Genomic DNA, 57,671 nt, shown 5'->3' with positions numbered 1-57,671 from the left:
CGCGGCGGCGATGCCGGCGCGGTGACGCTGGACTTCACCGGCACCAGCAGCGTCAGCGCCTGGGGCGACGGCCGCTCGGCGGTGGTCGCCTCCAGCATCGGTGGCGGCGGCGGCAACGGCGGCCTGAACGTCAGCGGCGGCATCACCTCCGGCGCGCCGATCGTCGTCGGCGTCGGCGGTTTCGGCGGCAACGGCGGCGCCGGGGCTGCGGTCACGGTCGAGGCCGGCAATGCCGCCTTGAACCGGACCGCCGACCTGGCCATCAGCGCCAACGCCGGCAACACGCTGCATGGCGCCGGCCTGCTCGCGCAGAGCATCGGCGGCGGTGGCGGCAACGGCGGCCTGAACGTCAGCGGCGGGCTGCGCACCGCCGAGGGCAGCAAGGCACCGTCGGTCACCGTCGGTGTCGGCGGCTTCGGCGGCGACGGCTCCGGCAGTGGCGACGTCACGGTCACGCAGCACGGCCGCATCACCGCCAGCGGCGGTTACACCCACGGGGTGTTCGCGCAGAACGTCGCCGGCGGCGGCGGCAACGGCGGCCTGGACGTCGCCGGCGCGGCCGGGCGTGCGGCCGGCGAGGGCGGCGGCGGCATGAGCGACCTGGCCATCGTCGCCGGCGTCGGCGGCTTCGGCGGCGACGGCGCCGCGGCCGGCGCGGTGACGGTCGGCTCCACCGGCGAGATCACGACGCTCGGCGACCATGCCCGCGGCATCTTCGTGCAGAGCATCGGCGGCGGTGGCGGCAACGCCGGGCTGAACGTCACCGGCGTGTCGACACGCAACGGTTCGCCGCTCAGCGTCGGCATCGGCGGCGGCGGCGGCGCCGGCAACGACGCCGGCAGCGTGACCGTCGTGCGCGGCCTCGAGGACGCCGACGGCCGGGTGCTCGCGGCCGCGGGCCGCATCCTGACCGAGGGGCGCGGCGCCTACGGCATCGAGGCCTCGAGCATCGGCGGCGGCGGTGGCGACGCGGCGATGAACCTCGTCATCACCCAGCAGCGTTCGGGCGACCCCGCCGACGACGGCAAGACGCTGTTCGACGAGGCCGGCCACCCCGGCGTCGACGACGCGGTCTGGGAGCGCTTCAGTGGCATGCTCGACCAGATCGGCGCCGTGCAGGATGCGATCGCGCCGGACGAGGAGGCCGGCGGTGGCAGCAGCGGCGGCAGCGGCAGCGAAGGCGGCGGCCGGCGCTTCGCCGCGCAGGTGGCGATCGGCGGCGCCGGCGGCGCCGCCGGCGACGGCAAGGCCGTCACGGTGCGCCACCACGGCGACATCGGCACGCTGCTGATCGACAGCCACGCGATCCTCGCGCAGTCGATCGGCGGTGGCGGCGGCAATGCCAACGTCAACCTGAGCCAGCTCGTGGCCGGCGACGACGACGAGACGCTGGGCCTGAGCTTCTCGCTGGGCGGCAGCCCGGGCGACGGCGGCGACGGCGGCCGGGTCGCGGTGTTGCACGACGGCACGATCGAGACCTGGGGCGGACGCTCGATCGGCGTTCTCGCGCAGAGCGTCGGCGGCGGCGGCGGCAATGCCAGCGCCGATTCCAGCGAGTCCCAGGCCGGCGGCGGCCGGCTGGCGGTGACGCTTGGCCGCATCGGCGGCAGCGGGGGCAGCGGCGGCGAAGTCGAGCTGGTGTCGCGCGGCACCGTGTTCACGCATGGCCGCGAGGCCTACGGGCTGCTCGCGCAATCCATCGGCAACGGCGGCGGCAACAGCTCCAGCACCTCGGTGGCGCTGACGCTGCCCGAGGGCGAGGACGGCGCCGACCGCTCGGCGCAGGTCGTCGTCGGGCTCGAAGGCGGGCAGGGCGGTGCGGCGTTGCGGGTCCGGGTGGACGTCGGCGGCACCGTGGCGACGCTCGGGGCCGGTGCACATGCGGTCTTCGCGCAGTCGGTCGGCGGTGGCGGCGGCAACGGCTCCGACGCCTCGGCCGCGGCGGCGACGCTGGCCCTGGCGATCGGCGGGCGTGGCGGCGACGGCGGTGCCGGCGGCCAGGTGGACGTCACCAGCGACGCGCTGGTCTACACCGCCGGGCCGCGTGCGTACGGCATCCTCGCGCAGTCCGTCGGCGGGGCCGGCGGCACCGGCGGCATGGCGACGACGGCCGGCGCGCCGGCCAAGGGCGGCAGCGTGCAGCTCGACCTCGGCGGCGACGGCGGCACCGGCATGGACGGCAAGGCCGTCGCGGTGATCACCCGCGGCCAGGTCGTCACCGAGGGCGAGGGCTCGCACGGCGTGCTGGCGCAGAGCATCGGCGGCGGCGGCGGCGAGGCCGGCATGACGGTCAACGGTGTCGTCGCCGACGAAGAGGACGAGTCGCTGCGCCTGGGCGTGGCGATCGGCGGCACCGGCGGCTCCGCCGGTCTCGGTGGCGCGGTGACGGTCACCAACGCCGGCAGCGTGCTGACGCGCGGCGACGACGCGGTCGGGCTGTTCGCGCAGTCCGTCGGCGGCGGTGGCGGCAACGCCCGCCAGGTCGTCAGCGGCACGATCTCCGGCCAGGGCTCGGGCGGCAGCGTCGACCTCGGCCTCGGCGGCAGCGGCGGCAACGCCGGCGACGGCGGGCTCGTGAAGGTCTGCAATCCGGCCTGCGCGCCCGCGGCCGGCGTCCTGGCCGCGTTGCCGGACCCCGGCGACATCCCGGCGGCGCCGTCGATCACGACCTACGGCGACGCCTCGCACGGCATCCTGGCGATGAGCGTCGGCGGCGGTGGCGGCACCGGCAGCACGACGCTGAGCGCGCGTGCCGAGCAGGCCGGCGGCGGCGACGCCAAGACGCTGGCGCTGAACCTGGGCGGCAGCGGCGGCGCCGGCGGCACCGGCGGCGATGTCGTCGTCGACAACGGCGGCGCGATCAGCACCTGGGGCGCCAAGGCCCACGGCATCGTCGCGCTGTCGATCGGCGGCGGCGGTGGCCACGGCGGGCTGGCGGTGTCGGGCGACGTGGCCATCGGCGACCTCGGCGAGACGACGCCGGGGGCGGCGACCGCAGGCCTCGCGCTCGGCGGCCGCGGCGGCGCCGGCGACCGCGCCGGCAGCGTGACCGTGACGAACACCGGCAGCATCGCCGTGCACGGCCCCCGCTCCGACGGCATCGATGCCCAGAGCGTCGGCGGCGGCGGCGGCGACGGCGGGCTGGCGCTGACGCCGTCCTTCGACCTGCGCCGCAACCCGGTCGGCAGCGCGGCCTCGCTGCTGCACGTCGGCCTCGGCGGCAGCGGCGGCCAGGGGGCCGACGGCGGCGACGTCACGGTGCGCCACAGCGGCAGCATCCTCGCAGCCGGCGACGGCGGCTACGGCATCTACGCCCAGAGCGTCGCCGGCGGCGGCGGCAAGGTCGGCAGCGCGATCACCAGCCCGATCTGGATGGTCGCCGACCTCGCGCTCGACGCGCTGCTCGGCAGCCGCGACGGCACGTCCGGCCGGGCTGGCACGGTCAGCGTCGAGAGCCGCGGCGACATCGTCGTCACCGGCCGGCGCAGCCGCGCGCTGTTCTGGCAGGCGGTCGAAGGCGGGGGCGGCGACCTCGACCTGTTCCTCGATGCGAGCCGCCACGCGATGCCGGCCACCGCGCCGGGCGACGGCGAACCCGGCGGCAGCGCGGGCGGCGCCGACACCGCGATCGCGGCGCTGGCCGCCTTCATCGGGCTCGGCGGCGACGAGGTCGCCGGCAGCGGCCCGGCGGCGACCTCCGCGCTGACGGCGCGCCATGACGGCCGCCTGCTGTCGCTGGGGGCGCAGTCCGGCGCGATGCTGGTGCAGAACGTCGCCGGCGGCGGCGGCAACGCCGACCTGCACTACGTGCTCGACCCGCAGGGCAGCCTGGACTTCGGCAGCCGGCTCGGCGGCCGGTCCTCGCAGGACACGGCGGCCGGCAGCCTGCTGCTGGGGCGCGCCGGCGACCTGGCGACCGCCGGCGCGCAGTCGCCGGGCGTGCTGCTGCAGTCGGTGGGTGGCGGCGGCGGCAGCCTGGAGCTGGTGCTCGAGCGCCAGGCGGCGGCGCCGGCGGCGGCCGGTGCGGCGGCGGCCGGCTCGGCGCAGGGCACGATCGAACTCGGCGCGACCGGCGGCAGCGGTCATGACGGCGGCGCGGTGTCGCTGGCGGCCACTGGCGACGTCACGACGCTCGGCGACCGCTCGCCCGGCCTGCTGCTGCAGAGCATCGGCGGCGGTGGCGGTCAGGCCGGCCTCGGCGGGCTGGACGCGCTGACGCTGCGCTTCGGCGCCGGCGGCAGCGAAGGCAGCGCCGGCGCCGTCACGCTGGACAACCAGGGTGATGTCCTGAGCACCGGCGTGCTGTCTCACGGGATCGTGCTGCAGTCGATCGGCGGCGGCGGCGGCTTCGTGCTGTCGGACCTGGCGCCGGCCGCGGTCGCGGTGCAGGCCGACGGCCGCAATGCCGGCGATGCCGGCAGCGTGACGCTGGACCAGCGCGGCACGGTGCAGGTCGGCGGCGAACGGGCCGTGGCCGTCTTCGTGCAGAGCCTGGGCGGCGGCGGCGGGGCGGTCGACCGGGTCTTCGCCGACACGGCCGGCGGTGCCGGCCGCGGCGCCGGCATCGAGCTGACGCTCGCCGGCGACGTGTTCGCCACCGGCCGCGACGGGGTCGGGGTCTTCGCCCAGTCGCGCGGCGCCGACGGCCGGGGCGACATCACCGTGCGGCTGACCGGCAGCACGCTGGCCTTCGGCCCGGGCGGCACCGGCGTCTGGCTCTCCGGCGGCGCGGCCAACCGGCTCGACAACCGGGCGGTGCTGCAGGGGGCCGACGGTGTTGCCGGCCGGGCGGTCGTCGGCGAGGAAGGCGACGACCGGGTCGAGAACCACGGCGCCGTGGTCGGCGACGTCGACCTCGGCAGCGGCGCCAACGGCTTCGAGAACCTGGCCGGGGCCGCGTTCGCCAGCGGCCGGCGCGTCGTGCTGGGCCACGGCAACGAGCTGCTCAACGCCGGCTTCCTGCTGCCCGGCCTGCCGGGCACGGTGCAGCGCACCGCGCTCAGCGGCGACTTGCGCCAGACCGCCACCGGCACGCTGCTGGCCGACGTCGACCTCGTCGACGACACCCTCGACGGGCTCGACGTGGAGGGCGGCGCCGAGCTCGCCGGCCGGGTCGTGCTGACGCCGCTGCACACGGCGTCGGTGATGCCCGGCGTGCGCGATCTGGTGCTGGTCTCGGCCAGCGACGGCGTCAGCTCCAGCGCCACGCTGGACGCGCCGCAGACCGCGGTGGCGCGTTACGAGCTGCTGCCGGCCGGCGGCGGCGAGCTGGCGGTGCGTTTCTCGGTGGACTTCGCGCCCGACGGACTGAACCGCAACGGCCGGGCGGTCGGCGAGCACTTCAACGCCATCCAGCGGGCCGGCGGCTCCACGGCGCTGGCGCCGGTCGTCGAGACGATCTTCGCGCTGCCGCAGGTGTCGCAGCTGGCCGGCGCGTATGCCGGCTTCAGCCCCGAGGTCTACGCCGCCTGGCAGGCCCGGCTGTCGGCCTCCACGCAGCGTTTCGGCGACGGGCTGTTCAGCTGCCGCGTGCGCGACGGCGAGCACCGCTTCTCCGCCGAGGGCGACTGCAGCTGGGCCCGCGTGGCCTACGGCGACTTCCGCACCGACGCCACGCGCGAGCACATCGGGCTGGACGGCGGTTCGTGGACGCTGTCGGCCGGCGAGCAGCGGCGCCTGGGTTCGGGCTGGCACTTCGGCCTGGGCTTCGGCTTCGTGCGCGAGCACGCGCGCTCCGACGACGGCCACGCCAGCGCCAGCGGCGTGGCGGCGATGGCCGGCGCGGTGCTCAAGCGCGAGTACGGCCCGACGCGGCTGGGTGTCTCGCTGAGCGCCGGCGCCGCCAGCCAGGACGCGACGCGGGTGGTCGCCTTCCCCGAGGCGGACACGCAGGCGCGTGGCACGCAGGACACGCGGTTCGTCGCGCTGCACGCCCGCGTCAGCGAGGACCAGGCCTGGGGCGGCGGCTACCTGCGCCCGAGCCTGGACGTCGGCGTCGCGCGCTTCTGGCGCGGCGCCTTCCACGAACGCGGCGCCGGTGCACTGGACCTGGCCGCGGCCAGCCGCCGCGACGACGAGCTGACGCTGCAGATCGGCCTGGAGTACGGCACCGAGTTCGAGCTGGCCGGCGGTGCGCGGCTGCGGCCGGCGCTCGGCCTGGGCGTGCTGCAGTACCTGGGTGGCGCCGACTGGGCGCTGCGAGCACGCCTGGACGGCGCGCCGCAAGGCGCCGGCAGCTTCACGACCCAGGCCTGGCGGCCCGACCGCTTCGTGCTGGTCGACCTGGGCGTGGATCTGCTGCAAGAGGGCGGCTCGGTGCTGAGACTGGCGTACAGCGGCCAGCGGGCGAGCGACGGCCGGGCCGACAGCCTGGCGCTGCGCTTCTCGATGCCGTTCTGAGACCGCCGCGGGGCTCCGGCGACCGTCGCCGGAGCCTCCCGGCGGCCCTCGGCGACCGGGCCGGCGCGGTGCGCCCGCCCGGCTGTGGTGCCGCGCCCACGCCCATCGCGGTGCATTGCGGGAAAACCCCTGGAGCCGTCACCTCGCTGTCACACAATCACGCCGGACCGCAGACTTGTATACACCTGCGGCATAACGCTTGCTTCGTGACAAGTCGTTAGATCTTCCTGTTCACCACCCTCCCAGGAGTTTCCATGTCTCGTTCGCTGAAGGCGGTGGCCGGCGCTGCCGCCCTGCTGTGTGTCGGTCTGGCCCAGGCCCAGTCCAACGTCAACATCTACGGTCTGATGGACGCTGCCGTCGGCAGCTTCCAGATGGCCGGTGCCGACTCGACCACCAAGGTCCAGAGCGGCAACATGACCACGTCGTTCATCGGCTTCAACGGCAGCGAAGACCTGGGCAACGGCCTGAAGGTCACGTTCGCGATCGAGCACTTCCTGCAGGCCGACGCCGGCACCGCCGGCCGTTTCGTCGGTGACCGCTTCTGGGCGCGCAACGCCTACGTCGGCCTGGCCACGAACTACGGCGAGTACCAGTTCGGCCGCACGACGACGACGATGTTCGTCTCGACGCTGATGTTCAACGCGCTGGGTGACTCGTTCGCCTTCTCGCCGAGCATCCTGCAGGTGCTGACGCCGCAGACCGGCAACCGTCCGGCCGGCGCGCAGATGCTGTCCTGGTACGGCGACACGGGCTGGGCCAACTCGGTGCTGTTCAAGAGCAAGAGCTGGAACGGCCTGAGCGTCAACATCCAGGCCAACGCCGGTGAAGACGCGGCGAACTCCTTCGGCAACAACATCGGCGGCAACGTGCTGTACATGAACGGCCCGCTGGCCGCGACGGTGTCGTACTCGAAGGTCAAGAACGACGTCATCGGCGCCCCGGCCGGCTTCGAAGACCAGGAGACCAAGCAGGTCGGCGCCTGGTACGACTTCGGCGTCGTCAAGGTCTTCGGCCAGTACACCGCGGTCGACACCACCGCGACGGTCGACACCGGCACCGACATCTGGGGCCTGGGCGCCTCGATCCCGCTGGCCGGCGGCAAGGTCCTGGCCCAGTACGGCCACGCCAAGGAAGACGGCAACGCGGTCGAGAAGACCAACAAGACCTTCACGCTGGGCTACGACTACAACCTGTCCAAGCGCACCGACGTCTACGCGATCTACATGCAAGACAAGGTGACCGGCGCCGACACCGGCGACACCTTCGCCGTCGGCATCCGCCACAAGTTCTAAAACCCTGGCGGGGGCGCCCGCCACGGTACCTCAGCTTCAGCGGCACCCTCGGGTGCCGCTTTTTTTCGCCCGCGCGAACAACGAAAAGGCCACCGTGCGCGAACCACGGTGGCCTTTGCATTTGTCCCCCTGGGGACAGACCGCCGCAGGCGGTCAGGGCCGCCCGAACAAAGAAAAGGCCACCGTGCGCGAACCACGGTGGCCATTGCATTTGTCCCCCCTGGGGACAGACCGCCGCAGGCGGTCAGGGGAGCGGCGGTGTTAACGCGCCTGACCGGATCCGGGTCTCCCGGTCCGGTCAGGTAACCCCCCTGGGGGGTGGTCGCCAGGCGACCGGGGGCTCACTTTCCAGTCGGAACCTTACCCTCGACGCCCTTGACGAAGAAGTTGATGCCGCCCAGGAACTGGTCGTCGGCCACCTCGCCGGCCTTCAGCACTTCCTTGCCGGCGTTGGTGACGATCGGGCCCTTCCAGATCGCGAAGCTGCCGTCCTTCAGGCCGGCCTTGACTTCGTCGATCTTGGTCTTGGTCTCGGCCGGCACCTTGTCGCTGATCGAGACGATGTCGATCGCGCCTTCCTTGACGCCCCACCAGGTGGCGCTGCCGCCGGTCCAGGTGCCTTCCAGCGCTTCCTTGGTGGCCTTGATGTAGTACGGCGACCAGTCGATGATCGCCGAGGCCAGGTGCGCTTCCGGCGCGTAGGCCGGCATGTCGCTGTCCCAGCCGAAGGCGAACTTCTTGTTCTTCGCGGCGGTCTGCAGCACGGCCGACGAGTCGGTGTTCTGGAACAGGATGTCGGCGCCGCCGTTGATCAGGCTTTGCGCGGCTTCGGTCTCCTTGGGCGGGTTGAACCACTCGTTGACCCAGACCACCTTGGTCTTGATCTTCGGGTTCACGCTCTGCGCACCCAGCGTGAAGCTGTTGATGTTGCGGATGACCTCGGGGATGGGGATCGAGCCGACGACGCCCAGCGTGTTGCTCTTGGTCATCGAGCCGGCGATCACGCCGGCCATGTACGCGCCCTCGTAGGTGCGGCTGTCGTAGGTGCGGATGTTCTCGCCCTGCTTGTAGCCGGTGGCGTGCTCGAACTTCACGTCCTTGGCGTCGGCGGCGACCTTCTGGATCGGCTCCATGTAGCCGAAGGTCGTGCCGAAGACCAGCTTGTTGCCCTGGCCGATCAGGTCGCGGAACACACGCTCGGCGTCGGCGGCCTCGGGCACCTTCTCGACGAAGGTGGTGACGATCTTGTCGCCGAACTCGGCTTCGAGCTTCTTGCGCGCGTTGTCGTGGGCGAAGGTCCAGCCGCCGTCACCCACCGGGCCGACGTAGGCGAACGCGATCTTCAGCGGTTCGGGCTTGGCCGCAGCGGCCGAGGCCGGCGCCGACGCCGGTTCGGCCGTCGGTTGCGCCGCTTCTTCCTTCTTGCCGCAGCCGACGAGGGCGGCGGCCGCCGCGAGCGTGGACCAGCCGGCCAGCTTCAGCAGCGAGCGCTTCGATTCGAAAGACATCGGTCTTTTCTCCAGGGGGTGACGAAAGCAGAAATTATTGGCCCGGCTCACGAACCGGGGAAGAACGGTTTGCCGAGCGAGGCCGGCATGTTGATCCGGATCCACGCCGGATTGCGGGAAATCAGCACCAGCACGACGATCGTCGCGACGTAGGGCAGCATGCTGAGGAACTGGCTCGGGATCTCGACGCCCTGACTCTGCAGGTGGAACTGCAGCATCGTGACGCCGCCGAACAGGTAGGCCCCAAGCAGCACTCGTGCCGGGCGCCAGGTCGCGAAGGTCGTCAGCGCCAGCGCGATCCAGCCCTTGCCGGCGACCATGCCCTCGACCCACAGCGGCGTGTAGATCACCGACAGGTAGGCCCCGGCCAGCCCGCACAGCGCGCCGCCGGCGACCACGGCCGCCAGGCGGATCTTGCGCACCGGATAACCCAGCGCGTGCGCCGACTCGGGCGACTCGCCGACCGCACGCAGCACCAGACCGGCGCGCGAGCGGTAGAGGAACCAGGCCAGCGCCACGGCCAGCGCGATCGCCAGGTAGACCATCGGGTGCTGGCGGAAGAGGGCCGGGCCGACGAACGGGATGTCCGACAGGAAGGGCACGGCGAACGAGGGCCGCTCGCCGAGCTTGCCCTGCACGTAGCCGATGCCGACGAAGGCCGAGAAGCCGGCGCCGAACAGGCTCAGCGCCAGGCCGCTGGCGTACTGGTTGGTGTTCAGCCAGATGACCAGCAGGCCGAACAGCGCCGACAGCAGCGCCCCGGCGCCGATGCCGGCGGCGAAGCCCAGCCAGTCGCTGCCGGTGTGCATCGCGGTGGCGAAGCCGGCGATCGCGGCGACCAGCATCAGGCCTTCGGCGCCGAGGTTGACGATGCCGGCTCGTTCGTTGATCAGCAGGCCCAGCGCGGCGATGGCCAGCACCGTGCCGGCGTTCAGCGTCGCCGCGATCAGCAGGGGGAGGGTGGTGAGGTCCATCGCGGTCTCAGGCCTTGGCGCGCGCCGCGTGCCACCAGCGCACGCGGTAGTGGATCAGCGTGTCGCAGGCCAGCAGCGTGAACAGCAGCAGGCCCTGGAAGACGCCGGTCAGCGACTTGGGCAGGCCCAGGCGCGACTGCGCGAGTTCGCCGCCGATGTAGAACATGCTCATCAGGATCCCGGAGAAGACGATGCCCACCGGGTGCAGGCGGCCGACGAAGGCGACGATGATCGCGCCGAAGCCGTAGCCGGCCGGCACGTACGGCGTCAGCTGGCCCAGCGGCCCGGCCGCCTCCAGCCCGCCGGCCAGCCCCGCCATGCCGCCGGACAGCAGCAGCGAGGTCCACAGCGCGCTGCGCGACGAGAAGCCGGCGTAACGCGCCGCCGCCGGTGCCAGGCCGCCGACCTGCAGCTGGAAGCCCCGGTAGGTGCGGAACATGAACGCCCAGAAGCCGACCACCGCGACCAGCGCGATGACGACGCCGATGTTGGCGCGCAGGCCGTCGACGAGGCGCGGGATCTTGGTCAGCGCGTCGAAGGTGATGGTCTGCGGGAAGTTGTAGCCGTTCGGGTCCTTCCAGGGGCCGTAGACCAGCCAGCCGAGGATCATCTCGGCGACGTAGACCAGCATCAGGCTGACGAGGATCTCGTTGGCGTGGAAACGGTCGCGCAGCGCGGCGACGACGCCGGCCCAGACCATGCCGCCCAGCACGCCGGCGAACAGGATCACGACGACGATGCCGCGGCCCATCCAGGCCAGCGCCGGCGCCTGCATCGCCACCCAGCCGGCGGCCAGCGCGCCGATGACGAACTGGCCCTCGGCGCCGATGTTCCAGACGTTGGAGCGGTAGCAGACCGCCAGCCCCAGCGCGATCAGGATCAGCGGCGTCGCCTTGACGCTCAGCTCCGACAGCGCGTAGAGGTTCTTCACCGGCTCGACGAAAAACACCTGCAGGCCGCGCACCGGGTCCTTGCCGAGCAGGACGAAGAGCACCACGCCGATCAGCACCGTGATCGCCAGCGCCAGCAGCGGCGAGGCGATCGACATCCACTTCGACGGCTCGGGCCGTGCCTCGAGCTTCAACATCAGGCCGTCTCCCGCGGCGCCCACAGGCCGCTCATCCATTCGCCGATCTTCTCGATCGTCGCCTCGGCGACGGGAATCGACGGCGACACGCGCCCCTGGGCGATGACGATCAGCCGGTCGCTGATCTCGAACAGTTCTTCCAGCTCCTCGCTGACGACGAGCAGCGCGCAGCCGGCGTCGCGCAGCTTCAGCAGCTCGCCGCGGATCAGCGCCGCGGCGCCGACGTCCACGCCCCAGGTCGGCTGGCTGACGATCAGCAGCTTCGGGTCGGCGTCGATCTCGCGGCCGACGATGAACTTCTGCAGGTTGCCGCCGGACAGGCTCTTGGCCGCCGCGCCCGGGCCGCCGGCCTTGACGTTGAAGCGCTGGATGATCGAGTCGGCCAGCGCCGTGACACGCGCGCTCGGGATCCAGCCGCCACGCGACACCGTCTCGGTGCGCGTCAGCAGCGTGTTCTGCGCCAGGCTCAGCGTCGGCACCGCGCCGCGGCCCAGGCGTTCCTCGGGCACGAAGTGCAGGCCCTCGTGGCGGCGCTTGCGCGCGCCGTGGTGGGCGATGTCGCGGCCGAACAGGCGGATGCTGCCGTGCGGCGCGCGCCGGTCCTCGCCGGACAGCGCGGCCATCAGCTCCTGCTGGCCGTTGCCCGAGACGCCGGCGACACCGACGATCTCGCCGGCGCGCACGTCGAAGCCGATGTCCTTCAGGTCGACGCCGAACTGGTCCTCGCGCGCCAGCGACAGGCCCTTCACCGCGAGCACGACGTCGCCCGCCGGGCGCGTGCCGTGCTGCAGCTGCGGCGGCTCGGCGCCGATCATCAGCCGCGACAGGCTGGCGTTGCTCTCCAGCGTCGGGTCGACCTCGCCGGTGACCTTGCCGCCGCGCAGCACCGTGCAGTGGTGGCACAGCGAGCGGATCTCGTCGAGCTTGTGGCTGATGTAGAGGATGCTGGTGCCGCGCTCGGCGAGCTGGCGCAGCGTGACGAAGAGCTTGTCGACGGCCTGCGGCGTCAGCACCGAGGTCGGCTCGTCGAGGATCAGGAGCTGCGGGTCGGTCAGCAGCGCGCGCACGATCTCCACGCGCTGGCGCTCGCCGACCGACAGCGTGTGCACCGGGCGCAGCGGGTCGACGTCCAGGCCGTAGGTGTGCGCGACCTCGGTGATGCGGCGCGTCACCTCGGGCAGCTTCATCGCCTTGTCCAGGCCGAGCCAGACGTTCTCGGCGGCGGTCAGCGTGTCGAACAGCGAGAAGTGCTGGTAGACCATGCTGATGCCCAGCGCACGCGCTTCGGCGGGGCTCTTCACCGTCACCGGCCGGCCGTTCCAGCGGATCGTGCCGGCGTCGGGCTGCACGGCGCCGTAGATCACCTTCATCAGCGTCGACTTGCCGGCGCCGTTCTCGCCGAGCACGGCGTGGATCTCGCCCGGCTTGACGCGCAGGCCGACGCCGTCGTTGGCGCGCACCGCGGGGTATTGCTTGGTGATGCCGTCGAGTTCGAGGCGGTACATGGACTCAGGAGTGCCGCGAACGGACGTCGGCGCCGTCGGCGTGTTGGGGGTCTCGTGGATCGGGACGGGTCGCAAGCGCCGTGCCAATGTCGACATTTTGAAGCATGCGGCCGCGTTCGAAACGCGGCACGCCGGCCACCCAGGCGGCGGCGACGTTGCGCTCGTCGGCCAGCGTCATCCAGGCGAAGACACGCGCGTGCAGGTCCTGCGCCGGCAGCGTGGCCACCGCGCCGCGTGCCACCGCGTCGCGGTGCAGCGCGGCGGCGCCGTGCGCCCAGTCCCAGGCGACGACGTCGGCCGTCGCGCCGACGTCGAAGTGGCCGATCTCGGCGCCCAGGCCCAGCGCCTCGGCGGCGCCGCGTGTGGCGGCGTGCAGCGCGCACCAGGCGGTCAGCCGCGTGCCGCGCAGCGCCTGCACCTTGTAGCCCTCGGCCAGCGTGCGCTGCATCGACAGGCTGGTGCCGCCGCCGACGTCGGTGGCGATCGACACCTTGTGGCCGTGGGCCATCGCGGCCTGCCAGTCGAACAGGCCGCTGCCGAGGAACAGGTTGCTCGTCGGGCAGAACGCGATCTGCGCGCCGGTGGCGGCGAGCAGGCGGCGGTCCTCGTCGTCGAGCCAGATGCCGTGCGCCAGCACCGAGCGCGGCCCCAGCAGGCCGTGGCGGTGGTAGACGTCGAGGTAGCTGCGCGCCTCGGGGAACAGGCGCGCGACCTCGGCGACCTCGTCGCGGTTCTCGGCGACGTGGGTCTGCAGGTACAGGCCCTCGTGGCGTGCCAGCAGGCGGCCGGCCATCGCCAGCTGCTCCGGCGTGCTGGTGATCGCGAAACGCACCGTCACCGCGTAGGCGTTGCGGCCCTCGCCGTGCCAACGTGCGATCAGCGTCTCGCAGTCGCGTTCGGCGCCGGCGACGTCGTCGGTCAGCGCCGGCGGCGCGCCGCGGTCCATCAGCACCTTGCCGGCAACGAGGCGCATGCCGCGTGCGCTGGCGGCGGCGAACAGCGCCTCGGCCGAGGCGGCGTGCACCGTCGGGAAGACGACGGCGCTGGTCGTGCCGTGCGCCAGCAGCGCGTCCAGGAACAGCCCGGCGCCGGCGGCGGCGACCTCGGGGTCGGCGAAACGCTGCTCGGCCGGGAAGGTGTAGGTGTCCAGCCAGTGCAGCAGCCCTGGGCTCCAGCTCGCGATGACGTCGAGCTGCGGGCAGTGCACGTGGGTGTCGATGAAGCCGGGCATCAGCAGCCGGCCGCTGTGCTCCTCGCGCCGCCAGTCCTCGCCGGGCGGCTCGCGGCCGGGCAGGGTGCCGGCGATGCGGCCGTGCTCGATCAGCAGCCAGTGGTCGGGGCGCCAGCGCACGCCGTGCAGCGCCGGGTCGCCCCAGGCCGGCGTGGCCTCGAAGTCCAGCAGGTCGCCGTGCAGCGCGAGTTTGTTCACCGGGCACTCCGTTCCGTGCTGGTGCACCGGGGCAGGCCCGCGGATTGCATGCAAAACAGCGCGCAAGCAGGCACGCGCATGCCGAGGGCAGCGCGCAGGTCGACCTCGAGGGCGCTGCGTTCGGGCTTCACGGTGGTGGTGATGACGCGCCGGCCCTGTGCACCGGGCCGCGTCGCGGGTGGCGATATTCTGCCCGTGCTGCACGCCCGTGCCGCTTGCGCTGTACCGTGGTCCCACCGCATCCGATGCCTTGCCGATGAGCGAACCCCGTCCGATCCGCGTTTTCCACCGCCAGCGCATCGTCGAGATCGCCGACGCGCCGGCCACCCTCAGCGTGCTGGAGTGGCTGCGCCAGGAGCAGCGCCTGGTCGGCACCAAGGAGGGCTGCGCCGAAGGCGATTGCGGCGCCTGCACCGTGGTCATCGGCGAGCTGGGTGAGGACGGCCGGCTGAAGCTCGAGACCGTCAACGCCTGCATCCGCTTCCTGCCGACGTTGGACGGGCGCGCGCTGTTCACCGTCGAGGACGTCGCGCCTGGCGGCGTGCTGCATCCGGTGCAGCAGGCGCTGGTGGCGCACCACGGGTCGCAGTGCGGCTTCTGCACGCCGGGCTTCGTGATGTCCTTGTGGGCGGCCTACGAGCGCCACCAGGCCGCCGGCACGCGGCCGACACGCCAGGAGCTGGCCGACGAGCTGGCGGGCAACCTCTGCCGCTGCACCGGCTACCGGCCGATCCTCGACGCCGGGCTGGCGATGTTCGACGCGCCGCCGCTGCGCCTGGACACGGCGCCGGTCGTCGCCGCGCTGCAGCAGATGCGCGCGGCGCCGCCGCTGCACACCGCCTCGGGCTTCCACGCGCCGCGCAGTGTCGACGAGCTCGCCGCGCTGCACGAAGCGCGGCCCGACGCGCGCCTGCTCGGCGGCGGCACCGACATCGGTCTGTGGGTGACCAAGCAATTGCGGCTGCTGCCCGAGCTGATCTGGACCGGCGACGTGGCAGAGCTGCGCCGCGTCGAACGGCGCGAGGACACGCTCGTCATCGGCGCCGCGGCGTCGCTCGAAGACGCCTGGGCCGCGCTCGCCGCCGAGCATCCGCAGCTGGCCGAACTGTGGCGGCGCTTCGCGTCGCCGCCGGTGCGCCACGCCGGCACGATGGGCGGCAACGTCGCCAACGGCTCGCCGATCGGCGACTCGGCGCCGGTGCTGCTGGCACTCGACGCGCGCCTCGTGCTGCGCCGCGGCGAACGTGTGCGCGAGCTGGCGCTGGCCGACTTCTACGTCGACTACCTGAAGAACCGGCTCGAACCGGGCGAGTTCGTGCAGGCCATCGTCGTGCCGCACGCCGCGCCGGGCACCGTCGTGCGTGGCTGGAAGATCTCCAAGCGCCACGACTCGGACATCTCGGCCGTCTGTGCCGCTTTCGCCTTGCGTCTGGACGGCGACCGCGTGCAGCAGGTGCGCCTGGCCTACGGCGGGATGGCGGCGACGGTCAAACGCGCCGCGGCCGGCGAGGCGGCATTGCAAGGCCGACGCTGGGACGAAACCGCGCTGCGCGCCGCGCAGGCGGCGCTCGACGCCGACTACACGCCGCTGAGCGATTTGCGCGCCAGCGCGGCCTACCGCATGCAGGTCGCGAAGAACCTGCTCGAACGGCTCTGGCTCGAAACCCGGCCCGACGCGCCGTTGCCTGCGGCAGCGCTGGACGTCTGGCAGCGTGAGGTGCAAGTTTGAACGCGCCGGCGCATCCGTTGCCCGCGACGGCCGTCGTCGGCCGTTCGCGCCCGCACGAGTCGGCTGAGGCGCACGTCGCCGGCAGCGCGCCCTACACCGACGACCTGCCGGAGCTCGCCGGCACGCTGCACGCCGCGCTGGGCCTGTCGCCGGTGGCGCACGGCGTGCTGCGCAGCGTCGACCTGGCGCGTGTGCGCGCCGTGCCGGGGGTCGTCGACGCCTTCTGCGCCGACGCCATCCCCGGCGAGAACCAGTGCGGCTCGCTGGTCAAGGACGAGCCCATCCTCGCCGGCGGCCCAGGTGCCACGCTGCGCCACCTGGGCCAGCCGGTCTACGCCGTCGTCGCGACGACACGCGAAGCGGCGCGGCGCGCGGCGGCGCTGGCCAGGGAGGTCATCAGCTTCGATGCGCTGCCGCCGGTGCTGGACGCGATGCAGGCCCATGCCGCCGGCCAGCACGTCGTGCCGCCGATGCGGCTGGCGCGCGGCGACGCGGCGGCTGCCTTGGCCGCGGCGCCGCACCGTGTCGAACTCGACTTCGGCGTCGGTGGCCAGGAGCACTTCTACCTCGAAGGCCAGATCGCCTACGCCCAGCCGCAGGAGCAGGGCGGCATGAAAGTGCTGTGCTCGACGCAGCACCCGAGCGAGATGCAGCACCTGGTCGCGCACGCGCTGCACCGGCCGTCGCATGCGGTGCAGGTCGAGTGCCGGCGCATGGGTGGCGGCTTCGGCGGCAAGGAGTCGCAGTCGGCGCTGCCGGCCTGCGTCGCCGCGGTGGCGGCGGTGCGTACCGGCCGGCCGGTGAAGCTGCGGCTGGACCGTGACGACGACTTCCTCGTCACCGGGCGGCGACACGGCTTCCGCTACCAGCTCGCGCTGGGCCATGACGACGCCGGGCGTGTGCTCGGCGCCGAGGTCACGATGGTCGCCAACGCCGGCCACTCGGCCGACCTGTCCGGGCCGGTGGTGACGCGTGCGCTGTGCCACTTCGACAACTGCTACTGGCTGCCCGACGTCGCGATGCAGGGTTACGCGGCGCGCACCAACACCCAGAGCAACACCGCCTTCCGAGGTTTCGGCGGGCCGCAGGGCGCGTTCGCGATCGAGTACGCGCTGGACAGCGTCGCACGCCGCCTGGGCCGCGACGCGCTGGACGTTCGCCGCGCCAACTTCTACGGCGTCGGTGAACGTGACTTGACGCCTTACGGCCAGCGGGTCGAGGACAACATCGTCGCGCCGCTGGTCGACGAGCTGGCCGCCAGCAGCGGCTACGCCGCGCGCCGCGAGGCCGTCGCCGCCTTCAACGCCGCCAGCCCGGTGCTGAAGAAGGGGCTGGCGCTGACGCCGCTGAAGTTCGGCATCTCGTTCAATGTCGTGCACCTGAACCAGGCCGGTGCGCTGGTGCACGTCTACCTCGACGGCTCGGTGCTGGTGAACCACGGCGGCACCGAGATGGGCCAGGGGCTGAACACCAAGGTCGCCCAGGTCGTCGCGCACGAGCTCGGCCTGCCGTTCGAGGCGGTGCGCGTGACCGCCACCGACACGCAGAAGGTCGCCAACACCTCGGCCACCGCGGCCTCGACCGGCAGCGATCTCAACGGCAAGGCGGCGCAGGACGCCGCGCGCCGTATCCGCGAGCGGCTGGTGGCCTTCGCCGCGCGGCGCTGGGGCGTCGCCGCCGAGGACGTGAGCTTCGCCGACGGCCGCGTGTTGGCCGGCGGCCATTCGATGTCCTTCGCCGAACTCTGCAACGCCGCCTACCTGGAGCGGGTGCAGCTCTGGAGCGAAGGCTTCTACGCCACGCCCGGCCTGTCCTGGGACCGCCAGACGATGAGCGGCAAACCCTTCTACTACTTCGCCTGGGGTGCCGCCTGCAGCGAGGTGCTGGTCGACACGCTGACCGGCGAATGGCGGCTGCTGCGCGCCGACGTGCTGCACGACGTCGGCGCCTCGCTGAACCCGGCGCTGGACATCGGCCAGGTCGAAGGCGCCTTCGTGCAGGGCATGGGCTGGATGACGATGGAAGAGCTGGTCTGGCACCCGAAGACCGGGCGGCTGGCCACGCATTCGCCGAGCACCTACAAGATCCCGACCGCCAACGACGTGCCGCCCGAGTTCCACGTGCGCCTGTTCGGCCGGCCCAACGCGCAGGACAGCATCCACCGCAGCAAGGCCGTCGGCGAGCCGCCGCTGTTGCTGCCGTTCTCGGTGTTCTTCGCGATCCGCGACGCCGTCTCGGCGGCCGGCGGCTACCGCGTCGACCCGCCGCTGTCGGCGCCGGCCACGAGCGAAGCCATCCTCGCCGCCGTGCAGGCGGTGCGGAGCGCGCCGTGAGGCTGGCGGCGACCGCCGCCCGCTGGCGCCGCGAGCGCCGGCCGGCGGTCGTCGTCGAGCTGCGTGCGGTGCGCGGCTCGGTGCCACGCGAAGCCGGCACACGCATGCTGGTCGCGGCCGACACGACCGAAGGCACGATCGGCGGCGGGCACCTGGAGCTGAAGGCGATCGCACGAGCCCGCGCACTGCTGCGCGGCGAAGCCGTCGAGCCCGAATGGGCCGTGCCGCTGGGCCCGGCGCTGGGCCAGTGCTGCGGCGGCCATGCGACGCTGGCCTTTCTGCCGCTGTCGGACTGCCCGCCCGAGACCTGGCCGCTGCCGGCGCCGCGTTTCGTGCTCCAGCTGCACGGCGCCGGCCACGTCGGCCGCGCCATCGTGCGCGTGCTCGACGAGATCCCCTGCCGCGTGCAATGGGTCGATGAACGCGAGGACGCCTTCGACGGCGTCGAGCTGCCGCCTCAGGTGCAGGCGGTGGTGGCCGCCGCGGCCGCCGACGAGGTGGCACGCGCGCCGGCCGGCGCCTGCGTGCTGGTGATGACGCACCGCCACGACCTGGACCTGGAGATCGTGCACGCGGCGCTGGCGCGGCCGGACCTGGGTTTCGTCGGCCTGATCGGCTCGCGCACCAAGCGCGAACGTTTCCTCGCCCGCCTGGCGGCACGCGGCCATTCGGCCGAGGCGCTGGCGCGCCTGGTCTGCCCGATCGGGCTGCCGGGCATCGCCGGCAAGGAGCCGGCGGTCATCGCTGTCGCCGTCGTCGCGCAGCTGCTGGCGCGCAGCTGACCGCACAAAGAAAAAGCGGGGGCTTGAAGCCCCCGCGAATCTTCGACGTTCCTTGAGGAGGAATCAGCCGCCGGTGGCGATCTGGCGCAGCGCCGGTGCGTCGAGCACCTGGACGTTGTAGCCGGCCACCGAGATCACGCCCTGGCGGGTGAGGCTGCGCATCAGGCGCGACAGCGTCTCCGGGGTGATCGCGAGTTGCGACGCGATGTCGCGCTTGCGTTCGGTCAGGCGCACCACGCCGCGCAGGCCGGCGGCGTCGGTCAGCTCGATGCGCTGCACCAGCCACGCGGCGAAACGTGCCGGCGCGTCCTTGTGCATCAGCTCGTGCGTGTTCATCTGCAGCGTCTGCACTTCACGCGCGAGGCTGGCGACGAGGTGGCGGCCGAGCGCGGGGTACCGCTCGATCAGCGCCTGGACCGCGTCACGCGGCAGCTCGACGACGACCGCTTCGGTCGTCGCACGGGCATCGAGCGCGTGGTTCTCGTGCAGCCACGCCGAGCTCTGGTCCAGCCAGGCCGGGCCGCGCACCGGACGTTCGATGTGGAAGACGCCGTCGGCGCCGCGATAGCCCAGCGCGACGTCGCCGCTCTGCACCAGCACCAGCGCGTTGGCGCCGTCGCGACGGTCGAACACGGTCGCGCCGGCGGGCACGGTGCGCACGCGGGCGATCGAGGACAGCGCGAGCTGCTCGGCGGTGGACAGCGCCGGCGTGCCGAAGAGACCTTGCCAGGTGCGCGCGTCCGGACCACGGGTCTCGGGCCGGTCGTCTTCGCGCACCGGCGCGGCGCTCGGGCGAGCCGTCGTCGTCGGACGCAATGGCGGGCGCGCTGGTCGTTCAGCCAGGGCGCCGTCGGGCATCTGGAAACTGTGTTGCATGTTGTCACCCCTACCCGGCCTACAGGCGGGTGGAGGCACTTTCCAGTACCCCTACGGGGTGCCGATTGCGCCAGATCAAGCGGCAGGCGCGGTATGAAGCCGGGCAAAACGGCATCTGCGCCAGGACAAGTGGCTTGCCCATGCTCAGGTCGGTTACGAGGCGATTCCATCGCCTGCGAGGCCGCACGCGCGTGATGCGTGCGCGCGAGGGCGCTGCGGCCGGGCTTTGCACAGCAATGCACGTCCCTGGAGAGTTTGCCCTGCGGCCGGCGATGGCCGGGCCTACAGTGCCGCCATGTCCGAGCTGCAGCGCGGCCCCGAGCCGCCGCGATCAACCGCCGATTCCCCTCCGCCCGCCGCCAGCGCACGATGGCTCGCCGCGTTGCGCTGGCTGGCCGGGCCGGCGGCGGCAGCGGCCTGCGCCTACAGCGCCGTGCACTGGGCGGACCTGTTCGCGATGCGCTGGCCGCAGCGGCATCTCTGGCTCTTCAGCGCGCGCGACACGCTGGCCTGGGAGGTCGACCTGCTGAACGCGCTCTTCGGCCTGACGCTGTATGCGCTGGCGCGTCTGGTCTTCACGCCGCTGGCGGCGGCGCTGACGGCGATCACGCTGCTGGGCACGGTGGCGGTGGTCTCCGCGCGCAAGATGCTCGAGCTGGACATGCCGCTGCTGCCCTGGGACCTGTGGTTCGTCGGCAATCTCGCCGACTTCGCGGCCTTCCTCGGCTGGTCGCTCGCGGCGGTGGCGGCGCTGGCGGCCGCAGCGGCGGCGGTGCTGCTCGTGCTGGCGTGGCGCTGGCGGCATGCCGTGTTCCGCCGCCGCCGCGGCATCGCCCGCTCGGCGGTTGCCGCCGCCGGCCTGGTCGGTGTCTGCGCCTGGGGCGTGGTGCTGCCGCCGACGCCCCGGGGCCTGTCCGGGCAGGTGCACAACATCACCTGGGACCAGGGCGCGAACTTCGCCAACTTCGGGCCGTACTACGCGTTCGCGGTCAACCTGCCGTTCATCGGCATCCCCCGGCCGGCGGCCGACGACCTGGCCGCGGCCCGGGCGCTGGATGCCGCCGCGTCGCCGGCGACGGGGCGTGGCGGTGAACGTCCCGACATCGTGCTGCTGCTGTCGGAGTCCTTCACCCGGCTGCCGGAGCAGCTCTTCGGCAAGCCCTACGGCTGCCTCGCCGCGGCACCCGAGTCGCGCCTCGTGTCACCGGCCTGGGGCGGCTTCACGGCCAACGTCGAGTTCGAGCTGCTGACCGGCTACCCCTACGCGATGCTGCCGCCGGGCTCGGTGCCGTTCCAGATGTACCTGTCGCGGCCGGTCGTGTCGGCCCTGCCGCGTGTGCTGCGCGACCGTGGCTGGCGCACCCAGGCCGTGCACACCTTCCACCGCGACTTCTTCTCCCGTCCGCAGGCCTATGCCGCGCTGGGCATCGACGACTACGCCGGCCTCGAGGACCTGCCCGGTGCGGCCCGGCGCGGACAGTACGTCGACGACCGCGTGCTCTTCGACCAGATCCTGAAGCGCCTGGACGCCCCGGGCGCCGAGCCGCGCCTCGTGCACGCCGTCTCGATGATGGCGCACCTGCCCTACGACTGGGAGGGCCGCTTCCCGCTGGAGCCGGGGCTGGCCGCGCGTCTGCCGGCCGGGCTCGACGACGACGCCCTGGCGCTGACGCAGTACGCGTCGATGCTCTACGACCACGAGCGTGCGTTCTGCGGCTTTCTGGAGCAGCTGAAGTCGCGGCCGCGGCGCACCCTCGTGCTGTTCTACGGCGACCACTATCCGTCGTTCGGCTCGCTGGCGGTCTATGAGCGCCTGAACCGGGTGCTGCACGGCGCCGACGCGCCGCTGAACCTGGAGCGCGACTTCTCCAAGCCGCCGCTGGCGCTGTTCGACAGCCGCGACGGCTTCGTGACGCTGCCCGACGAGGTGGCGGCCTACAACCTCGGCGCGCTGGTGCTGCAGCAGGCGGGGCTGGCGGCGCCGGGGCATTGGGCGATGCCGCACAAGCGCGACCGGGTGACGCTGGTGCGCCGGCTCTACGTCGCGGCCAACCAGTCGAGCGGTTCGCTGGCCGCTGCCGCGGCCGGCACGGACAGCCCGGAGCTGCGCACGCTGCGTGCACACGCCTGGCGGCACCTGTTCGGGCCGGCCGTCGCCGACGACGATCAGGCCGCCGGCAGCCGGTAGTCCTTCAGCATCTCGCGCAGCTTGTTCTTCTGCATCTTGCCGGTGGCGCCCAGCGGGATGGCGTCGACGAAGACGACGTCGTCGGGTGTCCACCACTTGGCGATCTTGCCTTCGTAGAAGGCCAGCAGCTCCTCGCGCGTCAGCTCGGCGCCGGGCTTGCGCACGACGACCAGCAGCGGGCGTTCGTCCCACTTGGGGTGTGGCACGGCGATGCAGGCGGCGATGGCCACCGCCGGGTGCGCCATCGCGATGTTCTCCAGGTCGATCGAGCCGATCCATTCGCCGCCGGACTTGATGACGTCCTTGCTGCGGTCGGTGATCTGCATGTAGCCCTCGGCGTCGATGCGTGCGACGTCGCCGGTCGGGAACCAGCCGCCGCGCAGCGGGTCGCCACCCTCGCCCTTGAAGTAGCGCGACAGCACCCAGGGCCCGCGCACCAGCAGGTCGCCCGAGGCCGCACCGCCCCAGGGCAGCTCGCGTCCGGCGGGGTCGACGATCTTCATGTCGACGCCGTAGACCGCGCGGCCCTGCTTGGCCATCACCGTGTAGCGCTCCTCGACCGGCAGCGCCAGATGCTGTGGCTTGAACGCGGCCACCGTGCCGACCGGGCTCATCTCCGTCATGCCCCAGGCGTGCAGCACGTGCACGTCGTAGTCCTGGGCGAACTTGCGCAGCATCGCCGGCGGGCAGGCCGAGCCGCCGACGACGGTGCGGCGCATCGAGCTGAACTTCAGCTTGTTCGCGTCGACGTAGGCCAGCAGCGCCTGCCAGACCGTCGGCACGCCGGCCGAGACCGTCACCTGCTCGGCCTCGAAGAGTTCATACAGCGACTTGCCGTCCAGCCCCGGGCCGGGGAAGACGAGCTTGGCGCCGGTCATGCAGGCCGCGTACGGCAGGCCCCAGGCGTTGACGTGGAACATCGGCACCACCGGCAGGATGCTGTCGTTGGCCGAGCAGTTCAGCGCGTCGGGCAGGGCGATCGCGAAGGTGTGCAGCACCGTCGAGCGGTGGCTGTAGAGCACGCCCTTGGGGTTGCCGGTGGTGCCCGAGGTGTAGCAGAGCGAGCTGGCGGTGTTCTCGTCGAACTCGGGCCAGTCGTAGCGGTCGTCCTGCGCCTCAAGCAGATCCTCGTAGCAGAGCAGGTTGGGGATCTTCGGGTCGGCCGGCATGTGCGCGCGGTCGGTCATCGCGACGAAGTGGCGGATCGTCTTCGTGCGCCCGGCCACCGCCTGCACCAGCGGCAGGAAGCTCAGGTCGAAACACAGCACCTGGTCCTCGGCGTGGTCGGCGATGTAGACGATCTGGTCGGGATGCAGGCGCGGGTTGATGGTGTGCAGCACCGAGCCGGCGCCGGAGACCGCGTAGTACAGCTCCATGTGGCGGTAGCCGTTCCAGGCCAGCGTGCCGACACGCTCGGACGGCTTGACGCCCAGCGCCGCCAGCGCGTTGGCCAGGCGGCGAGCGCGTGCCGCCATCTCGCGGTAGGTGTAGCGGTGGATGTCGCCCTCGACGCGGCGCGAGACGACCTCGCGGTCGCCGTGGTGGCGCTCGGCGTGCACCAGCAGCGAAGAGATCAGCAGCGGCTGCTGCATCATCAGGCCGTTCATTCTTGTCTCCTGGTCTGTTCTGGGGCCGGCGTCCGACGCGGTGCCGGCGGGGCTCGACCCATTCTGTCCAAGCCCCCGGCGCTGCCGCATGCGGGATGGCCCGCAGCGGTCGCCAAGGTGACTGGCGCCCGGAAGGGGCGGCCCACCCGCCGGGGCGATGCGGGGCGTGATGCCGGCGCGTATCAACGCGCCGATGTCCGACGCCAACCCCTTGGAGAACGCACTCGCCTGGTTCACCAGCGCGCCGGCGCGCTGGCGCAGCGACGCCGAGGCGGTGGCCGAATGGGTGTGGGTGGTGCTGCAGGGCGACTTCGCCGACAACCCGACGACGGCGCAGACGGTCACCGGCGGCCTGATCTCGATGATCCCGCTGGTCGACCAGCTCAGCGACCTGCGCGACCTGGTGGCCAATGTGCGGGCGCTGCGGGAGGACGAGAACGATCCGTGGCGTTGGGTGGCGCTGGCGTTGACGCTGGTCGGGTTGTTTCCGACGCTGGGCAGCCTGGTGAAGACCGGGTTGAAGGTCGTGGTCGCCGAAGCGCGGCGGGAGGTCTATCGGGCCGCCAAGGTGGCCTACAAGGGCCGGAACTGGCTCGAGGGCCAAAAGCTCTGGAACGAGACGGCCGAGTCCGTCGAGCGCGGTATCGCGCGGCTGGATGCGTTGCTGGCGAGTGCGCCGATGCGCAAGGCGCTGGCCGGGTTGCGCATCGACGAGCCGTATCGCCATCTGGCGACCGAGATCCGCGCGTCAGCGGCCTCGCTCGATGCCAAGAGCCTGCGTGCTGCCTACGACAGTGCGATCGACGCGCTGGAGTGGGTGCTGGGGCGCGTGCAGCGCTGGGGAACGGCGGCGAGTGCCAGTGCTGCCGGCGAACTGTTGGCTTCGCTCGGTCGCGTGCGAGATCGCTTGAACGACGGTCTTGCGCAGGTCTTGGAGCCCCTGCGATATTGGCTCGCCTGCTTGGCGCGGCGGCTGGAGGTGTGCGGGGACATGCAGTACCGGGCGATGGTGAATGCCCGGAATGGGCACAAGCTGGTTCCGACAAGACTGCGCCACGACATAGAGGTCGAGTCGATTCGCTTTCGCCCGCCGCCCTGGGTTCATGAGTCTAGGCGCGCGCGCCATCCGTCTCTGGCTGAAGCGCCGGCGGTGCCCCCCGGACACTTCGGGATTGGTGATGATGAGGCCTCGGTGGTGAAGGGGGCGTTCCAGAGTTTCTCGGAAAGAGTCGTCGCGGACAGGCTACCGCCCGGTGCGCGTTTGGTGCGTGTGGTTGACCCGAGGTCGCGTGATGACAGCCCATTTTGGATGGCTGAGGACGATTTTCGGGCGCTGAAGAGCAAGGGAGAGTGGCGGGAGAAGTGCGCCGTGTGGGCTCACTGGAACGGTAACGGTGAATACACCGTGTACGTTGTGCCGCCGGGCGGTGGCCTCCCTGTTTGGCGAGGCACTGCCGCGTCACAGCGATTGGAGGTTTCTGGGAAACCGGTCCTCAATGAATCTGGAGAGATGTTCTGGTTATCCGGCGGTGCGCAACAGTTCGTAGTGAATCCGGCGGATCTCGATTCAGCATTCTTGGAGCGCAGGAAAAGGACCGGGTGGAGTTATGCAAACGAGAGTGTGGATGATCTATTGATGCCGGTGGGTGTGCCGGTTCTAAAGAATCAATGGGGAAATGAACAGATATGACAGTCTCTTTTGATCCGTCTGAGCCTTTTCTGCTGCAGCGCTATGTTTCCTTGAGCTATTTTGGTTTGATGCGCGATCACTTTGCGGATTGTGTTAGTGCTGCAGAAAGTGCGCTCGATCAAATTCTTATGAGTCTTCCGCGGGACTACCGGAATCGCCCGGTTCATGCGCAGCCGGACATTGCGTGGGGTGCTGTTGTCATTCCAAATATGACAAGCGTTTTGGCGGGATTGAATGAGGCGTATATCCGTGTCTCGCACGGTCAGTTGGGCTTCCTTGCTTCTGCAGGTGGGCTATCGACCGTTTTTGTTTCCATAATGCGAGACTACGACACTCGCTGGATGCCGGGTCTTTATCTGGAACGGTTCGAGCAAGGGCGTCGAGAATCTTGGCGCATAGCCAGCAACATCGATCGCTCCTGCCAGTGCATTTGGGCGCCCGGTGACCTCAGCTGGGACTACAACGAGGAGGCTCGCGGTCCCCTCGACGCTCCGCCGTCCTGGCCCGTCTACCGCCCCAATCCCCAAGTACGAGTCAAGACCGGCGACAAGATCGTGGTCAGCGGCGTCTATCTGCCCGCCGAAGCCGGCTGCGCGCAGTTCCTGATCGCGGGTCAGGAAGCGCTCGGCGCCTTGCCTCCGGACGATCCGAACGACCTGCGGACGACCGACGAACGCGCCATCCCCACCACCTGGACCCTCGTCGAGAAGATCGCCGACTCCGGCGGTGGCATCCCCGGGGCGTCGGACCCCTGGCTCGCCGGCATCCGCGAGCGTTGCGTGGCGGGCGAGGCTTGCCCGCGCACCGGCTGGTGGACGACACCGGCGGCGCCGGCGCGGCGGCGTTTCGTCGCGGGCACGGTGATGCCCGAACTGGGCGGCGACTGGGGCACGACGGTCTGGCAGCTCGACCAGCCGGACTGAACCCCGGCCCGCCGCAGGACGCCCGGGCATGGCGTGCCGGAACCACACGCCGCAGACACACGCCGGAGACACGCGCCGCAGACACACGCCGCAGCCGCGCGCAGCAGGCTGCGCTACTGGGCCCCGCCCTCGTACCAGCGCGCCAGCAGCACACGCTCGTCGTCGCTGATGCCCGTCGCGTTGTTCAGCGGCATCGCCTTCAGCACCACCGCCTGCTGGTAGATCGCTTGCGCATGCTGGCGCACCAGCTCCGGCGTGTGCAGCGCGACGTTCTTCTGCTGCAGCTGCGCGTTGTGGCAGACCACGCAGCGCTGCTCGACGACCGCCTGCACCTGCGCCAGCGTCACCGGCGCGGCGCTGGCCGCCTGCGGTGCACGCGGCGCCGGCGCCAGCCAGACGATCAGCGCGGCGATCAGTGCGACACCGGCCGCCGCGTAGCCCCACGGCGGCTGCACGCCCTTCAATTTGGCCTTGTGGCGCGCGACGAAGAACTGGCGGATCGCCGCGCCGGCGGCCATCAGCACCACCAGCACCAGCCAGTTGTGCTCGCCCTGCGTCAACCAGCCGTAGTGGTTGGACAGCATCGCGATCAGCACCGGCAGCGTGAAGTAGGTGTTGTGCACGCTGCGCTGCTTGGCGCGCTGGCCGTGCACCGGGTCCACCGGCTGGCCGGCCTTCATCTGCGCGATGACGGTGCGCTGCCCCGGGATGATCCAGAAGAAGACGTTGGCGCTCATCGCCGTGGCCATCATCGCGCCGACCAGCAGGAAGGCCGCGCGCCCGGCGAACAGCTGGCAGGCCAGCCAGGCGGCGAAGACGACGACGACGGCGATCGCCGCGCCAACGAGCCGGTCGCCGCCGGCGCGTCGCCCCAGCGTGCGGCAGATCCCGTCGTAGACGATCCAGAACACCGCCAGGAAGGCCAGCGCCGCCGCCACCGCGGCACCGGGCGCCCAGTCCAGCCGCGTGCGGTCGACGAGAAAGGTGCCGGCCTGGAACAGGTAGAGCACGGTGAACAGCCCGAAACCGGTCAGCCAGGTGCTGTAGCTCTCCCAGTAGAACCAGTGCAGCTTGTCGGGCAGCGCCTTCGGCGCGACGAGGTACTTCTGCGGGTTGTAGAAGCCGCCGCCGTGCACCGCCCAGAGTTCGCCGTCGACACCCTTGCGCTTCAGCTCGGGGTCGGCGGGCGGCTCCAGGCTGCTGTCGAGGAAGACGAAATAGAACGACGAGCCGATCCAGGCGATCGCCGTGATGACGTGGGCCCAGCGCAGCAGCAGGTTGGCCCAGTCGAGAAGATAGGTTTCCATGGCAGGAATCGTCGCGAAGCGAGGGGCTCACCACGGCGGGCGCTCTGAGCCGGATCGTGTCGCGCCGAGGGCAGCCCGCAAGACCGGGCCGCCCGCCCACGGCGACTGCGGAAGACAGGTTAACGCGTCGGGTCTTGCAAGCGCCGTGCCCCGTTCACGAGCCGCGGTAGGTCGAGTGGCTCCACGGGCTGACGAGCAGCGGCACGTGGTAGTGGCCGGCGGCGTCGGCAATGCCGAAGTCGATGCTCACGGTGTCCAGGAACGGCGGCTCGGGCAGTTCGACGCCGCGTGCCCGGAAGTAGGGCGCCACCTCGAACAGCAGCCGGTAGCGCCCGGCGGCCATCTCCTGCGCCGCCAGCAGCGGGCCGTCGGCGCGGCCGTCGGCGTTCAGCGTCAGGCGCTTCAGCGTCGTCGCCGTGCCGCCGTCCAGGCGCTGCAGCGTCACCACCATGCCGGCCGCGGGGCAGCCGTGCGCGGTGTCGAGCACGTGGGTGCTGAGATGTCCCATGCGAGGTCCGTTCGTGTTGTCGACCAAAGTGTATACACTAATCGGCGACTCCCGCCACACCGATGCCGCGCCGCCCCGCCGACCCCCTGCCGCTCGCGCCCGACGAGGCGCCCAAGCGTGCGCCCGGCGCCGGCGCGACGACGCAGCAGATCGTCGACACGATCACCACCGCCATCGTCGAGCGCCGGCTGATGCCCGGCACCAAGCTCGCCGAGCAGGCGGTGGCCGACCTCTTCGGCGTCTCGCGCACGCTGGTGCGCGAGGCGCTCAACCGCCTGAGCCGCGACCGCCTGGTGACGCTGGAGCCCGGCCGCGGCGCCTTCGTCGCCCGCCCCAGCGTCGACGAAGCGCGCCAGGTCTTCGACGCCCGCCGCCTGCTGGAGACCGGCATGGTGCGCGAGCTCTGCGCGCGGGCCGAGCCGGCCCACGTCCTGCGCCTGCGTGCCCACCTCGCCGCCGAGGCCGACGCCGTGCGCCGGCATGACGTCGCCGGCCGCACGCGGCTGCTGGCGCAGTTCCACGTCGTGCTCGCCGAGTGCCTGGGCAACGCCGTGCTCGCCGAGCTGCTGGCCGACCTGCTGAGCCGCTGCTCGCTGATCGCGCTGATGTACCAGTCGGCCGACGCCGCCGGCCATTCGCAGGACGAGCACGTGCTGATCGTCGACGCCATCGAGCGCCGCGACGCCGCCGCCGCCGCGCGCCTGATGGCCGAGCACCTGGGCAACGTCGTCGGCAACCTGCAACGCCAACCGAGAGTCGGCGACCTCGCCGACCTGCTGAGACCCGCCGCATGAGCACACCTTACGCACGCGACCTGCGCGGCCACGGCCGCAACCCCCCGCACGCCCGCTGGCCGGGCGGCGCGCGCATCGCCGTCTCCTTCGTGCTGAACTACGAGGAAGGCGGCGAGAACAACCCGCTGCACGGCGACCCGGCGAGCGAGACCTTTCTCTCCGAGCTGATCAACGCCCAGCCCTTCCCGAACCGGCACATGACGATCGAGTCGATGTACGAGTACGGGTCGCGTGCCGGCGTCTGGCGCATCCTGCGCGAGTTCGACCGTCGCGGGTTGCCGCTGACGATCTTCGGCGTCGCCGACGCGCTGGAGCGCTACCCCGAGATGGCCCGGGTCTTCCTGGACCGTGGCGACGAGATCGCCAGCCACGGCCTGCGCTGGATCCACTACCAGGCGGTCGACGAGGCGGTCGAACGCGAGCACCTCGCGCTGGCGGTGCAGAAGATCCGCCGCCTGACGAACGGCCAGTGGCCGCTGGGCTGGTACACCGGCCGCGACAGCCCCAACACACGCCGCCTCGTCGCCGACCACGGCGGCTTCGCCTACGACAGCGACTACTACGGCGACGACCTGCCGTTCTGGCTCAACGTGCGCAAGAGCGACGGCGGCCTGGCGCCGCAGCTCGTCGTGCCGTACTCGCTGGACACCAACGACATGCGCTGCGTGCAGGTGCAGGGCTTCAACACCGCCGAGCACTTCACCACCTACCTGCGCGACAGCTTCGACGCGCTGTACGCCGAAGGCGACCCGGCGGGCCTGGACCGGCCGAAGATGATGAGCATCGGCATGCACTGCCGCGTGCTCGGCCGGCCGGCGCGCATCGCGGCGCTGCAGCGTTTCCTCGACCACATCGGCCGCCACGACGGCGTCTGGGTCTGCCGCCGCATCGACATCGCGCGCCATTGGGCCGAACACCACCCGTTCGACGCGTCCACCGCCCACGTCTGGGACGGCCGATGACGACGCTGGCCGCACTCAACGCCGCATCGCGTGACGAGTTCGTCGCGCTGCTCGACGGTGTCTACGAACACTCGCCGTGGATCGCCGCGGTGGCCTGGGAGGCGAGGCCGTTCGCCACGCTCGCCGCGCTGAAACACGCGCTGATCCAGGCCGTGCGCGCCGGTGGCCGTGATGCGCAACTGGCGCTGCTGCGCGCCCACCCGGAACTCGCCGGCAAGGCGATGGTCGCCGGCACGCTGACCGCCGAGAGCAGCGGCGAGCAGCAGCGCGCCGGCCTCACCGCCTGCACGCCCGAGGAGTTCGCGACCATCCAGCGCCTGAACGCGGCCTACAACGCGCGATTCGGCTGGCCGTTCATCGTCGCGGTGCGCGGGCCACGCGGCAGCGGGCTCACGCGCGGCGAGATCATCGCGACGCTGCAGCGCCGGCTGGCTTCGCACCCCGACGTCGAGTTCGCCGAGGGCCTGCGCCAGGTGCACCGCATCGCCGAGGTCCGCCTCGCCGAGAAGCTGGCCGCGCCGCCGCTGCGTGGCCGCGCCGTCTGGGACCGCGCCGCGGCGCTGGCCGCGTTCAGCGAGCCGCCGTACGCCGAGCGTGGCGAGCTGACCGTCACCTACCTCAGCGCCGCGCACCGCGACTGCGCGCGCTTGCTCGCCCGCTGGATGCACGAGTGCGGCTTCGACTCGGTGCGTGAAGACGCGGTCGGCAACGTCGTCGGCGTCTACGACGGCGCCACGCCCGACGCGCCGCGGCTGCTGACCGGCAGCCACTACGACACCGTGCGCAACGCCGGCCGCCACGACGGCCGGCTGGGCATCCTCGTCGCGCTCGAAGCCGTCGCCGCGCTGAAGGCCCAAGGCCGGCGGCTGCCGTTCGCGATCGAGCTCGTCGCCTTCGCCGAAGAGGAGGGCCAGCGCTACGCCGCCACCTTCCTCGGCTCCAGCGCGCTCACCGGCGACTTCGACCCCGCCTGGCTGGACCAGGCCGACGCCGCCGGCATCACGATGCGCGAGGCGATGCGCGCCGCCGGCCTGCCGGCGACGATGGACGCCATCGCCGCCGAACGCCGCGACCCGGCGCGTTACCTCGGCTTCGTCGAGGTCCACATCGAACAAGGCCCGGTGCTCGCCGAGCTCGACCTGCCGCTGGGCGTCGTCACGTCGATCAACGGCAGCCGGCGCTGGACCGGGCAGATCACCGGTCTGGCCAGCCACGCCGGCACGACGCCGATGGACCGCCGCCGCGACGCCGCCGCCGCCGCCGCCGAGTTCGTGCTCGCTGCCGAACGCCGCGCCGCCGCCGTGCCCGACGCGGTGGCCACCGTCGGCATCGTCGAGGTGCCCGGCGGCTCGATCAACGTCGTGCCCGGGCGCTGCCGCATCAGCCTGGACGTGCGCGCGACGACCGACGCCGCGCGCGACGCGGTGGCCGACGCGGTCCTCGCCGACCTGGCCGAGATCGCGTTCCGCCGTGGCGTCGACTGCACGCTGACGCCGACGATGCAGGCCCCGGCCGCGCCCAGTTCGCCGGCCTGGCAAGCGCGCTGGGAAGCCGCCGTCGCCGCGCTCGGCCTGCCGGTGCAGCGCCTGCCCAGCGGCGCCGGCCACGACGCGATGACGCTGCACCGGCTGATGCCGCAGGCCATGCTCTTCGTGCGCGGCGGCGAACTCGGCATCAGCCACAACCCGCTCGAAACCGTGACCGACGACGACGCCGAACTCGCCGTCGCCGCCTTCGCCACCTTGCTCGACCAACTCGCCCGCGAATGACCTCCACCGCCTACGCCGCGCTCGACGCCTGGATCGACGCCCACTTCGACGACGAAGTGGCCTTCCTGCAGCAACTGGTGCGCGTGCCCACCGACACGCCGCCGGGCGACAACGCGCCGCACGCCGAACGCACCGCCGAGCTGCTCGCCGCCTTCGGCTACGAAGCCGAGGCCCACCCGGTGCCGGCCGAGCAGGTGCAGGCCTGCGGCCTGCAGTCGATCACCAACCTGATCGTGCGCCGGCGTTTCGCCGCCGGCGGCCCGACGATCGCGCTCAACGCGCACGGCGACGTCGTGCCGCCGGGTGAAGGCTGGACGCAGGACCCGTACGGCGGTGCCGTCGTCGGCGGCCGGCTCTACGGCCGCGCGTCGGCGGTCAGCAAGAGCGACTTCGCCACCTACACCTTCGCGCTGCGCGCGCTGGAGTCGCTGGGCGGGCCGCTGGCCGGCGCGGTGGAGCTGCACTTCACCTACGACGAGGAGTTCGGCGGTGAACTCGGCCCCGGCTGGCTGCTGCAGCACGAGCTGACGAAACCCGACCTGCTGATCGCCGCCGGCTTCAGCCACCAGGTCGTCACCGCGCACAACGGCTGCCTGCAGCTGGAGGTGACGCTGCACGGCCTGGCCTCGCACGCCGCCTACCCGCAGACCGGCGTCGACGCGCTGCAGGCGGCGACCCGGCTGCTGGCCGCGCTCTACGCCCACAACGACGTGCTGCGCGGCCGCCGCTCGCAGGTCGCCGGCATCACGCACCCGTACCTCAACGTCGGCCGCATCGAAGGCGGCAGCAACACCAACGTCGTGCCCGGCAAGGTGGTGCTCAAGCTCGACCGCCGCATGATCCCCGAGGAAGACGCCGCCGAGGTCGAGGCCGAGGTGCGCGCGCTGATCGAAGCCGCGGTGGCCGCGTCGCCGGGCGTGCGCGTCGAGATCCGCCGCATCCTGCTGGCCCAGGCGCTGAAGCCCCAGGCCGGCAACGGCGCGCTGGTGGCCGCGCTGCAGCGCCATGCGCAAGACGTGTTCGGCCACCCGGTCGAGGTCTCGGGCACGCCGCTGTACACCGACGTGCGCCTGTACGGTGCACGCGGCGTGCCGGCCGTCATCTACGGCGCCGGCCCGCGCACCGTGCTGGAGAGCAACGCCAAACGCGCCGACGAGCACCTCGAGCTGGCCGACCTGCGCGGCGCCACGCGGGTCGTCGCACGCACCTTGTTCGACCTGCTGTCCGCGCCGGTGCACCGCGGCGGCGCATAGCGGCGGCGCCGGCACGCGGCGGGGTCGTCGCGGGTGAGCACGGAACTTGCCTTTTGCATACAGAAGTTCCCGTTCACGTCCTCCAGGAGCCCGCCCGACATGACCTCGTTCCCGCTGAAGCGCCGCACCCTCCTCGCCGCCGGCGCGCTGCTCGCCGCGCCCGCGCTGGCCCTCGCCCAGGCCGCCACGCCGATCAAATTCCAGCTCGACTGGCGCTTCGAAGGCCCGGCGGCGCTGTTCCTGGCCTCGCAGGCCAAGGGCTACTACAAGGCCGCCGGCCTGGACGTGAGCATCGACGCCGGCAACGGCTCGGGCGGCACCGTCACGCGCGTGGCCTCCGGCACCTACGACATGGGCTTCGCCGACATGGCGGCGCTGATGGAGTTCCACGCCAACAACCCCGACGCGGCGAACAAGCCGGTCGCGGTGATGATGGTCTACAACAACACGCCGGCCGCGGTGCTGGCGCTGAAGAAGAGCGGCATCGGCAAGCCCGCCGACCTCGCCGGCAAGAAGCTCGGCGCCCCGGTGTTCGACGCCGGCCGCCGCGGCTGGCCGATCTTCGCGAAGGCCAACGGCGTCGCCAACGTCACCTGGGTCAGCATGGACCCGCCGCTGCGCGAGACGATGCTCGCGCGCGGCGATGTCGACGCGATCACCGGCTTCTCGTTCACCTCGCTGCTCAACCTCGAGGCGCGCGGCGTCAAGACGCAGGACATCGTCGTGCTGCCCTACGCCCAGCACGGCGTGAAGCTCTACGGCAACGTCATCATCGCCAGCCCCAAGCTGCTGAAGGAGAACCCGGCGGCGGTGAAGGCCTTCCTGTCGGCCTTCGCCAAGGGCGCCAAGGAGGTGATCGCCAACCCCGACGCCTCGATCCAGTACGTCAAGGCGCGTGACGGCATCATCAACGTCGCGCTCGAGCAGCGCCGGCTGAAGATGGCGATCGACTCGGTCGTCGCCAGCCCCGACGCCCGTGCCGAAGGTTTCGGCCAGGCCGTGCCGGGCCGTCTGGCGCTGATGGCCTCGCAGGTGTCCGACGCCTTCGCGACGAAGACGCGGGTCGACGCCTCCGCCGTCTGGACCGACGCCTACCTGCCGGCCAAGGCCGAGCTCAACATCCTCCCGCCGGTCAAGAAGTGAGCGCCTTCGTCGACTTCCGCGAGGTCTGGCTCGCGTACAACGACGAGCTGCTGGCCCAGGGCCAGTTCGCCGTCGAGGACATCACGCTGCAGGTCGACGAAGGCGAGTTCATCGCCATCGTCGGGCCGTCGGGCTGCGGCAAGTCGACGTTCATGAAGCTGGCGACGGGCCTGAGGCGGCCCAGCCGCGGCACGGTCATCATCGGCGGGCGCGAGGTCGACGGCCCGCTGAAGATCACCGGCATGGCCTTCCAGGCGCCCAGCCTGCTGCCCTGGCGCACGACGCTGGCCAACGTGCTGCTGCCGCTGGAGATCGTCGAGCCCTACCGCAGCAGCTTCCGCGCGAAGAAGGCCGAGTACGTCGAGAAGGCGCGCAGGTTGCTGGCCAGCGTCGGCCTCGCCGGCTACGAGGACAAGTACCCGTGGCAGCTCTCCGGCGGCATGCAGCAGCGCGCCAGCATCTGCCGCGCGCTGATCCACGAGCCGAAGATGCTGCTGCTCGACGAGCCCTTCGGCGCGCTCGACGCGTTCACGCGCGAGGAGCTGTGGTGCACGCTGCGCGACCTGCAGGCGGCGCAGAAGTTCAACGTCATCCTCGTCACGCACGACCTGCGCGAGAGCGTGTTCCTCGCCGACACCGTCTACGTGATGAGCAAGAGCCCGGGGCGTTTCGTCGTGCGGCGCGAGATCGACCTGCCGCGCCCGCGCGACCTGGAAGTGACCTACACGCCCGAGTTCACCGAGATCGTGCACGAGCTGCGCGGCCACATCGGTGCGATCCGCAAGAGCGGCGTCGCCGTCCCGCAGTGAAGCCCTGAGGTGCACATGAAACTGGGCAAGAACTTCGAACGCTGGGCTCCCTGGGGCCTGCTGGCGCTGCTGCTGCTGCTGTGGGAGCTGTTCGTCGCCGGCTTCGACATCCCCGAGTTCATCTTCCCGAGCCCGATCCAGATCGGCCGCGAGTTCGTCGAGTTCGGCGGCCCGCTGCTCGAGGCCGCCTGGAAGACCTTCTGGGTGACGATGCTCGGCTTCGCGCTGGCCATCGTCGTCGGCGTGATGCTCGGCTTCCTGGTCGGCAGCTCGCGCGCCGCCTACGCCGCGCTGTATCCGCTGCTGGTCGGCTTCAACGCCGTGCCCAAGGCGGCCATCGTGCCGATCCTCGTCGTCTGGTTCGGCATCGGCCTGGGGCCGGGCATCCTGACGGCCTTCCTGATCTCGTTCTTCCCGATCACGGTGAACATCGCCACCGGCCTGGCGACGCTGGAGCCGGAGCTGGAGGACGTGCTGCGGGTGCTGGGCGCCAGACGCTGGGACGTGCTCGTCAAGGTCGGCCTGCCGCGTTCGCTGCCGTACTTCTACGGCTCGCTGAAGATCGCGATCACGCTGGCCTTCGTCGGCACCGTGCTCGCCGAGATGACGGCCGGCGACTCCGGCATCGGCTACCTGATGCAGACCGCCGGCAGCCAGCAGCGCATGCCGCTGGCCTTCGCCGGGCTGGTGACGATCGGCGCGATGGCGATGGTCATGTACGAGCTGTTCTCGTGGATCGAGAAGCGCACGACGAGCTGGGCCCACCGCGGCTCGCAGAACCACTGAGCCCGGCGTGAGGGCGCCGTCGCTAGCATCGCCGGCATGACGACGCCTGCGCCCGACCGCCTGCTCGCCTGGCTGCGCCGGGCCAACGAGGTCGCCGCGCGGGCGCTGGCCGAAGGCCGGCACCCGTTCGGCGCCGTGCTCGTCGGCCCCGACGGCGACACCGTGCTGCTGGAGCAGGGCAACGTCAGCGCCGTCGAACACGCCGAGGCCGTGCTGGCGCGTGAAGCCGCGCGGCGCTGGGAGCCGACCTACCTGGCGGGCTGCACGCTGGTGACGACCGTCGAGCCCTGCGCGATGTGCGCCGGCACCCAGTACTGGGCCGGCATCGGCCGGCTGGTCTACGGCATGGAAGAGCGCGAGCTGCTGGCGCTGACCGGCGCCCACCCCGAGAACCCGACGCTGGACCTGCCCTGCCGCGAGGTCTTCGCACGCGGGCAGCGTGACATCGAGGTCATCGGCCCGGTGCCGGCCGCAGTTCCGGAGATCGCGGCGCTGCACCGGGACTTCTGGCGGCGGGCTTAGGCGCCGCACCGGGCGCCAGCAGCTCGGCGCGCACCGCGCCGTCCAGCGCCTCGACGACCAGCGCGCCGCGGCTGCCGGCCGGCAGCACGTGCTCGGCGCCGGCGGCCAGCACCTCGTCGTCGGCGCAGCCGCGGGCCGTCAGCCAGATCCGCCCCTGCAGCACACGCAGCCGGCGGCCGGCGGGGCCCGGCGGCAGCGTCAGCGCCTGGCCGGGAGCGAGGAGGAGGGCGGTGGTGTCCATGGCGCTGATGCTCGGGGCGCGGCCGGGTGGCCGCCAGCCACAGCGCGGCGCAGGCTTCACCGGCACAGATCGGCGCCGGCGTGCGGCTGTGCTGGCCTGTTCGGGCCGCGGCTGTACCGGTCCGCGGCCCCGCGCCGCGCCCACAATGGACGCATGCCCGCCACCGCAGCCGACGCCGCCCGCCCGCTGTACCGCCGCCTCGCCGACCACCTGGCCGGCGCCATCCGCGGCGGCACGCTGCCGGCCGGCGCGCGCCTGCCGTCGGTGCGCCAGGCGGCGCGCGAGCAGCTGGTGTCGGTGGCCACCGTGCTGCAGGCCTACCGTGCGCTGGAAGACGAACAGCTCGTGCAGGCGCGGCCCAAGTCGGGCTACTTCGTCGCCGCCGCGCCGCGTGGCATGCGCCTGGCCGAGCCCGGCACCTCGTCGCCGCCCGAAGCGCCGCTGGCGGTGGACATCGCCTCGCTGTACGAGCTGATGATCCAGATGCTGGGTGCGCCCGGCGTCGTCTCGCTGGGTGCCGCCTGCCCGGCGTCGGCGCTGTACCCGGGCGCACGCATCCGCCGCGCCGTCAGCCAGGCGGCGCTGCGCCACCGTGCGCTGCTGACGCACTATCCCGGCAGCTTCGGCGAGGAGACGCTGCGCCGCGCGATCGCGCGCCGTGCACTCGCGATGGGGCTGACGCTGGACGCCCGCGACATCGTCGCCACCGGCGGCTGCAACGAGGCCATCGCGCTGGGCCTGCGCGCCGTCACCCGGCCCGGCGACACCGTGGCGCTGGAGTCGCCCACCTCGTTCGGCTTTCTGCAGATCCTCGAGGCCCAGGGCCTGCGCGCGCTGGAGATCCCGACGCACCCGCGCCACGGCCTGTCGGTGGACGCGCTGGCGCTGGCCTTGCAGACGCAGCCGGTGCGGGCGCTGCTGGCCGTGCCGACGCTGCAGAACCCGCTGGGCGCCTGCATGCCGGTGGGCGAGCGCCGGCGCCTGGCGCAACTGCTGGCGCGGCACCAGGTGCCGATGATCGAGGACGTGATCTACAACGACCTCGCCGAACGCGACGAACACCGCCGTGCGGTGAAGTCCTTCGACACCGATGGCCTGGTGATGGTCTGCGGCTCCTTCGCCAAGACCGTGGCGCCGGGGCTGCGTGTCGGCTGGATCGAGGCCGGGCGCTACGGCGCCGAGGTGCGGCGCATCAAGCCGGCCTTCGGCGGCGGCAACACCGGCATCGTCGAGATGGCGATGGCCGATCTGCTGAACCAGCCCGGCTACGAACCGGGGCTGCGCCGGCTGCGGCGGGCGCTGGGCCCGCGCATGGCCGAGGCGCGCGAGCTCGTCGCCGCGCACTTCCCGCGTGGCAGCCGCGTCACCGATCCGGCCGGCGGCATCATGCTGTGGGTCGAGATGCCGGCTGCAGTGGACTCGATCGAGCTCTTCCGCCGTGCGCTCGCCGCCGGCATCTGCATCGCGCCGGGCACGATGTTCAGCGCCAGCGACCGCTATCGCCACTGCCTGCGGCTGAGCCTGGGCGGCGACTGGGACGACAGCTACCGCGGCGCCATCACGCGTGTCGGTGCGCTGGCCTGCGCGCTGGCGGCCGAGGGCGCGCGCCCGGCCGCGCCGCGCGCCGCCAACGACGAGCCGCGCGCGGCCTGAGCGCCGCGCTCTCCTACACTCGGCCGTCCCCACTCACTCCCGGGCGCTGCGTGCCCGCCTCGCATGGGCTGGCACGGCCACCTCCGCATCGACTACCGCCGCGACGGCGAGCGCTGCATCGCGCTGGACCGCCACCACGGCCCGCTGCGTGTGCTGCAGCGGCTGTACCCCGAAGGCCCCGGCATCTGCCACCACGTGCTGGTGCACCCGCCCGGCGGCATCGTCGGTGGCGACGTGCTGGAGCTCGACGCGACGCTGGCCGAAGGCACGCACGCCGTGCTGACGACCCCCGGCGCGACACGCTTCTACCGCAGCGCCGGCGAGACCGCGCGCCAGCGCGTGAGCTTCGAGCTCGCCGTCGGCGCGCGCCTGGAATGGCTGCCGATGGAGACCATCGCCCACCGCGCCTGCCTGGCCGACAACGCCCTGAGCCTGCGCCTGGCGCCGGGCGCCGAGGCCATCGCCTGGGACCTGCTGGCGCTGGGCCTGCCGGCGGCCGGCGAGAGCTTCGACGCCGGGCGCTACGCCCAGCGTTGCGAGCTGCCAGGTGTCTGGCTGGATGCCGGCGTCGTGGCCGGCGACGACCGCGTGCTGCTCGACGGCCCCTGCGGCTTCGCCGGCCACCGTGTGCTGGGCACGCTGTTCTGCGCCGCCGGCGGCGCCGGCTTCGACGCCGCGCGGCGCACGGCGTTGGTCGAGGCCGCGCGCGAGGTGATCGACGGCGACGCGCTGGCCGCCACCGCCGGCGTCACGTCGCCGCACGCGCCGGTGGTCGTGGCGCGTGTGCTGGCCGACCGTGTCGAGCCGGCGATGGCGCTGGCCGTCAAGCTGCGTGCCGCCTGGCGGCGGGTGCTCTGGGGTCTGGCGCCGAACCCGCCGCGCATCTGGCGGACCTGAGGCGTCTCAAGTCAGCGCCGGCACCCCGTCCTCGGTCTCGCCGATGGCGGCCTCGCGCGTGCGTGTCGCGCGGCGCTTGAGCCACAGGTACAGCCCGCTGCCCAGCACGACGATGGTCGCGACGTCGAGCAGCGCCCAGAGGATCTTCATCGGCATGCCGGCGTAGTCGCCGAAGTGCAGCGGCTGCGAGATCAGCAGCGCCGTCAGGTACCAGGGCAGCGCGGGCGACGCGGTGACGGTGGCCGTGCGTGCGTCGACCAGCACCGGCTTCAGCAGCTTGGACGTCAGCGGCGTGTCGCCGCGCAGGAAGACGGTGACGTGGTGCGGGCTGGAGTAGGCCGTGCCCGGGAAGGCGAGGAAGGACACCTGCTGGCCCGGCGTGTGCGCCAGCGCCGCATTCAGCGCCTTCTGCACCGGGGCGCGTTCGGCCTCGGGCACCAGCGGCTGGCCGGCGTAGGGCGCCAGCAGCGCGCTCAGCTGCGAGTACTGCCAGTACTTCACCAGCGGGTCGGCCCAGGTGTTGATGACGCCGGTGAAGCCGACGACCGTGGCCCAGACCAGCGTCACGATGCCCAGCAGGTTGTGCAGGTCCAGCCACTTCAGCCGCGCCGAACGCTCGCGGCGCACGGTGCCGAAGTCCAGCCGGCGCATGAACGGCGCGTACAGCACCACGCCCGAGACGATGGCCACGACCATCAGCAGCCCCATGAAACCCAGGAACAGCATGCCCGGCAGGCCGGCGAACAGGTCGATGTGCAGGCGCTGCATCCAGTACATGAAGCCTTCGCCGGTCTTCGCGTCGCGCAGCACCTCGGCCGTGCGGGCGTCGACGGCGATCGACTTGTAGTCGTCGGTGGGCGCCGGCGTCGGCGTCAGCGTGAAGTGCCAGATGGCCGGCTCTTCCTCGTCGGGCGCGGCGTACTGCACGACACGCTGCGGGTACAGCGCGCGCGCCGAGGCGATCAGCTCGTCCAGCGGCCGTGCGGCCTGCGGTGCGGCCAGCACCGGCAGCTCGACCTCGTCGCCCGCCAGGTGCTCGATCTCGTGGTGGAAGATCAGCGGCAGCCCGGTCAGGCACAGCAGCAGCATGAACAGCGTGCTGACCAGGCTGGTCCAGGTGTGCACCCAACTCCAGGCGCGCAGCGAACGGGCCTTCATCGTGCCCCCCGCGCCAGCGAGAACCAGCCGCCCACGGCCACCGGCACCGCGAGCGCGAACCAGGCCCAGGCGTCGCCCCAGCCGTCGGAGACGAGCGCGCTCAGCAGGCCCGAGGTGGTGAGCAGGCCCAGGGCCAGCGGCCAGGCCCAGAGGCGGCGGAGTTCAGGCGACATGCGGTCTTTCGTGTGGCCGATACGACAGGACGGTTTGCGGATGTTAATGGAAACGAGAAGCATTATCATCCGCAGGAAGGACGCCGCCCGACCGACAGGCTCGGCGCCGGCCCGATCACCACCCCCAAGACTCGCATGACCCGCAAACTGATCCTGAGCGCCTGCGCGCTCGCCGTGTGCACGCTGGCCGCCCAGGCGCAGGCACAAGCCCAGGCCGATGCCCCGGCCGCGACCTCCACCACCGCCGCGGCCGACGACGGCGCAGAGAAGATCCTCGTCACCGCCAAGCGCGCCAAACGTGTGTCCAAGGGCGCCACCGGCCTGCCGATGGAGATCAAGGACACGCCGCAGACCATCAGCACCGTCGACCGCCAGGACATCGAGGACTTCGGCGTCACCGGCAGCAACGAAGCGCTGCGCCTGGGCACCGGCATCAACGTCGAGCAGTACGAGACCAACCGCGCCGCCTACAACTCGCGCGGCTTCGAGATCCAGCTGACGCAGATCGACGGCGTCGGCATGAGCAACGACTGGGGCACCGTCGTCGGCCAGCAGGACAGCTACCTGTTCGAGCGCATCGAGCTGATCCGCGGCGCCAACGGCCTGCTGACCGGCGTCGGCAACGCCTCGGGCACGATCAACTACGTGCGCAAGCGCCCCACCAACGAAGACGGCGGCGAGGCCAACGTCACCTGGGGCCCGTACGGCAGCCACCGCCTGGCGCTGGACTACAACAAGGTGCTCGCCGAGGACGGCTCGTGGGCCGGCCGCCTGGTCGTCGCGCGCGAGGACGAGGACTCCTTCCTGCGCGGCCTGCAGGACCTGCGCAGCAGCGTCTACGGCGTCGTCGACGGCCAGGTCGGCGAGCACGGCATGCTGACCTTCGGCTTCAGCCACCAGCGTTCGGACCAGGACTCGCCGATGTGGGGCTCGCTGACGCTGAACTACGCCGGCGGCGGCCAGGCCGAGTTCGACCGCTCGTCGTCGACCTCGCAGGAGTGGACCTACTGGGACAAGCGCACCAACAACGCCTTCGTCGAGTACCGCCACGAGCTGTCGCCCGACTGGGAGCTGAAGGCCACCTACAACTACCGCCGCAGCACCGAGCAGGCCAAGCTGCTGTACGCCTTCGTGCTGGGTGCCGGCCTGAACGCCGACAACACCGGCCTCGTCGGCTGGCCGTACTTCGCCGACGTCGAGACGACGAACCACCTGTTCGACCTGAACCTCAGCGGCGAGTTCGACGCCTTCGGCCGCCGCCACAGCCTGATCGCCGGCGTGAGCCGCTCGCGCCAGGAGACGCAGACCCTCACCCAGGGCTTCGACCCCGCCTACCTGTACCTGCCGTTCCCGGCCTTCCCGTACGGCGACGGCGTCTATCCGGAGCCCGAGTGGCTGGGGGTGCAGGACAAGCGTGACGGCGAGCAGACGCTGACGCGCCTGTACGCCGCGTCGCGGCTGGCGCTGACCGAGCGGCTGAAGGCCATCGTCGGCGTCAACGCGATCAAGCTGCAGCGCTCGGGTGCCAACCGCTACGGCAACACCGGTGCCGTCGGCGTGAGCTACCCGGACACCACCGAGACCAGCCCCTACGCCGGCCTGACCTACGACCTGACGCCCGACGTGCTGGGCTACGTGTCGTACTCCACCATCTTCCAGAACCAGGACCAGGCCGATTACTACGGCAACTACCTGGACCCGATGAAGGGCGTCAACACCGAAGCCGGCGTCAAGGCCGAGTGGCTGGACCGCAAGCTGCTGACCACCTTCGCCGTCTTCACCGCCGAGCAGAAGGGCCTGGCGACGGCGATGCCGACCAACAGCCCGGTGACGAACAAGGGCTGGTACGTGCCCAGGGACGTCAAGTCGCGCGGTTTCGAGGCCGAGGCCACCGGCCGCGTGGGCACCGACACCCGCCTGACGCTGGGCTTCACCCGCCTCAAGCTCACCGGCCCGGACGGCCACGACACCAGCCTGTGGGTGCCGCGCAGCACCGTGAACTTCCGCTTCGACACGCGCGTGGCGCCGCAGCTGCGCCTGGGCCTGGGCGGGCGCTGGCAGTCCGACGTCAGCAACGGCGCCGCGACCGTGCACCAGGGCTCGTACCTGCTGGCCAACGCCTTCGCCGCCTACGAGCTGACGCAGCGCACCACCGTGCGCCTGAACGTCGACAACGTCACCGACAAGAAGTACATCGGCGGCCTGTCCTACGGCGCGATCTACGGCGCGCCGCGGGAGGTGTCGGTGACGGTGAACTACAAGCTGTAAGGCGGCGGAGCCCGGTCGGCGCGCGCGGCGCGGGACGGCCGCAACCGCTGTTTAGTGCAAACGTACTTGCACTATCTGCTGCAGCCAAGGAAGTTCTGGCTGAAATGGGGCGCTGGACGAGCGCCCACCAACGCCCCGGGTGCTCCCCGGGGCGCTTCTATTTGTGGCCGCAAGACGGCCGGGCGACCGCAGTCTTGGGCTCCAGCCTTCGTCGCGTCGGGTTGAAGACCGCGTGCAAGGTGCCGCGCCTGGCTTGCGCGGCCACCGCCCCGCTGCCGCCCGCCGCGTCGATGTCCCGCGGGGCGCCAGGCGCAAGCTGACACCGGTAGCAGACTAGATCTGGCGCAAACCGCGCCGAATCAGCCCCCCATTCGCCCGCCCCGTGTGCCGCAGTTCGCGCGCATCTGGCGGGCGAAGCTTTGTGTGCGGGCGTAACGCGGTGGCATGATCCCTGGCAAAAGTGACCAGGGAGGTCATCGCGTGCTGATCAAGTCCGCCGACGACAAGTCGAAGCGGCTCGCACTGCTCGAGGATTTGCAGAAATCCCCGCTGTTGGACCGCCGCCAGCGCGACTGGCTGCGTGACGAGCAGTTCCGCCTGAAACGCGGCATCGCCGGCGAGCGCGATGCAGCGCACTTCCTCGACAACTACCTGCGGGACGACCCCGACCGCATGCTGCTGCACGACCTGCGGTTCCAGGTCGACGGCGAGGTGGTGCAGATCGACCACCTGATCATCACGCGCAGCCTCTACGTCTACCTGCTGGAGACGAAGAACTTCAACGGCAACCTGCGCATCAACGAACACGGCGAGTTCTCGGTCGAGTATTCCGGCGAACGTGTGTTCGGCATCCCGTCGCCGCTGGAGCAGAGCCGCCGCCACGAAGGCCCGCTGCGCAAGCTGTTCGACCGCCTGGAAATCTGCGGCCGCAACGGCGGCGCACCGCAGATCGAACACTGCGTGCTCGTCAGCCCCTCGTCGCTGATCCACCGCCCGCCGGCCAAGGCTTTCGACACGAGCAACGTCATCAAGGCCGACGGGTTCCGGGCGTGGCACGAGAAGTTTCAGCAGAACACGAGCTTCACGCCCGGGCGCTTCGTCGGTGCGCTGATGAACATCCGAGGAGCCGACACCATCGAGGAGTTCGCCCGCAAACTGGTGCGTCAGCACCGGCCGAGCGATCTGCTGGCGCTGCCGGAGTTCATGAAGCCGAGGGGGGAGACGGTGGCTGCTGTGGCGCCTGCTGTCGCGCCGCGGCGGGAGCCTGTGGCGCCCGTGCAGGCGCCGGCACCTTCACCGGCGGCGGACGTTCCGCCTCAGGACGCGGCGCCCGAGCGTCGCAAACTCATTTGTGCGACCTGCGGCGCCAAGATTTCGTTCGCTGAAGGCAAGTTTTGCTGGAACAACGAGAGAAGGTTTGGTGGGTTGCAATATTGTAGGGAGCATCAGGCGGCGATTAAATGATTGGATCGCGTGCCCGTTCACGCGGCGACTGACTTTTAATAGTGTCTGGTCAAGGAATCGGCCAAACGTTTGGTCGGAGGAGGTGAAATGCCGGAAGACAGCGAAAAACTAAGGTCGGATCTCCTTGCGTGCATGCCGAGCTTGGTCATCACTCAAGTGGCTGCTACATCCGGGCAGCGCGTTGTCTACTTCGGCTTCTTTGATGATTCCCTTGTCCCCGCCGACATCCCTCAAGGAGCAACATTTCTCCGTGGATGGCAAGCATGGGGAAAAGTGGTGGTGAAGGTTGTGGCAGGCGCATCCGCCGATGCGTTGACCCGGCTTGAGGCTGAGAGTCGGATTCTACGAGAAGTCAAGCCGGCGCAATTCCCGGCGTTACTATTCTCGAACCTCTATGTAGAAAATCCGCTAACCGACGATGCTCTGTCCGAATCTCTGTATGTGAGCATTGAGGAGTTTATTGAATCCGATACGCTATCTGAGTTGCTCGATGCATATATCGGATCTCATCGAGATGTAGCGCGGATCGCGCTCGGAATCGCTGGGGCTCTTGAGCCTCTATGGTCTCATCCTCGTCGATTTGTTCATCGCGATATTAAGCCTGCCAATGTTCTATTAAAGCGGGATGGAACGGTTGTAGTTATCGATCTCGGTATTGCTCGCGAAACCGGCGGGGTTGGAATAACTCGAGAAGGCTGGGGCAATGCTCCCTTGACTGTGGACTATGCTGCGCCGGAACAGATCGCCAACGATAAGGAGGCGATTTCATTCAAAACGGACTTCTTTGCGATCGGCGTTCTTATGTACAGGATGCTGTCTGGTGTGCATCCTTTTAGGCTCCGTGGAGGTATGTATGAGCACGAGGTCGCGTTGGCTATCGAGTCTCAGCCTCATAGGCCCATAAATTCAATGGGCTGTGCGGACGAGAGGTCCTGCGCCCTGATTGATTCGCTGCTGCGTAAGGCGCCGTATCAGCGGCCTCGCACACCCGCAGCTCTCATCAATGAGCTAAATCTAATCCTTGGGATTTGATATGAGTGTTCATCTTCTTCATCAGGTCGGACATAACGCTAAATGGAATATTCAATCCTTCGAAGATGAAGGGTGCGGGGAAGGACTGATCCTCAGTCCGCTCCATCAGTCAATAGATTCTGTTGCTAAATTGAGTGCGGAAACTCGTGCCGCCTCCATGTTTGATCCGCAGTTTTACCTTCCAAGCTCCCAAAAGCCAAAACTACTTCAGTACCCCTTTTTCCCGGAAGCGGTAGGGGGTGGCTTTAAGACTTCTTCGTTTAAGTCGCTGGCTCTTGAGGTGGCGAAGCAATGTCTTGGGTTCCAGAGGGATCAAGGATTTCGCAGGATTGTTGTTCCGACAAGGTTCATTGATCAGCTATACACCGATTACGTGGACCGTCAGCGAGCATTTACGGTCGATGCTTTTATGGAGGTGGCGGGCAGTGAGCCTGTAACCCTGGCGTTGGCGGTCACGGCACCGATGATTGCAGACCAAGTATTTCGGACTAGACTATTGAACTGGATTACGTCGTATCCAGCGGTGGATCACGTCTATCTTATGTATCAGCAGGTGCGGGACACTAAACAGGTGGGCGATTCCGATTTCCTGCGGTCTGCGCATGATTTTTTTTATGAAATTCAAGAGACTGGTCTGGCTTTGACGGTTGGCTATACGAATAGTGAATGCCTGATGTACTGCATGCTTGATGAGATCGAGCTAACCGTCGGAGCATTCGAGAACACACGAATTTTTTCCATCGACAAATTTGTGGTTTCTGAGGAGGATCGGCGGGGGCCTAAGGCCAGAATATATTTGCCGGGTCTGCTCAATTGGGTGCAATTCGGCGATGCCCGGGATATCCGTTTGAAGGCGCCCAAGGTTTGGGAGGCTGTGTATGCGGCGACAGAGCACAGTGAACAAGCCCTCGCGCAAGCCGTTGAGCCGACATTTAACCAGCCGCCGCTATACAAGCACTACTTCAGGATAATGCAGCGGGAACTTGATGTGGTGGGTGCGATGCAAGTTGAGGCGAGAATCGAGTACCTGCTGTCGCGTGTCGAAATGGCCAGACATTGGTATCAGCAGTTGAAGGGCGCGGACGTGTATCTGGAGCGTCACGGGCAAGGTGGGCACTTGGCGGGCTGGAGTTCTTACTTGAGTGGCCTCAAGAATTGACGCGGGGAGCGTGCAATAACAGCGCGCGCTGTCCAGTTTCTCTGCGTATTTCTTGGGGGTAATGTTTCCGCGTGAACATGAATGTACAGTTGTCCGTCCGGTGAGCAGGTTGCTAGTCCGACTTGCGCCCGAGAAAATGACGCAATTGCCAGATCGGTCACTGCGTAGTGCCCATCCATGATCACCCATGATTGCGTGCAAAACTGTCTGTTGCGATACGCTTGCGTCAGTGCTCTCTTCCAATCGCGGAGCTTTGCTTCGATTGTGATTATTTGTGGGTATGGCTGCGAGTGAATCGCCCTAATATTTAGTCTTTCGCCATCACGATTCGCCATCCTCAAGGCAGCCATAGCGTTAACGCTTCGCAGAGCCGAAGTTCTAGACATTCCTGTGGCTTGCATGAACTCTGACAAAGACGTTAGGCGATTCGCGACATCAGGATTGAGCAAAGGTGCGAGTCGAAGGGGAACCTGCCGTAGCAGTCGTAGCTCTGACTGCATTTCTCTTTGCGACTCCACCAGAACGAGGTCGGCCACACCAACCCCCGCGTCAATCTCCCGAAGGAGAGCCCAACCACCTGGCGTGCTACGCCTGAGGATTTTGATAAACGCCTGGGTGAGATCTTCCTCTGATCGAAACGACGCGCTTTTGAGATTTCGACCGCTTCGGGAGGTTCGCTCAAGGCCTAATGTCCCAATGCTGCCCTCAAGATTCTTCGTCACGTATCTGCCTCCGACCTGGTTGCCTGCATGTTCGCGGCGAACGCGAACCGCCATGTACTCCGATAGTTGGCATTGTCAACGCTCACGCGCTGCCCTACCTGTGTCTTGCCATCCTGCTAAGAGGTGGAGCAGGGTACTGATGCTTGGGTTGCTCGTTTCCGAGCAGGAGCAACTGCGCTCTTCCAGCCGGCTACTCCCGGGCGCCCAGTTCTCAGGTGACAACGGGCAGCCGCCATGTGCTCGTTACTTCCAGCCGGCGGCGCGCTCTAGACAATTGCGCGTATGGGCCAGCTAAGCTGCGGTTGGCGCCAGTTCCGCTGTCTGAAGCGCCCCGCTCCCCACCCGCCGGCTGCGACTTTTCGGCGGCGAGCAGCGCAGGGTTCGCGGTCGGCGCGCTTCAGCGCGCTACGTGATCTGACTCGCGGCCGACTGTTTGAGCGGAGCTCACGCAGTGAGCGCAGCGAGTTGGGCCGCGCGACCGCGAAACCGAGCAGCGCAGCGCAGTCGGCCCGCAGGGCCGACCGCCGAAGCCGGAGCTGCCGGTGGGTGGGGGGCGGGGCGCTACGCGCCGATGTCGGCGCACCAGTGGCCGATCATTTTGTTGACGCCAACAAAATGATCGAGCCAGTGCTGCGGTCAGGGCTTCAGCGCCACCTTCAACACCCCATCCCGCTGATGCGAGAACAGCTCGTACGCCGCGACGATGTCGTCGAGTTGGTAGTGGTGGGTCACCATTGGCGACAGGTCCAGCCGCTCGGCCTCGATGACGTTCATCAGCCGGCGCATGCGTTCCTTGCCGCCGGGGCACAGCGCGGTCTTGATCGTGTGGTCGCCCAGGCCGGCGGCAAACGCCGCCAGCGGGATGCGCAGGTCTTCGGAGTACACGCCCAGGCTGGACAGCGTGCCGCCCGGCTTCAGCACCCGTAGTGCGCCCTCGAAGGTCTGCTGCGTGCCCAGCGCCTCGATCGCGGCGTCGGCGCCGCGGCCGCCGGTCAGCTTCATCACCTCGGCTACGACGTCGCAGCGCTTGAAGTTCAGCGTCACGTCGGCGCCCATCTGCTGGGCCACTTCCAGCCGGTGGTCGTTGCCGTCGACGCCGATCACCGTGGTGGCGCCCATCAGCCGCGCGCCGGCCGCGGCGCACAGGCCGATCGGGCCCTGGGCGAAGACCACGACCGTGTCGCCCAGGCGGATGCCGGCGTTCTCGGCGCCGGCAAAGCCGGTGGACATGATGTCCGGGCACATCAGCACCTGCTCGTCGCTCAGGCCGTCGGGCACCGGCGCCAGGTTGGCCTGGGCGTCGGGTACCAGCACGTACTCGGCCTGCGTGCCGTCGATCAGGTTGCCGAAGCGCCAGCCGGCCGTCGCTTTGTAGCCGTGGCAGCCGCAGCGGCCCGACGGGATCAGGTAGCTGCCGTCCTGGCTGGGCTTGCCGTCCATCGCGGCATAACTGTTGAAGTTGGGGCAGATCGCGCCGGCGATCACACGCTGGCCTTCCTGGTAGCCGACGACCGCCGAGCCCAGCTTCTCGATCACGCCCACCGGCTCGTGGCCCACCGTCAGGCCCGGTGCCACCGGGTATTCGCCCTTCAGGATGTGGACGTCGGTGCCGCAGATCGTCGTCGTCGTGATGCGGACGAGCGCGTCGTTGGGGCCGACCTCGGGGATGGGCTTCTCGCGCAGTTCGATGCGGCCCTTCTCGACGAAGACGGCGGCTTTCATCGTGCGTGCCATGCGGTTCTCCTTCAGCGTGGGGGGTGTCTGTCGGAATGCGCCGCGGGTGCGCCGGCGCCGGCCGGGCGCGGTGCGCCGCTCCCGTGCGGCGCATGATCGCGCGCGCCCCGGGGGCCGTCGAGCCGGTAAGCGTGGGCGGGGTGGGGCCGTCAGCCGCCGGCCAGCGCGTGGATGCGGGCCACCACGGCGCCGTTCAGCAGCGCGCCGCGGCGCTCCAGCGCGGCCAGCAGCGCCAGCGCGGCCGCCGGCGTCTGCGTGTAGCCGGGCGCCAGCGCCGGCAGCTCGGCAGCCAGCGTGGCCTGGCGGGCTTCGAGCCGGCGTTCGCGGTTGAACGGGTCACCCGGCGCCGGGGCGGCGCGCAGCGTGTCCAGCTCGATCAGACGGTCCAGCGCGTGGCCTTGCACCAGGCGCATCGCGCTGAGTTTTTCGCCGCGCTGCCAGCGCTGCAGGCCGACGAGCAGGTTGGACAGCGCCTCGCCGACGATCCAGGTCTCGTCGGGCAGCGTGGCGGCCGGCAGCGGGCGGCGCGGCTCGACGATCGCCGGGTCGACGCCGTCGCGCGCCCAGACCAGGCGGCCGGGCGCGAACGGGATGGCGGCCAGCTCCTGCGGCTCGAAGACCGCGAACTCGCAGAACACGCCGTCGGCCATCAGCGCCTTGTGGCCGTCTGCGGTGTTGCGGAAGTGCCAGGCCAGCGGGTGCGCGGCGTCCAGCCAGTCCAGGTGGTCGAGGTAACGCGCCTTGGCGCCGGGCTCGACGATGGCGAAGAAGTCCAGGTCGGACCAGGCGTCCAGCCGCGCCGTTTCGCGGCCCACCGAACCCAGGCCGATCAGGGCCAGCGCCTGGCCGCTGGCGGCCAGCGAGCGGGCGATGGTGTCGAGGCGGGTGAGCAGGGCTTCTGAAGGGCACATGGATCGGCACACGAGTCAGATATCCGGACCTTCGTTCAGCGCGGACTCGAGGTCCTGACCGCCGTGAAATATCCCGAGCACGACCACTTCCTTTCGATCCTCGGCGATGCGATAGGCGATCGTGGTGCGTCCCTTGTGATGCGTCGTCCGCAACTCCGCCCGAATCTCGGGTCGTGGTGTTCCGCGATGTGGAAACGACGACAGCATGACGCAGGTGTCGACGACGGCGGCGGTGTAGCGCGAGGCCACGACCGGTGAAGCCTCTCGGGCGAGGTAGCGTTGCAGCGCACCCAACTGCCGTCGCGCTTCGTGCGAGAAGACGACGGTGTAGCGGATCATGGTTCGTTCGAGGCGGCGTGCAGCGCGGCCAGATGGGCCCTGACTTCTTCGACGCTGACCGCACGCGTCGGATCTGCCTCGAGCGCGTCGTAGGCCGCGGCCACGTCCTCGCGCAGCCACTTCTCCACCGCCGAGTCGCGCGCCAGCAGCACGCGCAGGCCGTCGCGGATGACTTCGCTCTCGGTCGCGTACTGGCCCGAGGCGACCTTGGCGCGCACCGCGTCGGCCATCTCGTGCGGCAGCGTGATGCTGAACTGCTGGGTCGAACGCATGGCGGTCTCCGGTGGCGTGGGACTGAATCCTACGCCGCCCGCCGGCCCGGCGCTCAGATCGACATGCGCTGGCGCACGCCGTCGGCCTGCATGTCGGCGCCGCGGCCTCGGGCGACGATCTCGCCGCGTTCCATCACCAGGTAATGGTCGGCCAGTTCCTCGGCGAAGTCGTAGTACTGCTCGACGAGCACGATGGCCATCGTCTTGCGGTCGGCCAGCATGCGGATGACGCGGCCGATGTCCTTGATGATGCTGGGCTGGATGCCTTCGGTGGGCTCGTCGAGCATCAGCAGCTTGGGGCCGGCAGCCAGCGCGCGCGCGATGGCCAGCTGCTGCTGCTGCCCGCCCGACAGGTCGCCGCCGCGGCGCGCGAGCATCTGCTTCAAGACCGGGAACAGCTCGAAGAGCTCGGCCGGGATCTCGGTGCCGGCGGGTTTCGTCGCCAGGCCCATGCGCAGGTTCTCCTCGACCGTCAGGCGGCCGAAGATCTCGCGCCCCTGCGGCACGTAGCCGACGCCGCGGCGCACACGCTCGTAGCTCGTCGCCTTGGTCAGGTCGGCGCCGTCCAGCGCCACCGTGCCGGTCTTCACCGGCACCACGCCCATCAGGCTCTTGAGCAGCGTCGTCTTGCCGACACCGTTGCGGCCCAGCACGACCGTCACCTCGCCGACCTTGGCCTCGAAGCCGACGTTGCGCAGGATGTGGCTGCCGCCGTAGTACTGGTTCAGTCCGTCGACTTGGAGCATCTTGGAGTCAGGTGTGTGAAGACGGGGGCAGGACGGGGTCAGGACTTGCGAGACCTGACCCCAGCCAGCGTTGCGAGACCGAAAGACGGAAAGACGGGGTCAGGTCTTGTGAGACCTGACCCCAGCAGCCCCAGCCAGCGTCGAAGACCGAAGACGGGGTCAGGTCTTGCGAGACCTGACCCCTGCCTGCCAGCCAGCGCAGCGCTCTCAGCGGCCGAGGTAGACATCGACGACTTCCGGGTTGTTCTGGACCTCGGCCAGCCGGCCCTCGGCCAGCACCCGGCCCTCGTGCAGCACGGTCACCGTCTTGCGGCCTTCGGTCAGCTGCTCGACGAACTTCATGTCGTGCTCGACGACGACCAGGCTGTGCTGGCCTTCCAGGCTCAGGAACAGCTCGGCGGTGCGTTCGGTCTCCTCGTCGGTCATGCCGGCCACCGGCTCGTCCAGCAGCAGCAGCTTCGGGTCCTGCATCAGCAGCATGCCGATCTCCAGCCACTGCTTCTGGCCGTGGCTCAGCAGGCCGGCGGTGCGCGCCAGCTCGTCCTTCAGGTGGATCAGCGCCAGCACCTCGGCGATGCGGTCGCGCTGCTCGCCGTTCAGCCGCCAGAACAGCGCCGAGCGCACGCCGCGGTCGGCCTTCAGCGCCAGCTCCAGGTTCTCGAAGACCGACAGCTCCTCGTAGACCGTCGGCTTCTGGAACTTGCGGCCGACGCCGGCCTGGGCGATCTCGGCCTCGGACAGGCGCAGCAGGTCGATGTTGCTGCCGAAGCTGACGCGGCCGCTGTCGGGGCGCGTCTTGCCGGTGATGCAGTCCATCATCGTCGTCTTGCCGGCGCCGTTGGGGCCGATGATGCAGCGCAGCTCGCCGACGTCGATCGCCAGGCTCAGCGACTTCAGCGCCTTGAAGCCGTCGAAGCTGACGCTGACGTCCTCGACGTAGAGCGCGACGCCGTGGGCGAAATCGGGCTCGGCGCCGGCCACGCGGCCCCAGGCGGCGCTGCGCCCGCCCGAGCCGCCGCGTTCGGCCTCGCGCTGCTGCAGCCGCGACAGGCGCTCGGCGCCGGCGCTCATCAGGTCCGGGGTCATCGCCGCGTCTCCTTGTTCCGGCGCTTGAGCAGGCCGACCAGGCCCTGGGGCAGGAACAGCGTCACCGCGATGAACAGCGCGCCCAGGAAGAACAGCCAGAACTCGGGGAAGGCGACGGTGAACCAGCTCTTGGCGCCGTTGACGAAGAAGGCGCCGACGATCGGGCCGATGAGCGTCGCGCGGCCGCCGACGGCCGTCCAGATCGCGATCTCGATCGACGCCGCCGGGCTCATCTCGCCGGGGTTGATGATGCCGACCTGCGGCACGTACAAGGCGCCGGCCACGCCGCACATCACCGCCGACAGCGTCCAGATGCTCAGCTTGTAGGCCAGCGGGTTGTAGCCGGTGAACATCACCCGGCTCTCGGCGTCGCGGATGGCCTGCAGCACACGCCCGTACTTGCTGGTGACGATGGCACGCGCCATCACGAAGAAGCCGATCAGCACCAGGCCGCTGATGACGCACAGCGCGACCCGCATGCCCGAGGTGGCGATCGGCAGCTCGAGGATGCGCTTGAAGTCGGTGAAGCCGTTGTTGCCGCCGAAGCCGGTCTCGTTGCGGAAGAACAGCAGCATCGCGGCGAAGGTCAGCGCCTGCGTGATGATCGAGAAGTACACGCCCTTGATGCGCGAGCGGAAGGCGAAGAAGCCGAACACCAGCGCCAGCAGCCCGGGCACCAGCACCACCATCGCCATCTGGAAGACGAAGGAGTCGCTGAAGGCCCAGTGCCAGGGCAGCTCCTTCCAGTCGAGAAAGACCATGAAGTCGGGCAGCGTGCTGCGGTACTGGCCGTCGCTGCCGATCTGGCGCATCAGGTACATGCCCATCGCGTAGCCGCCGAGCGCGAAGAACAGCCCGTGGCCCAGCGACAGGATGCCGGTGTAGCCCCAGATCAGGTCCATCGCCAGCGCGCAGATCGCGTAGCAGAGGATCTTGCCGAGCAGGCTGACGGCGTAGTCGCTGAGGTGCAGCGCGCTGGTCTCGGGCACGACGAGGTTCAGCAGCGGGACGACGGTGGTGATGGTGATGGTGGCGGCGAGAACACCGGCCCTCACCCCGACCCTCTCCCGCCAGCGGGAGAGGGAGGAAGACGATGCCGGCGGAGCGGGCTTGGCTCCCTCTCCCGCTGGCGGGAGAGGGCGGGGGGTGAGGGCGGGTTCCTGCATCGGTTCCATCTCCTCAAGCCTCCGCACTGCGGCCCTTCAAGGCGAAGATGCCCTGCGGCCGTTTCTGGATGAACACGACGATGAAGACGAGCACGGTGATCTTGGCCAGCACCGCGCCCTGCCAGCCTTCGAGCAGCTTGTTCAGCACGCCCAGGCCCAGGCCGGCGTAGACCGTGCCGGCGAGCTGGCCGACGCCGCCGAGCACGACGACCATGAAGGAGTCGACGATGTAACCCTGGCCCAGGTCGGGGCCGACGTTGCCGACCTGGCTGAGCGCGCAGCCGGCCAGCCCGGCGATGCCGGCGCCGAGCGAAAACGCGTAGGTGTCGACACGCGCCGTGTCGATGCCGACGCAGGCGGCCATGCGCCGGTTCTGCGTCACGCCGCGCACGAAGAGGCCCAGGCGCGTCTTGCCGATCAGCAGCGCCACGCCGGCCAGCACCAGGCCGGCGAAGACGATGATCGCGAGGCGGTTGTAGGGCAGCACCAGGTTCGGCAGCAGCTGCACGCCGCCCGACAGCCAGGCCGGGTTCTCGACGCCGACGTTCTGCGCGCCGAACAGCGAGCGCACGGTCTGCATCAGGATCAGGCTGATGCCCCAGGTGGCCAGCAGCGTCTCCAGCGGCCGGCCGTAGAGGAAGCGGATGACGCTGCGCTCCAGCACCGCGCCGACCAGCGCGCTGGTCAGGAACGCAACCGGGATCGCCGCGACCACGTACCAGTCGAAGGCGCCCGGCAGCCAGGTGCGGAACACGCCCTGCACGACGTAGGTCGCGTAGGCGCCGATCATGATCAGCTCGCCGTGCGCCATGTTGATGACGCCCATCAGGCCGTAGGTGATGGCCAGGCCGAGTGCGGCCAGCAGCAGGATCGAGCCCAGGCTGATGCCGGTGAAGACGATGCCCAGGCGTTCGCCCCAGGCCAGGCGCGATTCGACGCGGTCCAGCGAGGTGACGAGCGCGCCCTTCACGCCAGCGTCGGTCTCGGCCTGCAGGCGTTCCAGCAGCAGCGAGCGCGTCGCCGGCTCGGGGCTGTCGGCCAGCAGTCTCGCCGACGCCAGGCGCTTGGCCGGGTCGTCGGCGGTGATCAGCGCGCTGGCCTTCAGCATCGCCAGCCGCGACTTCAGCGCCGCGTCGGGCTCGGCGGCCTCGGCTTTTTCCAGCAGCGGCAGGCGGCTCTCGTCGACGCCGTCCTTCAGCGCCTCGATGGCCGCGGCGCGTTCGGCGCGGTCGGTGGAGAACAGGCGCAGGCCGGCCAGCGCGGCTTCGAGCTCGCGGCGCATGCGGTTGTTGTTGACCACGTCCTCGGCGTCGTCGGGCAGCGCGACGACCTGGGCCGTGCCGGCCAGGCGCGTGTCGCTGCCGTCGAAGACGTAGGCCTTGCCGCCGGCCACCTTGACGGCGTCGTCGAGCAAGGCCTGCACGAAGGGCGCGAGCGCCGGGTCGCCGGCGGCGACGGCCTCGCCGAGCGCCGCGATGCGCTCGTCGCCGTCGCCCGCGGCGATGCGCGCCGCCTGCTCGGGCGTCAGCGCCTGGGCGGCCAGCGGCAGCAGCAGCGCGAGGCAGAGAAGAAGTCGTTGGAGCACGGCAGGCCCGGTGGGAGAGTGCGGACGCGGGCGGCGCGAGCCGCCCGCGCGTCAGGAGCAGTCGTCAGGGCTTGGCGGCCACGACGGGCTCGTCTTTCTTGCCCTTGTTTTCCGGGATGAACGGGCTCCACGGCTGGGCCTTGACCGGGCCCGGCGTCTTCCACACCACGTTGAACTGCCCGTCGGCCTTCACCTCGCCGATGAACACGCTCTTGTGCAGGTGGTGGTTCTTCTCGTCCATCTTGGACACGATACCGCTGGGCGCCTTGAAGGTCTGGCCGGCCATCGCGGCGATCACCTTGTCGGTGTCGGTGCTCTTGGCCTTCTCCACCGCCTGCACCCACATGTTGAAGCCGATGTAGCTGGCTTCCATCGGGTCGTTGGTCAGCGGCTTGTCCTTGTGGCCGGGGATGTTCTTGGCCTTGGCGTAGGCCGACCACTTCTTGATGAACTCGGCGTTGGTCGGGTTCTTGATCGACATGAAGTAGTTCCACGCCGCCAGGTGGCCGACCAGCGGCTTGGTGTCGACGCCGCGCAGCTCCTCCTCGCCGACCGAGAACGCCACCACCGGCACGTCGGTCGCCTTCAGGCCCTGGTTGCCCAGCTCCTTGTAGAACGGCACGTTGGAGTCGCCGTTGATCGTCGAGACCACCGCGGTCTTCTTGCCCTCGGCGGCGAACTTCTTGATCTTGGCGATGATCGACTGGTAGTCGGAGTGGCCGAACGGCGTGTACTCCTCGAGGATGTCGGCGTCGGCGATGCCCTTGCTCTTCAGGAAGGCGCGCAGGATCTTGTTCGTCGTGCGCGGGTAGACGTAGTCGGTGCCCAGCAGCACGAAGCGCTTGGCGCCACCGCCGTCCTTGCTCATCAGGTACTCGACAGCCGGGATGGCCTGCTGGTTGGGCGCGGCGCCGGTGTAGAAGACGTTCTTGCTCAGCTCCTCGCCCTCGTACTGCACCGGGTAGAAGAGCAGGCCGTTCAGTTCCTCGACGACCGGCAGCACGCTCTTGCGCGAGACGCTGGTCCAGCAGCCGAAGATCACCGAGACCTTGTCCTTGCTGATCAGCTGGCGCGTCTTCTCGGCGAACAGCGGCCAGTTCGACGCCGGGTCGACGACCACCGGCTCGAGCTTCTTGCCGAGCACGCCGCCCCGGGCGTTGACCTCGTCGATGGCCATCAGGATCGTGTCCTTCAGCACCGTCTCGGAGATCGCCATCGTGCCCGACAGCGAGTGCAGCACGCCGACCTTGATCGTGTCGGCGGCGTGGGCGGTGGAGATGCCGAGCGCGGCGAGCGACGCGGCGGCGAACGATTGCAGCGCGAAGCTGCGGCGCGAGACGGATGCCATGTGAACCCCTCCAGGTGGCCGGTCGGCCGGTTGAACTGGAGGGCAGTGTCCGAACGCCGGCCGACCCGGCCAATACGACAGATGTCGTATCCGGCCGGGGTCAGGTCTTGCCATTCGCCGCCAGCACGCGCCCAACCCGCAAAAGGCGAGACCTGACCCCACGGCGTAAAGTCGCGGCCCGATGCAAGAACGAGAAAGCGCCATGCCCCTGACCGCCCTGCTGCGCAAGATGCCCAAGGCCGAGCTGCACGTGCACATCGAAGGCACGCTGGAGCCCGAACTGATCTTCCGCCTGGCCGAGCGCAACGGTGTCGCGCTGCCCTACGCCAGCGTCGAGGCGCTGCGGGCGGCCTATGCCTTCACCGACCTGCAGAGCTTCCTGGACATCTATTACGCCGGCGCCAGCGTGCTGCTGAAGGAGGCCGACTTCTTCGAGATGGCCTGGGCCTACTTCGAGCGCGCCGCGGCCGACGGCGTGGTGCACGCCGAACTGTTCTTCGACCCGCAGACGCACACCGCACGCGGCGTGCCGATCGAGACGGTCATCACCGGCCTGCACCACGCCTGCCAGCGCGCGCACGCCGAACTCGGCATCAGCGCGTCGCTGATCCTGTGTTTCCTGCGCCACCTGAGCGAGGAAGACGCCTTCGCGACGCTGGAGCAGGCGCTGCCGTATCGGCATCTGTTCATCGGCGTCGGCCTGGACAGCAGCGAGCGTGGCCACCCGCCGGAGAAGTTCGCGCGGGTGTTCGCGCGCTGCCGCGAACTCGGCCTGCACCTCGTCGCCCATGCCGGCGAGGAAGGCCCGGCGGAGTACGTCGAGACGGCGCTGGACCTGCTGAAGGTCGAGCGTGTGGACCACGGTGTGCGTTGCCTGGACAAGCCGGCGCTCGTCGCGCGGCTGGCTGCCGAGCGCGTGCCGCTGACGGTCTGCCCGCTGTCCAACGTGAAGCTCTGCGTCTATCTCGACATGGCGGCGCACCGCCTGCCCGAGCTGCTGGCCGCGGGGGTCTGCGCCACCGTCAACAGCGACGACCCGGCCTACTTCGGCGGCTACCTGCTGGACAACTACCGCGCCGTCTTCGACGCCCATCCGGCGCTGGGCCGCGACGCCGCCTATGCGCTGGCCGCCAACAGCCTGGAGGCCAGCTTCGTGCCGGCCGAGCAGAAGGCGCGCTGGAAGCGCGAGCTCGACGCCGTCTTCGCCGCCGCCTGATCAGGCCGCGGCGCGGCGGCGTTCGTCGCGGCGCAGCAGCACGACGACCAGCGTCAGGAAGCCGCCGACCAGTGCCAGCCCCAGCGCACCGACGGCCCAGGCCGACCAGACGATCAGCGGCGCCGCTGCGCCGAGCAGCCCCAGCGTGCTCTGCGTCAGCTCCAGCAGCGCGTGCATCAGCGCCTGCCAGCCGGGGAACCAGCGGTCGATCAGCTCGGCGTAGGGCACGCGGTCGATCAGTTCGCCGAGGTCGCCGATCCAGCCGGCATCGGCCTGCAGCAGCGTGTGCAGCCCCCAGGCGCCCAGCGACCACAAGGCCAGCC

General features: G+C 70.4%; 45 protein-coding genes (2 of these 45 only partly in view). 23 read left to right on the top strand and 22 right to left on the bottom strand.

The annotated features are described in order from the left end of the window. Together LOC65_RS01395 and LOC65_RS01390 are read left to right on the top strand one after the other, a co-directional pair. Positions 1 to 6,399, top strand: partial view of an ESPR-type extended signal peptide-containing protein gene (locus tag LOC65_RS01395; RefSeq protein ID WP_230246344.1) — the 3' portion only. It extends 4,611 nt beyond the left edge of the window; the window shows 6,399 of its 11,010 coding nt (coding positions 4,612-11,010); its start codon lies off the left edge, out of view; its stop codon occupies positions 6,397 to 6,399. 254 nt (positions 6,400 to 6,653) lie between these two features. Further along, complete coding sequence (locus LOC65_RS01390; RefSeq protein WP_164963170.1) at positions 6,654 to 7,694, top strand: porin; 1,041 nt, start codon at positions 6,654 to 6,656, stop codon at positions 7,692 to 7,694. A gap of 341 nt (positions 7,695 to 8,035) precedes the next feature. Here LOC65_RS01390 and LOC65_RS01385 read toward each other — a convergent pair whose 3' ends face one another. Genes LOC65_RS01385 through guaD form a run of 5 tightly spaced genes read right to left on the bottom strand, consistent with a single transcriptional unit; the run spans position 8,036 to position 14,197 of the window. Then, a complete protein-coding gene (locus LOC65_RS01385; protein ID WP_230246343.1) occupies positions 8,036 to 9,202 on the bottom strand; it encodes a BMP family ABC transporter substrate-binding protein in 1,167 nt (388 codons plus the stop codon). Between the two features lie 47 nt (positions 9,203 to 9,249). After that, positions 9,250 to 10,176, bottom strand: a complete 927-nt coding sequence (locus LOC65_RS01380; RefSeq protein ID WP_230246342.1) for an ABC transporter permease — start codon at positions 10,174 to 10,176, stop codon at positions 9,250 to 9,252. Between the two features lie 7 nt (positions 10,177 to 10,183). Further along, complete coding sequence (locus LOC65_RS01375) at positions 10,184 to 11,263, bottom strand: ABC transporter permease (RefSeq protein ID WP_029718500.1); 1,080 nt, start codon at positions 11,261 to 11,263, stop codon at positions 10,184 to 10,186. Next, positions 11,263 to 12,768: an ABC transporter ATP-binding protein gene (locus tag LOC65_RS01370; protein WP_009856048.1), complete on the bottom strand. Its 1,506-nt coding sequence runs from the start codon at positions 12,766 to 12,768 to the stop codon at positions 11,263 to 11,265. Before LOC65_RS01370 ends, LOC65_RS01375 begins: the two co-directional genes overlap by 1 nt. Before the next feature lie 4 nt (positions 12,769 to 12,772). Then, positions 12,773 to 14,197: a guanine deaminase gene (guaD, locus tag LOC65_RS01365; RefSeq protein ID WP_230246341.1), complete on the bottom strand. Its 1,425-nt coding sequence runs from the start codon at positions 14,195 to 14,197 to the stop codon at positions 12,773 to 12,775. Positions 14,198 to 14,453: 256 nt separating this feature from the next. Between guaD and xdhA the strand changes: the two genes are divergently transcribed. From xdhA to xdhC, 3 genes are read left to right on the top strand one after another with little or no spacing between them, the layout of a single operon-like run. Continuing rightward, positions 14,454 to 15,926 carry a xanthine dehydrogenase small subunit gene (gene xdhA, locus LOC65_RS01360; RefSeq protein ID WP_230246340.1) on the top strand — a complete coding sequence of 491 codons (1,473 nt, stop codon included), beginning with the start codon at positions 14,454 to 14,456 and terminating at the stop codon, positions 15,924 to 15,926. Positions 15,927 to 15,943: 17 nt separating this feature from the next. Next, positions 15,944 to 18,259 carry a xanthine dehydrogenase molybdopterin binding subunit gene (gene xdhB, locus LOC65_RS01355; RefSeq protein WP_230246339.1) on the top strand — a complete coding sequence of 772 codons (2,316 nt, stop codon included), beginning with the start codon at positions 15,944 to 15,946 and terminating at the stop codon, positions 18,257 to 18,259. Then, positions 18,256 to 19,041 carry a xanthine dehydrogenase accessory protein XdhC gene (gene xdhC, locus LOC65_RS01350; protein ID WP_230246337.1) on the top strand — a complete coding sequence of 262 codons (786 nt, stop codon included), beginning with the start codon at positions 18,256 to 18,258 and terminating at the stop codon, positions 19,039 to 19,041. The genes xdhB and xdhC overlap by 4 nt, the downstream gene beginning before the upstream one ends. A gap of 63 nt (positions 19,042 to 19,104) precedes the next feature. Here xdhC and LOC65_RS01345 read toward each other — a convergent pair whose 3' ends face one another. After that, positions 19,105 to 19,917 carry a Crp/Fnr family transcriptional regulator gene (locus tag LOC65_RS01345; protein ID WP_230246335.1) on the bottom strand — a complete coding sequence of 271 codons (813 nt, stop codon included), beginning with the start codon at positions 19,915 to 19,917 and terminating at the stop codon, positions 19,105 to 19,107. 295 nt (positions 19,918 to 20,212) lie between these two features. Between LOC65_RS01345 and LOC65_RS01340 the strand changes: the two genes are divergently transcribed. Continuing rightward, positions 20,213 to 22,105, top strand: coding sequence for an LTA synthase family protein (locus tag LOC65_RS01340; protein ID WP_230246334.1), 1,893 nt, complete (start codon positions 20,213 to 20,215; stop codon positions 22,103 to 22,105). On the opposite strand, the gene LOC65_RS01335 is transcribed toward LOC65_RS01340, so the two are convergent. Further along, positions 22,084 to 23,712, bottom strand: a complete 1,629-nt coding sequence (locus LOC65_RS01335) for a 3-(methylthio)propionyl-CoA ligase (RefSeq protein ID WP_230246333.1) — start codon at positions 23,710 to 23,712, stop codon at positions 22,084 to 22,086. The genes LOC65_RS01340 and LOC65_RS01335 overlap by 22 nt on opposite strands. A 193-nt stretch (positions 23,713 to 23,905) precedes the next feature. Between LOC65_RS01335 and LOC65_RS01330 the strand changes: the two genes are divergently transcribed. Further along, the gene (locus tag LOC65_RS01330; protein WP_230246332.1) at positions 23,906 to 25,402 is read left to right on the top strand and encodes a hypothetical protein; all 1,497 of its coding nucleotides are present in this window, start codon (positions 23,906 to 23,908) and stop codon (positions 25,400 to 25,402) included. Continuing rightward, the gene (locus LOC65_RS01325; RefSeq protein WP_230246331.1) at positions 25,399 to 26,325 is read left to right on the top strand and encodes a hypothetical protein; all 927 of its coding nucleotides are present in this window, start codon (positions 25,399 to 25,401) and stop codon (positions 26,323 to 26,325) included. Before LOC65_RS01330 ends, LOC65_RS01325 begins: the two co-directional genes overlap by 4 nt. 113 nt (positions 26,326 to 26,438) lie before the next feature. Here the strand turns inward: LOC65_RS01325 and LOC65_RS01320 are convergent, their stop codons facing one another. Beyond that, the gene (locus LOC65_RS01320; RefSeq protein ID WP_230246330.1) at positions 26,439 to 27,632 is read right to left on the bottom strand and encodes a urate hydroxylase PuuD; all 1,194 of its coding nucleotides are present in this window, start codon (positions 27,630 to 27,632) and stop codon (positions 26,439 to 26,441) included. 154 nt (positions 27,633 to 27,786) lie between these two features. Further along, entirely contained in the window at positions 27,787 to 28,140 is a 354-nt protein-coding gene (gene uraH, locus LOC65_RS01315) for a hydroxyisourate hydrolase (protein WP_230246329.1), read from the bottom strand. A 62-nt stretch (positions 28,141 to 28,202) separates the two neighbouring features. Here uraH and LOC65_RS01310 point away from each other — a divergent pair, with 62 nt between their 5' ends. The 8 genes from LOC65_RS01310 (at position 28,203) to LOC65_RS01275 (ending at position 36,178) form a co-directional block, all read left to right on the top strand. Continuing rightward, on the top strand, positions 28,203 to 28,934 hold the full coding sequence (locus LOC65_RS01310; RefSeq protein WP_230246327.1) for a GntR family transcriptional regulator: 732 nt from the start codon (positions 28,203 to 28,205) through the stop codon (positions 28,932 to 28,934). Further along, positions 28,931 to 29,896, top strand: a complete 966-nt coding sequence (puuE, locus tag LOC65_RS01305; RefSeq protein WP_230246325.1) for an allantoinase PuuE — start codon at positions 28,931 to 28,933, stop codon at positions 29,894 to 29,896. The genes LOC65_RS01310 and puuE overlap by 4 nt, the downstream gene beginning before the upstream one ends. Then, the gene (uraD, locus tag LOC65_RS01300) at positions 29,893 to 31,665 is read left to right on the top strand and encodes a 2-oxo-4-hydroxy-4-carboxy-5-ureidoimidazoline decarboxylase (protein ID WP_230246323.1); all 1,773 of its coding nucleotides are present in this window, start codon (positions 29,893 to 29,895) and stop codon (positions 31,663 to 31,665) included. Before puuE ends, uraD begins: the two co-directional genes overlap by 4 nt. Further along, positions 31,662 to 32,918: a M20/M25/M40 family metallo-hydrolase gene (locus tag LOC65_RS01295; RefSeq protein WP_230246322.1), complete on the top strand. Its 1,257-nt coding sequence runs from the start codon at positions 31,662 to 31,664 to the stop codon at positions 32,916 to 32,918. The genes uraD and LOC65_RS01295 overlap by 4 nt, the downstream gene beginning before the upstream one ends. 99 nt (positions 32,919 to 33,017) lie before the next feature. Further along, positions 33,018 to 34,061: an ABC transporter substrate-binding protein gene (locus LOC65_RS01290; protein WP_230246321.1), complete on the top strand. Its 1,044-nt coding sequence runs from the start codon at positions 33,018 to 33,020 to the stop codon at positions 34,059 to 34,061. Then, positions 34,058 to 34,870 (top strand): ABC transporter ATP-binding protein, encoded by an 813-nt coding sequence (locus tag LOC65_RS01285; protein ID WP_230246320.1) that lies wholly within the window; start codon positions 34,058 to 34,060, stop codon positions 34,868 to 34,870. Before LOC65_RS01290 ends, LOC65_RS01285 begins: the two co-directional genes overlap by 4 nt. A 15-nt stretch (positions 34,871 to 34,885) precedes the next feature. Continuing rightward, a complete protein-coding gene (locus tag LOC65_RS01280) occupies positions 34,886 to 35,656 on the top strand; it encodes an ABC transporter permease (protein ID WP_009856066.1) in 771 nt (256 codons plus the stop codon). A 36-nt stretch (positions 35,657 to 35,692) separates the two neighbouring features. After that, positions 35,693 to 36,178, top strand: coding sequence for a nucleoside deaminase (locus LOC65_RS01275; RefSeq protein WP_230246319.1), 486 nt, complete (start codon positions 35,693 to 35,695; stop codon positions 36,176 to 36,178). Here the strand turns inward: LOC65_RS01275 and LOC65_RS01270 are convergent. After that, positions 36,108 to 36,419 carry a DUF2917 domain-containing protein gene (locus LOC65_RS01270; protein WP_230246318.1) on the bottom strand — a complete coding sequence of 104 codons (312 nt, stop codon included), beginning with the start codon at positions 36,417 to 36,419 and terminating at the stop codon, positions 36,108 to 36,110. The genes LOC65_RS01275 and LOC65_RS01270 overlap by 71 nt on opposite strands. 153 nt (positions 36,420 to 36,572) lie before the next feature. Between LOC65_RS01270 and LOC65_RS01265 the strand changes: the two genes are divergently transcribed. Continuing rightward, positions 36,573 to 38,072 (top strand): PLP-dependent aminotransferase family protein, encoded by a 1,500-nt coding sequence (locus LOC65_RS01265; RefSeq protein WP_009856069.1) that lies wholly within the window; start codon positions 36,573 to 36,575, stop codon positions 38,070 to 38,072. A gap of 63 nt (positions 38,073 to 38,135) precedes the next feature. Further along, complete coding sequence (locus tag LOC65_RS01260) at positions 38,136 to 38,969, top strand: urease accessory protein UreD (RefSeq protein ID WP_230246316.1); 834 nt, start codon at positions 38,136 to 38,138, stop codon at positions 38,967 to 38,969. A 6-nt stretch (positions 38,970 to 38,975) separates the two neighbouring features. On the opposite strand, the gene LOC65_RS01255 is transcribed toward LOC65_RS01260, so the two are convergent. After that, positions 38,976 to 40,127, bottom strand: coding sequence for a PepSY domain-containing protein (locus tag LOC65_RS01255; RefSeq protein ID WP_230246315.1), 1,152 nt, complete (start codon positions 40,125 to 40,127; stop codon positions 38,976 to 38,978). After that, the gene (locus tag LOC65_RS01250) at positions 40,124 to 40,300 is read right to left on the bottom strand and encodes a hypothetical protein (RefSeq protein ID WP_009856072.1); all 177 of its coding nucleotides are present in this window, start codon (positions 40,298 to 40,300) and stop codon (positions 40,124 to 40,126) included. Before LOC65_RS01250 ends, LOC65_RS01255 begins: the two co-directional genes overlap by 4 nt. A 135-nt stretch (positions 40,301 to 40,435) precedes the next feature. On the opposite strand from LOC65_RS01250, the gene LOC65_RS01245 reads away from it, so the two are divergent. The 4 genes from LOC65_RS01245 to LOC65_RS01230 all read left to right on the top strand — a co-directional run bounded on the left by LOC65_RS01245 (position 40,436) and on the right by LOC65_RS01230 (position 46,223). Next, complete coding sequence (locus LOC65_RS01245) at positions 40,436 to 42,568, top strand: TonB-dependent siderophore receptor (RefSeq protein ID WP_230246314.1); 2,133 nt, start codon at positions 40,436 to 40,438, stop codon at positions 42,566 to 42,568. A gap of 480 nt (positions 42,569 to 43,048) precedes the next feature. Further along, on the top strand, positions 43,049 to 44,032 hold the full coding sequence (locus LOC65_RS01240) for a nuclease-related domain-containing protein (RefSeq protein WP_230246313.1): 984 nt from the start codon (positions 43,049 to 43,051) through the stop codon (positions 44,030 to 44,032). Positions 44,033 to 44,119: 87 nt separating this feature from the next. Beyond that, positions 44,120 to 45,064 carry a protein kinase domain-containing protein gene (locus tag LOC65_RS01235; protein ID WP_230246312.1) on the top strand — a complete coding sequence of 315 codons (945 nt, stop codon included), beginning with the start codon at positions 44,120 to 44,122 and terminating at the stop codon, positions 45,062 to 45,064. Then, entirely contained in the window at positions 45,054 to 46,223 is a 1,170-nt protein-coding gene (locus LOC65_RS01230) for a hypothetical protein (protein WP_230246311.1), read from the top strand. The genes LOC65_RS01235 and LOC65_RS01230 overlap by 11 nt, the downstream gene beginning before the upstream one ends. A 1,358-nt stretch (positions 46,224 to 47,581) precedes the next feature. Here LOC65_RS01230 and LOC65_RS01225 read toward each other — a convergent pair. From LOC65_RS01225 to urtA, 9 genes are all read right to left on the bottom strand, one after another. After that, the gene (locus LOC65_RS01225) at positions 47,582 to 48,679 is read right to left on the bottom strand and encodes an NAD(P)-dependent alcohol dehydrogenase (protein ID WP_230246309.1); all 1,098 of its coding nucleotides are present in this window, start codon (positions 48,677 to 48,679) and stop codon (positions 47,582 to 47,584) included. Positions 48,680 to 48,828: 149 nt separating this feature from the next. Further along, positions 48,829 to 49,590: a hypothetical protein gene (locus LOC65_RS01220; RefSeq protein WP_230246307.1), complete on the bottom strand. Its 762-nt coding sequence runs from the start codon at positions 49,588 to 49,590 to the stop codon at positions 48,829 to 48,831. Positions 49,591 to 49,605: 15 nt separating this feature from the next. Further along, entirely contained in the window at positions 49,606 to 49,929 is a 324-nt protein-coding gene (locus LOC65_RS01215; RefSeq protein WP_230246305.1) for a type II toxin-antitoxin system RelE/ParE family toxin, read from the bottom strand. Then, the gene (locus tag LOC65_RS01210; RefSeq protein ID WP_009856080.1) at positions 49,926 to 50,201 is read right to left on the bottom strand and encodes a type II toxin-antitoxin system ParD family antitoxin; all 276 of its coding nucleotides are present in this window, start codon (positions 50,199 to 50,201) and stop codon (positions 49,926 to 49,928) included. The genes LOC65_RS01215 and LOC65_RS01210 overlap by 4 nt, the downstream gene beginning before the upstream one ends. Before the next feature lie 53 nt (positions 50,202 to 50,254). Beyond that, complete coding sequence (gene urtE, locus LOC65_RS01205; RefSeq protein ID WP_230246303.1) at positions 50,255 to 50,947, bottom strand: urea ABC transporter ATP-binding subunit UrtE; 693 nt, start codon at positions 50,945 to 50,947, stop codon at positions 50,255 to 50,257. A 207-nt stretch (positions 50,948 to 51,154) separates the two neighbouring features. After that, positions 51,155 to 52,033, bottom strand: coding sequence for an urea ABC transporter ATP-binding protein UrtD (gene urtD, locus LOC65_RS01200; protein ID WP_230246302.1), 879 nt, complete (start codon positions 52,031 to 52,033; stop codon positions 51,155 to 51,157). After that, the gene (gene urtC, locus LOC65_RS01195; RefSeq protein WP_164963198.1) at positions 52,030 to 53,088 is read right to left on the bottom strand and encodes an urea ABC transporter permease subunit UrtC; all 1,059 of its coding nucleotides are present in this window, start codon (positions 53,086 to 53,088) and stop codon (positions 52,030 to 52,032) included. The genes urtD and urtC overlap by 4 nt, the downstream gene beginning before the upstream one ends. A gap of 124 nt (positions 53,089 to 53,212) precedes the next feature. Beyond that, positions 53,213 to 54,784 (bottom strand): urea ABC transporter permease subunit UrtB, encoded by a 1,572-nt coding sequence (urtB, locus tag LOC65_RS01190; RefSeq protein WP_230246301.1) that lies wholly within the window; start codon positions 54,782 to 54,784, stop codon positions 53,213 to 53,215. Between the two features lie 64 nt (positions 54,785 to 54,848). Next, complete coding sequence (urtA, locus tag LOC65_RS01185; protein ID WP_164963200.1) at positions 54,849 to 56,132, bottom strand: urea ABC transporter substrate-binding protein; 1,284 nt, start codon at positions 56,130 to 56,132, stop codon at positions 54,849 to 54,851. Between the two features lie 202 nt (positions 56,133 to 56,334). Here urtA and LOC65_RS01180 point away from each other — a divergent pair, with 202 nt between their 5' ends. Beyond that, positions 56,335 to 57,348 carry an adenosine deaminase gene (locus LOC65_RS01180; RefSeq protein ID WP_230246300.1) on the top strand — a complete coding sequence of 338 codons (1,014 nt, stop codon included), beginning with the start codon at positions 56,335 to 56,337 and terminating at the stop codon, positions 57,346 to 57,348. Here LOC65_RS01180 and LOC65_RS01175 read toward each other — a convergent pair whose 3' ends face one another. After that, positions 57,349 to 57,671 carry the 3' portion of a hypothetical protein gene (locus LOC65_RS01175; RefSeq protein ID WP_009856087.1) on the bottom strand. The gene runs 34 nt beyond the window's last position, so only the last 323 of its 357 coding nucleotides appear in the window; the start codon falls outside the window, past its right edge; it ends in the stop codon at positions 57,349 to 57,351.

This window comes from Rubrivivax sp. JA1055, from assembly GCF_020966565.1.
GTDB lineage: Bacteria > Pseudomonadota > Gammaproteobacteria > Burkholderiales > Burkholderiaceae_C > Rubrivivax > Rubrivivax benzoatilyticus.
Note: the sequence above shows the minus strand (reverse complement) of the source record. Positions and strands in the feature narration are given on the sequence as shown.

Coding starts and splice junctions, on each gene's coding strand:
- LOC65_RS01260 (WP_230246316.1), top strand. CDS start 38,136: ATGGGCTGGCACGGCCACCTCCGCATCGACTACCGCCGCGACGGCGAG.
- LOC65_RS01220 (WP_230246307.1), bottom strand. CDS start 49,590: ATGTGCCCTTCAGAAGCCCTGCTCACCCGCCTCGACACCATCGCCCGC.
- LOC65_RS01390 (WP_164963170.1), top strand. CDS start 6,654: ATGTCTCGTTCGCTGAAGGCGGTGGCCGGCGCTGCCGCCCTGCTGTGT.
- LOC65_RS01320 (WP_230246330.1), bottom strand. CDS start 27,632: ATGGAAACCTATCTTCTCGACTGGGCCAACCTGCTGCTGCGCTGGGCC.
- LOC65_RS01290 (WP_230246321.1), top strand. CDS start 33,018: ATGACCTCGTTCCCGCTGAAGCGCCGCACCCTCCTCGCCGCCGGCGCG.
- LOC65_RS01270 (WP_230246318.1), bottom strand. CDS start 36,419: ATGGACACCACCGCCCTCCTCCTCGCTCCCGGCCAGGCGCTGACGCTG.
- LOC65_RS01215 (WP_230246305.1), bottom strand. CDS start 49,929: ATGATCCGCTACACCGTCGTCTTCTCGCACGAAGCGCGACGGCAGTTG.
- LOC65_RS01225 (WP_230246309.1), bottom strand. CDS start 48,679: ATGGCACGCACGATGAAAGCCGCCGTCTTCGTCGAGAAGGGCCGCATC.
- LOC65_RS01275 (WP_230246319.1), top strand. CDS start 35,693: ATGACGACGCCTGCGCCCGACCGCCTGCTCGCCTGGCTGCGCCGGGCC.
- LOC65_RS01250 (WP_009856072.1), bottom strand. CDS start 40,300: ATGTCGCCTGAACTCCGCCGCCTCTGGGCCTGGCCGCTGGCCCTGGGC.
- LOC65_RS01375 (WP_029718500.1), bottom strand. CDS start 11,263: ATGTTGAAGCTCGAGGCACGGCCCGAGCCGTCGAAGTGGATGTCGATC.
- puuE (WP_230246325.1), top strand. CDS start 28,931: ATGAGCACACCTTACGCACGCGACCTGCGCGGCCACGGCCGCAACCCC.
- LOC65_RS01335 (WP_230246333.1), bottom strand. CDS start 23,712: ATGAACGGCCTGATGATGCAGCAGCCGCTGCTGATCTCTTCGCTGCTG.
- urtA (WP_164963200.1), bottom strand. CDS start 56,132: ATGGCATCCGTCTCGCGCCGCAGCTTCGCGCTGCAATCGTTCGCCGCC.
- LOC65_RS01235 (WP_230246312.1), top strand. CDS start 44,120: ATGCCGGAAGACAGCGAAAAACTAAGGTCGGATCTCCTTGCGTGCATG.
- LOC65_RS01180 (WP_230246300.1), top strand. CDS start 56,335: ATGCCCCTGACCGCCCTGCTGCGCAAGATGCCCAAGGCCGAGCTGCAC.
- LOC65_RS01380 (WP_230246342.1), bottom strand. CDS start 10,176: ATGGACCTCACCACCCTCCCCCTGCTGATCGCGGCGACGCTGAACGCC.
- LOC65_RS01325 (WP_230246331.1), top strand. CDS start 25,399: ATGACAGTCTCTTTTGATCCGTCTGAGCCTTTTCTGCTGCAGCGCTAT.
- xdhA (WP_230246340.1), top strand. CDS start 14,454: ATGAGCGAACCCCGTCCGATCCGCGTTTTCCACCGCCAGCGCATCGTC.
- urtD (WP_230246302.1), bottom strand. CDS start 52,033: ATGACCCCGGACCTGATGAGCGCCGGCGCCGAGCGCCTGTCGCGGCTG.
- LOC65_RS01280 (WP_009856066.1), top strand. CDS start 34,886: ATGAAACTGGGCAAGAACTTCGAACGCTGGGCTCCCTGGGGCCTGCTG.
- LOC65_RS01265 (WP_009856069.1), top strand. CDS start 36,573: ATGCCCGCCACCGCAGCCGACGCCGCCCGCCCGCTGTACCGCCGCCTC.
- uraH (WP_230246329.1), bottom strand. CDS start 28,140: ATGGGACATCTCAGCACCCACGTGCTCGACACCGCGCACGGCTGCCCC.
- urtE (WP_230246303.1), bottom strand. CDS start 50,947: ATGCTCCAAGTCGACGGACTGAACCAGTACTACGGCGGCAGCCACATC.
- LOC65_RS01245 (WP_230246314.1), top strand. CDS start 40,436: ATGACCCGCAAACTGATCCTGAGCGCCTGCGCGCTCGCCGTGTGCACG.
- LOC65_RS01330 (WP_230246332.1), top strand. CDS start 23,906: ATGTCCGACGCCAACCCCTTGGAGAACGCACTCGCCTGGTTCACCAGC.
- LOC65_RS01310 (WP_230246327.1), top strand. CDS start 28,203: ATGCCGCGCCGCCCCGCCGACCCCCTGCCGCTCGCGCCCGACGAGGCG.
- LOC65_RS01345 (WP_230246335.1), bottom strand. CDS start 19,917: ATGCAACACAGTTTCCAGATGCCCGACGGCGCCCTGGCTGAACGACCA.
- LOC65_RS01370 (WP_009856048.1), bottom strand. CDS start 12,768: ATGTACCGCCTCGAACTCGACGGCATCACCAAGCAATACCCCGCGGTG.
- uraD (WP_230246323.1), top strand. CDS start 29,893: ATGACGACGCTGGCCGCACTCAACGCCGCATCGCGTGACGAGTTCGTC.
- LOC65_RS01210 (WP_009856080.1), bottom strand. CDS start 50,201: ATGCGTTCGACCCAGCAGTTCAGCATCACGCTGCCGCACGAGATGGCC.
- LOC65_RS01340 (WP_230246334.1), top strand. CDS start 20,213: ATGTCCGAGCTGCAGCGCGGCCCCGAGCCGCCGCGATCAACCGCCGAT.
- LOC65_RS01255 (WP_230246315.1), bottom strand. CDS start 40,127: ATGAAGGCCCGTTCGCTGCGCGCCTGGAGTTGGGTGCACACCTGGACC.
- LOC65_RS01385 (WP_230246343.1), bottom strand. CDS start 9,202: ATGTCTTTCGAATCGAAGCGCTCGCTGCTGAAGCTGGCCGGCTGGTCC.
- LOC65_RS01295 (WP_230246322.1), top strand. CDS start 31,662: ATGACCTCCACCGCCTACGCCGCGCTCGACGCCTGGATCGACGCCCAC.